The sequence below is a fragment of the Sphingomonas sp. Leaf198 genome (assembly GCF_001424005.1).
In the GTDB taxonomy this organism is placed as follows: Bacteria; Pseudomonadota; Alphaproteobacteria; order Sphingomonadales; family Sphingomonadaceae; genus Sphingomonas.
Genome location: NZ_LMPX01000002.1, coordinates 627,812 through 683,292 on the forward strand (window position 1 = coordinate 627,812; position 55,481 = coordinate 683,292).

Sequence of the window (55,481 nt, forward strand, 5' to 3'; positions counted from 1 at the left end):
AGTTCGCGGCACGCGGCCGGCGCTTCGGATTACCGACGATCCGCCGTTCGCCGCGGAAGCTCAATGGCTTCGTGCTCGATCGCGGACGGTTGGCGCTACCGAGCGACGACTTCTTCCAGGCCGATCCCGAACGGCTGATCGAGATCTTCCAGCTCGCCGACAAGCATGGCGTCGAGATCCACCCGCTGGCTATGCGCGCCGCCGCTCGCGACGCGAAACTCGTCGACGACGTGCGCAACAGTCCAACCGCCAACGCCCTGTTCCTCGACGTGCTGACCTCGCCGCGCGATCCCGAGCTCGTGCTGCGCTGGATGAACGAGGCAGGCGTGTTTGGCCGGTTCGTGCCCGATTTCGCGCGTGTCGTCGCGCAGATGCAGTTCGACATGTATCATCACTATACGGTCGACGAGCACACCATCCGCGCGATCGGGCTGCTAGCACGGATCGAGAGCGGCGTTTTGAAGGAGGATCATCCTCTAGCCAGCGCCATCTTCGAACAGATCGTGTCGCGACGCGCGCTGTACGTCGCGGTGCTGCTGCACGACATCGCCAAGGGCCGGGGCGGCGATCACTCGATCTTGGGCGCGGAGGTGGCACAGCGGTTATGCCCACGTTTCGGCTTAACACCGGCCGAGACCGAGACCGTCGCCTGGCTTGTTCGCTGGCATCTCCTGATGTCGGCGACGGCGTTCAAGCGTGATCTCAGCGACTTCAAGACGATCCTCGACTTCTGCGACGTAGTGCAAAGCCCGGAGCGGTTGCGCCTGCTGCTGACGCTGACAATCGTCGACATCCGTGCGGTCGGGCCCGGAGTGTGGAACGGCTGGAAGCGCCAGTTGCTCGGCGACCTGTACGAGGCGGCGGAGGAGGTTCTGCGGCTTGGTCACAAACAAAAGGGGCGGGCCGAGCGGATCGCCGCCAAGCAGGAGCATCTGCGCGACGCACTTGGCTGGGACGAAGCGACGTTCGCGACGCTCGTCCACCGCCTGCCCGAAGCGTATTGGATCGCCGAACCGGAAGACGTCCTCGCGCACAACGCCCGCTTCCTCGCCGCCACCGGCGAAGCTCAGCTCGCGATCGACGCGCATGTCTATCCGGGGCGCGGCGCGACACTGGTGACGATCTACGCGGCCGATCACCCGGGGCTGTTCTACCGCATCGCCGGTGCGATCCATGTCGCTGGCGGCAACATCATCGATGCACGGATCCATACCACCCGTGACGGCATGGCGATCGATAATTTCCTCGTGCAAGACCCGTTCGGACGGCCGTTCGACGAATCCGGTCAGCTCTCGCGGCTGAAGACCGCGATCGAGGATGCGCTCGCCAACCGCGGCAAGCTCGCCGACCGGCTGGTGGCCAAGCCATTGCCCCGCACGCGCGCGGAGGCGTTCGACATCGTCCCGAATGCGCTGGTCGACAACAAGGCGTCGAACCGGTTCACGGTGGTCGAAGTCAATGCGCGCGATCGACCGGCGCTGCTCAACCAGCTCGCCAACGCGCTGTTCCAGTCGAAGGTAACGATCCACTCCGCGCATGTCGCGACGTACGGCGAGCGCGCGGTGGATACATTCTACATCACGGATTTGACGGGCGACCGGATCACCCAGCCCGCTCGGTTGAGAACGCTGGAGCGACGGTTGCTGGCGGCGGCTGCAGGTGAAGAGATCGATCTAGCGGCGTAATCTCGCCTCGTTCTCCCGCGAAAGCGGGAGTCCAGGGCAACGGAACGCAGCGCTTGGTATCCTGGACTCCCGCTTTCGCGGGAGAACAAGAGGCTGTGCCCTCGCGCCTCTCATAGACACGAAAAAGCCGGCCCGCAGCGAACTGCGAACCGGCTCTTCACGCAGTCACCCGATCAGAAGCGCGAGCGCAGCGTTAGGCCGTAGGTGCGTGGCTCGGCGAGGAATGCCGAGTAGAGCGCGTTGCCGGTGCCGCCATAGGCTGCAACGTTGGCCGAAGACCCCGCGCCCTGGAACGGCGTGTTGAACGCGACCTGGATGTAGTTCTTGTTGAACACGTTCTGCGCCCAGAATTCGAGCGCCCAGACCTGATCCTTGCCGCGCAGACCGACGCGCGCGTTGACCACAGCGAAGCCGTCCTGCTTCTTCTCCGGGGCCAAGTCCGATCCCGTATTATAGTCGGATGACAGGCGGCTATCGACGTAGAACAGGCCCGACATGCCGTTCGCACCGATATCCGGAGTCCATGCAAACGACGTGGTGACGACGTTCTTGGGCGCATTCGACAGCTGGCTGCCCGGCAGCAGGAAAAGTGCGCGGTCGAGCGCTTCACCGGTCGTCGAACTGCCGATCAGGTTCTTGCGGAAATGCGTGTCTGCATAGGTGTAGCCTGCGGTGAACGTGACCTGCTTGATCGGCGACATCGTCGCTTCCAGTTCGACGCCCTGCGAGATCACGCCAGGCTTCTTCGAGCGGTTGGTCGGGCATGTTCCCGTCTGCGCGCCAGTAACGGGGTTGAAGCCATTGTCCCTGTCGAGCCCGTTGAGATTGTCCTTACACGCCTCGATGTTCTGAACGACGAAGATCGAGCCGTTAAAGGTGTTGAGCTGGAAATCGGTGAACTCTTCACGGAACGCGGCGACATTGAAGGTGAAGCCACGCGTGTTGAACTTCGCGCCGATCTCGTAATTGTTCACCTTCTCCGCGTTGAAGCGCAGGCCAGACGCATCGGCGTTGCTACGCGGCGAGAGCACGCCGTTGACGCCACCCAGATCCGAGCGATCGAGGTTGTAGCCACCCGCCTTGTAGCCCTTCGCGTACGATGCGTAGGTCAGCAATTTGGTGAACGGCTTCCACGACAGGACCGCGGTGCCGGTGAATTCACCGTCGCCGAAACTGTCGTTCAGGTTCAAGGCGTTCAGCGCGGGGCTGGAGTTACCCGTGCAGGTCAGCGTGACGATGCCCTGCGCGAACCCGGTGGCGCCGCTCTGCGTCAGCGTCAGCGGTGCGAGTGCCGCCTGCTGGATCGGGCAGACGGTGTTGTTGTTGTTGAACTTGGCGTTGAACTTCTTCGTTTCATGCGTGTAGCGCAGACCGCCGGTCAGCGACAACGTGTCGGTCAGATGCAGGATATTGTGTGTGAAGAACGCATAATTCTCGCTCTTCTGGCGATAGATCGAGCCCGAGTCGCCGACGTTGTTGACGCCGCCGCCAAGGCCCGGACCGCCGGTCAGACGATCGAGTGCCGACGTGATCAGGCCACCTGCCGGACCAAAGGCGCCGCCAATCGTCGCGCGTCCAGCGGCGCTCATGCAGCCCGGATTGTTCTGGTTCTGGAGCGCAGCAACCGGGCTGACCGTTGCGACGAGGCGGCAGGCAGCGAATTGCCCGTATTGCGCGCCGAAGACGACGTTATCGACCAGCTTCAGCTTCTCGTTCGAGTAGAAGCCGCCGACCAGCCAGTCGAGCTTGTCGTTGAACAGCGAGCCCTGCAGGCGCGCTTCCTGCGTGAAAGTCTTGAACTGGCGGTACGCGTTGCCGTCGCCCGCGCGGTGCGTGAGGTCGACGTTGGTGTAATCGACATCGCCGGCATTGCCCGACTTGTATTGGCGATACGACGTGATCGACGTCAGCGTGGCGCCGCCGAGATCCCAGTCGGCCTGCAACGAGCCGCCATAATCCTTGGTCGTATTCCGGAACGTCTGACCCGGCGTGATCGCGACATCGCGGTTGAACGGATCGGGCCTGTTGCCGGCCAGCGGGAACGCCGCGCCCTGGCGACGCAGGATATCGACGATGCGGTTGGTGGCGTTGTTGACCACCGCGCCATCTGCGTTGACCGTTCCGAAGAACGGCGCGACGCCCGCGGCGTTCGGCGTGGGATCGGTCGTCTCGACTTGGTTGTAATACACCGCACCGCAGCAGCTTTCCTTGCGGTGCGAATAATCACCGATCAGGCGGAAGCTCAAGGTCTCGGTCGGCTTGAACAGCAACTGCCCGCGAACGAAATAGCGATCGCGGTCATTGACGCGGCTTTCGCTGCCGTTCGCCGCCGTGACGTTCTTGTAGAAACCGTCGCGCTTCACGAAGACGCCGTCGACGCGGAAGGCGAGCTTGTCGGCGATCAGCGGACCGGTGATGCCGCCGGCGAGGCGCTTCTGATCGTAATTGCCATAGGTCGCCTCGGCGTTGCCGTGCCAGTCGAACTCGGGCGAGCGGGTAATGATGTTGATGAGACCCGCCGAGGCGTTGCGACCGAACAGCGTACCTTGCGGGCCACGCAGAACCTCGACGCGGTCGATCTCGCCCAGTTCGTTGAGACCGACGCCGGTGCGGCTGCGATAGACGCCGTCGATGAAGACCGCGACCGAGCTTTCGAGGCCGGGATTGTCGCCCACCGTACCGATTCCGCGAATACGCGCGGACGCGTTCGATTCGTTACCGGTCGACGAGATGAGCAACGACGGCGCAAGCTGGTTGAGCGAGCGGATGTCGCTGCCGCCCGAATTCTGGAGCGCTTCCTGGCCGACCGCCGAAACCGCGATCGGCACGTTCGACAGACGCTCGGAGCGGCGGGTCGCGGTAATCACGATGTCGCTCGCATTGACCCCGGCGTCGGCATCGGTCGCCGCGGTGGCCGCACGCGTCGTGTCGGCATCCGTCGCCGCATTGGTCTGGCCGGCGACCGATGCGTTCGCCGTTCCCTGCGATGGCGTGGCCTGCGCCTCGACGGTCGAGGTCGCCTGCTGCGCGAGTGCCGGTGTTACAATGGCCGCAGTCGCAGCAGCGGACAACAGATATGCGATCATACGCATCGGCACTCTCTCCTGATGTGTTCGAATGTTTTCGAACTTATGGTTTGGAGCATTGGTAGAGAGATTACGCCCTGCGCGTCTAGTGATTTCCGCATACGGAAATAGATTTTCGAAGATCGTGTCTCCAAACCGCCACACCGTGGCAGCGGCCAAACCCTAGTTTCAAATTGCAACGTTTTGTCCGGCGGCGTTACATGGCGTTACCGAACGACCTTGGAGCAGACCAACGTACCGGCTCAAGCCAGCCGCATGTGCCAGGCAGCGCGCAATATGTTTGGCAGCAAAGCATCGTTGCGGCCGTGACGCCGATCCTGCGGATCGCCGCGACGGCGACCAGCTGGACGCTCCCGTCGCCTGACCGATGCGCGCCCGGAAGAATTGCAGACAAGAAAAAGGCCGGCCAGTCCGTCGGGACCAACCAGCCTTTCAAAGCTCACATCGTCGCGGCACGAAGCCGCCACGCAGTTACTTGGGTGCGAGCACCATCAGCATCTGGCGGCCTTCCATGCGCGGATACGCCTCGATCTTGGCGATCTCCGCGACATCGTCCTGAACGCGCTTCAACAGATTCATGCCGAGCTGGCCGTGGCTGAGTTCGCGACCGCGGAACCGCAGCGTGATCTTGACCTTGTCGCCCTCGCCGATGAAGTCGTTCACCTTCTTCATCTTCGTGTCATAGTCATGGTCGTCGATATTCGGACGCATCTTGATCTCCTTGATCTCCTGCGTCTTCTGCGACTTGCGTGCGAGGTTCGCCTTCTTCTGCGCCTCGTACTTGAACTTGCCGACATCGAGGAACTTGGCGACGGGCGGATCGGCGTTGGGCGACACTTCGACCAGGTCGAGGCCATGCTCGGCTGCCTGCTCGATCGCTTCGCGCGTGTACATCACGCCCAGATTCTCGCCCTCGTGATCAATCACGCGGACCTTCTGGCTCTGGATGAATTCGTTGAATCGCGGGCCGTTCATTGCGGGCGTCTGCATCGGCCGGCGTATCGTGGGAGGACGTATGGGGGTTGCTCCTGAAGTTTCAGACAATATTTGGGCCGGTCTATAGCGCAGAAACGTGCGCCCGAACAGATGGCGAATAGCCGGCCCCGTTGGATCACATATCGGGTGCGCGTGCCTCGACCGCAAGACGCGCGATCGCCTCGTCGAGCGTCAGGATGGTTTGTGCCTGGCTACCTAGCGTGCGGAGCGCGACCTTGCCCTCCTCGGCCTCGCGCTTGCCGACGACCAGCAGGTTCGGCACCTTCGCAAGGCTGTGCTCGCGCACCTTGTAGTTGATCTTCTCGTTGCGGAGATCGGTTTCGACGCGGATCCCGGCCGCCTTCAGCTTCGCCGCGACCTCCAGTGCATAGTCGTCGGCATCCGACACGATCGTCGCCACCACCGCCTGTACCGGCGCGAGCCAGAGCGGGAAGCGACCGGCATGATGCTCGATCAGGATGCCGAGGAAGCGCTCGAACGTGCCGAGGATCGCGCGATGAAGCATGACCGGGCGATGCCGCTCGCCGTCCGCGCCCACGTACGACGCGTCGAGTCGCTCTGGCAGCACGTAATCGAGCTGCAACGTCCCGCACTGCCACGTCCGGCCGATCGCGTCGGTCAGGTGGAATTCGAGCTTCGGACCGTAGAACGCCCCCTCGCCCGGCAGCTCCTCGAACTGAAAGCGATCCTCCATCAGCCCGGCAAGCGTCAATGCCTCGCGCAGATCACCCTCCGCGCGGTCCCACAGCGCGTCGTCGCCGGCGCGATTGTCGGGGCGCAACGCAAGCTTCACCATGTAATCGGCGAAACCCAGGTCGCGGTATACCGCGTCGAGCAGTTCGCAGAACGCGCGCGTCTCGGCGACGATCTGCTCGGGCGTGCAGAAGATGTGCGCGTCGTCCTGCGTGAACTGGCGGACGCGCATGATGCCGTGCAGCGCGCCGTGCGGCTCGTTGCGGTGGCAGCAGCCGAACTCGGCGAGCCGCAGCGGCAGGTCGCGGTACGACTTGATCCCCTGGCGGAAGACCTGGACGTGCGCGGGGCAGTTCATCGGCTTCAGCGCCATCAGGTCGCCCTTGCCGGTCAGCACGGGGGCGTTCGGATCGATCCCGGGCACCTCGTCGGGGACCACGAACATGTTCTCGCGAAATTTGCCCCAATGGCCCGACGCCTCCCAGAGCTTGGCGTCCATCAGCTGCGGCGTCTTGATCTCGGCATAGCCGGCCGCGTCGAGCTTGCGGCGCATATACGCCTCGAGCTGGCGCCACATCACCCAGCCCTTGGGATGCCAGAACACCGAGCCCTGCGCTTCGGACTGCAGATGGAACAGGTCCATTTCCTGCGCGATGCGGCGATGATCGCGCTTGGCCGCTTCCTCAATCCGCAGCAGATGCGCGTCGAGCTGCTTCTTGTTGAGCCAGCCGGTGCCGTAGATGCGGGACAGCATCGCGTTCTTCTGGTCGCCGCGCCAGTACGCGCCCGACACGCGCGTCAGCTTGAACGCGGCGGGGTCGAGCTTGCCGGTCGAGGCCATGTGAGGCCCGCGGCACATGTCGAGCCACTCGCCCTGGCGGTAGATCGTGAGTTCCTCGCCCTCGGGCAGTTCGGCGGCCCATTGGGCCTTGAAGCTTTCGCCCTGCTGCGTCCAGCGGTCGATCAGCTGCTGGCGCGACCAGACCTCGCGCAGGAACGGCTCGTTCCGGGCGATGATCGCGCGCATCTCGGCTTCGATCGCGGGCAGGTCCTCGTCCGTGAACGGGCGATCCTTCGGCGCGAAGTCGTAGTAGAAGCCGTCGTCGGTCGCCGGACCGAAGGTGATCTGCGTGCCCGGGAACAGGTGCTGCACCGCTTCGGCCATGACGTGCGCGAGATCGTGACGGACCAATTCGAGCGCATCCGCCTCGTCGCGCGCGGTCACCAGCGCGAGCGCGGTGTCGCCCTCGAACGGCCGGTTGAGATCGCGTACCTGCCCGTCGATGCGCGCGGCGAGCGCGGCCTTGGCGAGGCCCGGCCCGATCGCCGCGGCGACATCCGCGGGGGTAGTCCCGGGCGCAACCTCGCGGACGGAACCGTCGGGCAGCGTGATTCGGAACATTGCAGACATGGGAGACTTTCTCTCGGGATGACGTGCGCGGACCGATCCGCGCACGGCGTGTATATAAGGTGATACGCGCACAGGGCTACTCCAGACGGACATGCGCCGGACCGGGGAGTGCCTGGGCGTTTTGGGAGAGTGCGATGCTGGGTCTGCTGATGATGCTGTCTGCCGCTGCCGCGCCTGCTGCTGGCCCTGCTGGGACATGCGCGCCGCCGAGGTTGGCGGCCTGCCGCGATACGAACGAGCTGGTCATGGCGCCGGCGTTCACCGCCGCGGTCCGAAGGTTCATCGGCAAGCGTAAGGCGTCGTATCTTTACGCAAACGGCGACGTCGCGGATCAGCAGATCGAGGTGCTGCACGGGCCACCCGACGAACCGACGCGGATCGGGGAACTGTACCGCTTCACCGCGTGCCGCGCGCACAGCTGTCCGGAGAAAGGCGCGACGGTGCTCGATCCAAGCGGGAAGATCGTGGCGCTGGCGATCCTTTATACGCCGTGCGCGACCACCGACGCGCGCGACTGCAACCGGCGCGACGATCTGGTCGTGTTCATGCGGGAGCGGGATCGGTTGCAGCGCGTGGAGGTGGTGGCGAATTTACGCGCCTGGGCGGTGGAGCAGGTCGCGGGGAGCTATACGGTGCCGGGGCAGCCCAAGGTGCCGTTCGGCGGAATGCAGGTGATCGATCCGATTGCAGCACAATAGCAGGCGATCGTACCGCAACTACCTCCCCGGCGAAGGCCGGGGCCCAATTGGGAGAACGTCGCTAACGGAGGATTGCACCCCGTTACTACCACCGTTCCAATCGGGCCCCGGCCTCCGCCTGGGTAGAGCAAGGTCAGATGCAATCAGATGCCTCGCTCAGACCACCCCGAACGGCACGACATGGTTCGCCTGCGTATGCCCGATCTCCGCCCGTCCCAAATACGGCACCCCCATGTCCCGCGACCAGCGGATCATCATGTAGTCGAGCGTCTCGCCCCAAGGCGGATCATTATCCTGCACCGCCGTTACCGCACCCAGCCGCAGCCCCGCAACCCCCTTCAACTGCGTAGCGTTGGCGACTTTGAACAACATCCGGTCGATCGCATACAGCGGCTCCGACACTTCCTCGACGATCAGCACGTGATCGGTCAGGTCGGGCAGCCACGGCGTGCCGATCAGCGACGTCAGGATGCTGAGGTTGAACGCCGCAGACGGCCGCCCGTCGAGCCCCGGCTCCAGCCCAGCCCGATCGCCGCGCACCATCCAGCCGAGCGACCGTGCGACCGTCGCCTCGCCGTCATGCCGGTTGATGTCGCTGACCATCGGCCCGTGGACCGGCCGCCCCATCCGCCGTGCGTACAGCGCGCCGAGCAGGAAGCCCACGTCGGAATAGCCGAGATATGTCTTGTGCCGCGCCGCACGGCCGAGTTCGGGCATGACCATCGCGAGGATCCGGTTCGCCCCGTAGCCGCCACGCAGGAACCAGAGCGCATCGAACGCAGGATCGTTGGCGTATTCGAGGAACGCCCCCGCCCGCCGAAAGTCCGAGCCGGCGAAATGGCCGTCGGTCTCCAGGCACTGCGGGTGAAAGACGAGTTCAACCTCGGGGAACGCGCTAGCCGCATACGCGGTGATCTTGGCGATCGCCGCGGGATTGGTTCGGCTCGACGCGGCGAGGACACCGATGCGCATTGTTGTTCCCGACCTTGCCCCGTTACCAAACCGCCCATATCGCGGGCCGATGGATATCAGCAAACCCTGTTTCTTCGTTGGCATCGGTGGCTCGGGCATGATGCCGCTCGCGATGATCCTCGCGGGCCGCGGCGCGACCGTCGCGGGTTCGGACCGCAACCTCGACCAGGGCCGCGTCCCCGCCAAGTTCGACGACCTCGCTGCAAAGGGCGTCGCGCTGTTCCCGCAGGACGGCAGCGGGATCGTCACGGCCGACCAGCTCGTCATTGCCTCCGCGGCGATCGAGGCGACCGTGCCGGACATGATCGCCGCGGACGCGTTAGGCTGCACGCGCTCAACCCGCGCGGCCATGCTGGCGTCGCTGTTCAACGACAGCCGCCTGTCGATCGGTGTCGCGGGCACGAGCGGCAAGTCGACCGTCACCGGGATGATCGGCTGGATCCTCCACGCCGTCGGGCGCGATCCGACGGTGATGAACGGCGCGGTGATGAAGAACTTCGCAACCCCCGACGCGCCGTTCGCGAGTGCGCTGGTCGGAGAAGGTGAAGCGTTCGTCAGCGAAGTGGATGAGAGCGACGGATCGATCGCGGGCTATGCGCCGAAGATCGCGGTGCTGAACAATGTCAGCCTCGACCACAAGTCGCTCGAGGAACTGCGCGTGCTGTTCGGGGACTTCATCGCCAAGGCCGAGACGGCGATAGTGAACGCGAACGATCCCGATGCGGCGGCGCTCGCGGCGCGCCTGCCACGTGGTCAGGTCACGACGTTCGCGATCGACGCGTCGGCCGATCTGCGCGCCGAGAATTTGAAGCCCGAGCCGTTCGCGATCCGCTTCGACATCGTCTCGCGCGGTGTCCGGACGCCGGTGAAGCTTGCCGTCCCCGGCCGACACAACGTGTCGAATGCGCTCGCCGCGATCGGTGCGGCGATGGCGGCGGACGTATCGCTGGCCGATGCGGTCAAGGCGATCGCGGGGTTCACGGGCCTGCGCCGCCGTTTCGATCTCGTCGGAGAGGCGGGTGGGGTCGCGGTGATCGACGATTTCGGGCACAACCCCGACAAGATCGCCGCGACGCTCGATACGCTCCACGCGTTCCCTGGGCGACTGCTGCTGTTCTTCCAGCCGCACGGCTATGGCCCGTTGAAGGTGATGGGGCCCGAACTCGTCGCCACCTTCGTCGAACGGATGGCAGAGGACGACGTGCTCGTCCTGCCCGACCCGGCCTATTATGGCGGGACGGTCGCGCGCGAGGTCACCAGCGCCGACATCGTCGCGCAGATAATGGAGGGACGTCGTGACGCGCGGCACATCGCCGACCGCGCCGAAGCCGCCGCGGCGCTGGTCGCGGAAGCGCGTCCGGGCGACCGCATCGTCGTGATGGGCGCGCGCGACGACACGCTGAGCGTGCTCGCCAGCGGCATGGTCGACGCTTTGGCCGCACGGTGATACGATCACCGCTTAGGAGACCAATGATGTTCCGCCGCCTGTTCCTCGACCACCCCGACACCGTCGGCGAGAGTTACACCGAGCATTTCGGCGTCGCCGGGCGGTTCGGCATAACGATGATCAAGGGCGGCCTCGGTGCGCTGGTCCACGCGTTCGTGCCCGCGTGGTGCAAGACGCGCGGGAGCGACACGGTCGCCGAACTGCACCGGCAAATGGTCGAGAAGCGCGGCGCGGTGGCGGCCGATCAGACGCAGATGAAGACGGTCGAGTTCATCATTTAAAGCGCTTGAAAAAAGCTATCCGTCGACAGCCGCTAAAATAAGATGTGAAGATTGCGAACGTCGAACTCGCCCACCCAGCAAGTGAGACACGGTCAGTTGCGCTTTTCCTTGCTTGGCGTATAAACTGAAATGGCCGGGCGTCTTCCCGACGCCCGGCGGAAATGATTGATGATAGTTATTTCACCCCCAACGGGGCTGCGAGGTTGGCAGGTGTCCAGACCTGTTTCCCCCGGTAGCCTTTAGGCTCAACTAGGTATTATGATCCGCATTGGCGGTCTCCTGGTCTGAGTGCGATGATGATCCGACAGACGCGGTAAGCAAATCTGGGTCTGTCGGTTCATTCCATTGAGGCGGCAACGGTTGATCCGTCAGCCACCAGAAATACATGTTGTTGCGCTTCGAGGTGCGGAACCGAGGATCCTTCGATACCGTCGAACGAAAATTGTTCAGCGGATCCGTTCCACCGATCTCTGCACCTTTCGCCTGCACTTCCTCCATCAACCGGACGATCGGCAGAGGCTCTTGATGCTGCATCAGCACTAGTTCGGCTGCATCGCCTTGAGATAGCTTACGACTATCTGCGGTGCGCTTTACCGCAGCGTCCAAAGCGCGTGCCGCTGCAACCTTAACTGGCTGCGCGTGAGGGCTGGCCTCGAAGAATGGTGCCCCGCCCAGACCTACAACTGCGTCATCGAAGGCTTTGAATGCCGCATATGCCGGCGTAGCCTGCAGTGCCTCATAGGCCTGCTGACGCAAATCTCTCGCCTTCTCCAGCCATGACGAATCCACCATCGGTCGCTCCTATTGGGTCGTTGTAACAGGTTTGGGATTTGGGTCAAACCTTATCACCCAAACTTATGCCACACCCCCAACCGTCTCGTAATGTTCCATATCATTCGTGCATGTAGAAGTGCGATCCGCCTGGGGGATATCATTGGATGCGCAGTTCATGGGTTCGGCTACCAACAGCAGCGCAGCCAAGCTAAGGCGAGGCAATGACCGACACGCTTCCATCCACGCCCACGCCTCCCGTCAAGGAGCGCCCTCGCCTCGCCTATCATCACACGCCTGGAACGGGTCCGACCCTGGTGTTCCTGTCGGGCTATGCGTCGGACATGAACGGGACCAAAGCGGTCACGCTCGAAGCCTGGGCGAAGTCCGAGGGGCGCGCGTTCCTGCGGTTCGATTATGGGGGGTGCGGCCAGAGTGAGGGGGCGTTCGAGGACCAGACGCTGGTCGACTGGCGCGACGACGTGCTGGCGATGATCGACGCGCTGGCCGAGGGCTCCGCGATCCTGCTCGGATCGTCGCTGGGCGGGTGGCTGATGTTGATGGTGGCCAAGCTGCGCCCCGACCTAGTCAAGGGGTTGGTCGGGATCGCTCCGGCGCCCGACTTCACCGACTGGGGTTTCACCACCGACGAGAAGATGACGCTGCTCAGCAATGGGCGGCTCGAGCGCAAGAACCCCTATGGTCCCAAACCGACGGTATATACCCGCGCATTCTGGTCGTCGGGTGAGGCGAACCGGCTGATGTTCGGCGAGATCGCGTTCGATGGTCCGGTCCGGCTGGTCCAGGGACAGCGCGATCCGGACGTGCCGTGGCACCGCACCGCGCGCCTCGCCGAGCTGTTGCGTTCAGCCGACGTGCAGACGTGGCTGGTCAAGGACGGCGACCACCGCCTGTCGCGCGACAGCGACATCTCCCTCATCATCCGGGCGGTCGAGGATGTGATCGCCGCCCTATGATCTTGATTTTGCTCGCTCTCGCTGCGGCTCAGACCGCTGGCCAAGCCACTGGCCAGACCTCTGGCTTGGCGCCGGCGCAGGCCGGGCCGCTCGATATCCGCACCGACCGGTTGCAGCGCTGCATCGCGCTCGTCCAGACCGATCCGGCGGCGGCGCGGGCCGAGGCGGCGCGGTGGCGGATCGCGGGCGGGCGCTTTGCCGCGCGCGAATGTGCGGGGCTCGCATTTGCCGCGGAAAAGGCGTGGCCGGCGGCGGCGGGCGAATTCGAGGAGGCCGCGCGGGCGGCGCAGCTCGCCAAGAATGCCGGCGCTGCGACCTATTGGGCGCAGGCGGGCAATGCGTGGCTGGCGGCGGCCGACCCGGCCAAGGCGCGTGTGGCGCTCGATTCGGCGCTGACCGCGGGGACGCTGACCGGCTTGCCGCTGGGCGAGGCGCAGCTCGATCATGCGCGCGCGCTGGTCGCGACGGGGGACCTGGAGTCGGCGCGGACCGATATCGATCTGGCGCTGACCAATGCGGCGGACGATCCGCTCGCGTGGCTGTTGTCGGCGACGCTGGCGCGGCGCGAGGGCAATCCGGCGCGCGCGAAGAAGGATATCAGCGAGGCGTTGCGGCGGTCGGCGGACGATGCTTCGGTGCAGCTGGAGGCGGGGAATATCGCCGCGCTGGCGGGCGACGAGGACGGCGCGCGGGCGGCGTGGGGTCAGGCGGCTCGGCTGGCGCCGGATACGCCGGTGGGGCGTAGTGCGGTGGCGGCGTTGAAGCAGTTCGACGGGCAGGCTAGCGCGCCTCGTCCCAGCACGCCGATCGGACGCTAGCGCCCGCTTCCTTGTTCTCCCGCGAAGGCGGGAGCCCAGACTGGGTCCCCGCCTTCGCGGGGAAACAAGCTTCCTTGGGAGCCCTACCCTTTCACGCCACTCCAGCCGTTCCTATCTGCTGGTCCGAACAACCCTCGGAGCCAGCATGAAATATCTCCACACGATGATCCGCGTGACCGACCCGGCGAAGACGATCGCGTTCTTCGAGACGCTCGGCCTCAAGGAGGTCCGCCGGATGGAGAACGAGAAGGGTCGGTTCACGCTGATCTTCCTGTCGGTCCCGGGCGACGAGGGTGCCGAGGTCGAGCTGACGCACAATTGGGACCCCGAGGAGTATGACGAGGGTCGCAACTTTGGTCACCTCGCCTACCGCGTCGACAACATCTACGACACCTGCCAGCGGCTGATGGACTCGGGCGTGACGATCAACCGGCCGCCGCGCGATGGTCACATGGCGTTCGTGCGGACGCCCGACAACATCTCGATCGAACTGTTGCAGGCCGATCGTCCGCTCGATCCCGCCGAGCCGTGGGCGTCGATGCCGAACACCGGCAAGTGGTAACACGCTGATGCTTGATATCGTCCGCGTCCCCGTCCTCTCCGACAATTACGCCTGGCTGATCCACGACACCGTCTCGGGCGAGACGGTGGTGGTCGATCCGGGCGAGGCGGGGCCGGTGATCGCCGCCGCGAAGAAGCGCGACTGGCGGATCGACCGGGTGTGGACGACGCACTGGCATCCCGATCATACCGGCGGCAATGCCGAGATGAAGGCGTATGGCGCAACCGTCGTCGGCCCGGCGGCGGAGGCGGACAAGATCCCGACGCTCGACGAGCAGGTCGGCGAAGGCGATGTCGTCCGGCTGGGTGCGCACGAGGCGACCGTGATGACGGTGCCGGGGCATACGCAGGGGCATATCGCGTTCCACTTCGCCGACGATGCGGCGATCTTCACCGGGGACACGCTGTTCGCGATGGGCTGTGGGCGGCTGTTCGAGGGCACGCCGGCGGACATGTTCGCGAACATGCAGCGATACGCGACGCTTTCGGACGAGACCGAAGTGTTCTGCGGGCACGAATATACGCAGAGCAACGGGCGCTATGCGTTGGTCGCCGAGCCGGACAATGCGGACATCGTCGCGCGGATGGTCGAGGTCGATGCGGCGCGCGCGAAGGGTGAGCCTACCGTGCCGACGACGATCGGGCGCGAGCGGGCGACCAACCCGTTCCTGCGGGCGACATCGGTCGAGCAGCTTGCGGACTATCGTGCGGCGAAGGATGCGTTTCGCGGATAAAGAGCGCATGAGGGTGGCGGGGATTTTGAGGAGCGTTGCGATGCGGATGCGAACCCTGCCACTCTTGATATTGCCGGCCGTCATGCTCGGTGCCTGCACGCAGACCCAGGCGGAGGTCGAGCGCGCGCAGGTCCGCGAGGCTGGCGTGCAGGAGAAGCTGGCGAAGGAACTCGCCGGGCTGGTACCGGGCAAGCCTGAATCGTGCATCAGCCAGTTTCCGCAGAAGCAGAGCTCGGGCTACGGCGCGACTATCCTGTACCGAGTGAATCGGGGGCTGGTCTATCGGAGCGACACCGTGGGTGGCTGCGAGGGGATCGCGCGCGGCGATATCCTGGTGACACGGACGCCAAGCGGGCAGCTGTGCCGCGGCGATATCGCGCAGACGTTCGATCAGACCTCGCGCTTTCCGACCGGGAGTTGCAGCTTTGGCGACTTCGTGCCGTATCGGAAGCCATGATGCGCGCGCTGTTCCTCGCGGCGTTGGCGCTGCCTCTTCTCGCCGGCCGATCGGACCCGCTTGAGGGGCGCATTGCAGGGGCACCGGTGCGGTGCATCGACCTTCAGCAGCTCAACGGGCCTGAGATCGTCGATTCGCAGACGATCCTGTATCGGCAATCGGGCAAGCGGATCTGGAAGACGGGGCCGGTCGGCGAGTGTGCTTCGTTGCGGCCGCTCGATACGTTGATCGTTGACGTCTATGGCGGGCAATTATGTCGGAACGATCGGTTTCGGACGGTGTCCGGGGGTATGTCGATTCCGTCGGGATATTGCCGGTTCCGGGATTTCACGCCGTACGACAAGGTGAAGTAGGGGCGTCCCACGCTACACACTCGCCACCCCGGCGGAGGCCGGGGCCCAGTTGGGGGACGATGATGGCGCAAGATAGCGCTCCGTTACAACGACTTTTCCAACTGGGCCCCGGCCTCCGCCGGGGTGGTAGAAGTAAGGCCGAACGTCGCCCCCCTCCGTCATCCTGACTTTCGTCAGGATGACGGAGGGGCGGGAGGGCTCAGTCCTCGAATACCGCCGCCCGCTTTTCCATGTTCGCGCGGACCTGCTCGACCTGGTTGGGCGTGCGGATGACCTTCAGCTGCTCTTCGGTTTCCGCGTGGAGTACCGCCACCGCGTCCGCATCCGCCGCGAGGTTATAGAGCGCTTTCGACCCGCGGATCGCGTGGGGGTTCCTCGCCGCGATCTCGCGGGCGAGCATCATTGCCTCGCCGAGCGGGTCTTCGGACAGCCGCGTGACGAAGCCGTAGCGCAACGCTTCCGCGCCATCGAACTCGCGGGCGGTGTAGGTGAGCTCGCGGAGCACGTCGTCGCGGGCGAGCGTGCGCCATAACGCGATGCCGGCCATGTCGGGGACGAGACCCCAATACGTCTCGCGGATCGCGAAGCGCGCACCCGGATGCGCGATGCGGATGTCGGCGCCCGACATGATCTGGAAGCCGCCGCCGAACGCGACGCCGTGGACTGCGGCGATCACCGGCATCGGCAAGGTGCGCCAGCCCCACGCGACCTGCTGGACGAGGTTGGCACCCTCCTCGGTGCGGTCGCCTAGCGCCAACCCCGAGCCGCCGTTCGCCATCGATGCCATATCGAGGCCGGCGCAGAATGCCTTGCCCTCGCCCGAGAGGACGACGCAGCGAACGTCCGTCATCCCCTTGAGCCGGTCGATCGCGGCGGCGATGCCTTCGAACATCGCTGGGTCGATCGCGTTCATTTTGTCGGCGCGCGCAAGGCGGACGTCGGCGATGCCCTCGGTGACGGTGATCGTGACCCGGTCGTTCATAGTAGCGATCCTCTCGATCTTTGCGCGAACGCTAACCGCGCCTGGGTCCGCCCGCAATGTTGCGCGCGGCCACCCGGCGTGTAGAGGCGGGCAATGGCTGGTTTTGATCCACAATGGTTTGCGACGCGCGGGTTCGGCGGGCACGGCGCCGCGCTGGGGATGCGCTATCATGCGCATGGCGACGACTGGGCGGAGCTTGCGCTGCCCTATGACGAACGGCTGATCGGCGACCGCGCGAGCGGCGTGATCGCGTCGGGGCCGATCATCACGATGATGGACATGGCGACGAGTCTGGCGATCTGGATCAAGCGCAACGCGTTCGTGCCGCATGCCACGCTCGACCTGCGCGTTGATTATCTGCGGCCGGCGACGCCGGGCAAGACGGTGATCGGGCGCGGCGAATGCTACCGGATCACGCGCTCGATCGCGTTCGTCCGCGGGCAGGCGCATGACGGCGATCCGGACGATCCGCTGGCGCATGTCGCGGGGACGTTCATGGTGGTGGGCGATGTCGCCGGCATGGGTCTCAACAGAAGGATCGAGGCATGACGATCGGCTTGCCGCCCTATGCGGAGATTCTCCGCGTGTCGGTCGAAGCCGAGGACGGCGCGCCTCCTGTGTTGCTGATGCCGTTTGCCGACGACGTGCTGGGGCGGCCGGGGTTTTTGCATGGTGGTGCGATCTCGGGGTTGCTGGAGATGGCGGCGATCGCGGCTTTGCAGCATGCGTTGGAGGCTGAGGGTGCCACTGGCTCCGAAGCCCGGATCAAGCCGGTGAACGTCACGGTCGATTTCATGCGCGGTGGGCGGGACAAGCCGACGCGGGCGGCGGGCGTGGTGACGCGGTTGGGAAACCGGGTTGCGAATGTCGAGGCGACCGCGTGGCAGGACGAGCGGGAGAAGCCGATTGCCGCGGCGCGGATGAACTACCTGATCGTGCGGGACTAGCACGCTTCTGCTCCCCTTCCGCTTAGCGGGAGGGGTCTGGGGAGGGGTGTGCCTCACAGACCGGACGCCAGTACGTACGTCGCGCCCTCCCCTGACCCCTCCCGCAAGCGGGAGGGGAATTTAGGTTATTTCGCGGTAAGTTTGATCAGGCGGCCTTGTGAATCGCCGCCGTCTTCGAGCACCCATATCGCGCCGTCGGGGCCTTGTTCGACTTCGCGGATCCTCGCGCCCATGTCCCATTGGTCGCCTTTTGCCGCGTTGGTACCGTTAAGGTCTACGCGGACGAGGGACTTCGACGACAACCCGCCGATGAACGCGTCGCCCTTCCACTGCGGGAACATGCTGCCCGAATAGATCATCAGGCCGCCGGGCGAGATCACGGGGTTCCAGAACACCTTGGGCGGCTCGTAACCGTCACCGGGCTTGTGATCGGGAATGTCGGTGCCGTCATAGTTGCTGCCGTTAGACGCGTTGGGCCAGCCATAGTTGAGGCCGGGCTTGATCAGATTGACCTCGTCGCCGCCCTTCGGCCCCATCTCCTGCTCCCAGAGATTGCCCTGCGCGTCGAACGCGATGCCGAGTAGGTTGCGGTGGCCGTAGCTCCAGATCTCGGGCGCGAAGCCCTTTGCGACGAGCGGGTTACCGGGGGCGGGCTTGCCGTCAAGCGTGAGGCGCAGCACCTTGCCGAGCGTCACCTTCGGGTCCTGCGCAGGCGTGAATTTCTGGCGCTCGCCGTTGGTGAAGAACAGGTATTTGCCGTCGGGCGAGAAGGCGATCCGGCCGGAGTAATGGCCGTTGCCCTCTACGAAGGGCCGCGCGCTGAACAGCGCCTCGATCTCGCCGAGACGCGTGCCGCCGCCACCATCCGGACGCAGGCGACCGCGCGCGAGGACGACGCCCTTGCCGCCCTCGCCGGCCGTCGAATAGCTGAAATACACGCGCTGGCTGGTCGCGAAGTCGGGCGCGAGGACGACATCCATCAGACCGCCCTGCCCGGCCGAATCGACGGTGAGCGTCGCGACCGTCTGGCGCGACCTGCCGTCGGCGGAGACCAGCAGCATCTGGCCCTTCTTCTCGGTCACGAGCATGCGCTTGTCGGGCAGGAACGTCATTGCCCAGGGCGAATCGAAGTCGGCGACCACGGTTTCCTTGAAGGGCTTGCCCGCCGCGGCCGGTTGCGCGGAACAGGCGGTCGAGGCGAGCAGTGTGGTTGTCAGCAGGCTGGTGGCAAACAGCGTTTGGCGAATCATGATCTTCTCCCGGAAATCCCTGCGCTAACGCAGCGTACTAAACGAAGGTTGCTCCCGCTTGCGGAGCAGCGCCACCCCGCGTATAGAGGCACCACTTCTCTACATCGCCAGATGAAGAGGCTGCGGGGCTTGCTCCGCGGCGGCAATCACCTGTGCTTTGGCCCTGTTTGGAATTTCGATGGCGAATATCGCCCTGCTGACCGACCTGATCGAACCCGAGGCGACCGCGCTCGGCCTCAGCCTCGTGCGCGTGCGCATGCAGGGCGGCAAGTCCGATCCGACGTTGCAGGTGATGGCCGAGCGCCCCGACACCCGCCAGCTGGTGATCGAGGATTGCGCCGAGCTGTCGCGCCGCATCTCGGACAAGTTCGATGCGCTCGAAGCCGAGGGCAAGGATCCGGTCGGCGAGGACGCGTACCGCCTCGAGGTGTCGAGCCCCGGTATCGATCGCCCGCTGACGCGGTTGCAGGACTTTGCCGATTGGGAAGGCCAGGAGGCGCGCATCCGCCTCGTCGAGCCGTTCGAGGATCGCAAGCAGATCTCGGGCAATTTGATGGGCGTCGAAGGGACGAAGATCACCGTCGACGTCAACAAGCACAAGCTCATGACGATCGACTTTTCGCAGGTCGCCGACGCCAAGCTCGTCATGACCGACCGTCTCATCGCCGCGACCGCGCCGCTTTCGATCGAAGGCGCGGACGAGGTTTTCTATCAAGATACGCCCACCGATGAGCCCGATGCTCACGAGGCCGACACCGAAGAAGGACAGCATTGATGGCCACGGCAGTCACCGCAAACCGCGCGGAACTGATCGCGATCGCGAATTCGGTCGCGTCGGAGAAGATGATCGACAAGGCGATCGTGATCGAGGCAATGGAGGACGCGATCCAGCGCGCCGCGCGCTCGCGCTACGGCGCCGAGAACGACATCCGCGCGAAGCTCGATCCGAACACCGGCGATCTGCGCTTGTGGCGCGTCGTCGAAGTGGTCGAGGCGGTCGACGATTATTTCAAGCAGGTCGACGTCAAGGGCGCGCAGAAGCTCCAGAAGGACGCCGCACTCGGCGACTTCATCGTCGATCCGCTGCCCCCGATCGAGTTCGGCCGCATCGCCGCACAGGCCGCCAAGCAGGTCATCTTCCAGAAGGTCCGCGACGCCGAGCGCGAGCGCCAGTTCGAAGAGTATAAGGACCGCGCGGGCGAGATCATCACCGGCGTCGTCAAGCGTGTCGAGTTCGGCCATGTCGTCGTCGACCTGGGTCGCGCAGAAGGCGTCATCCGCCGCGACGCGCAGATCCCGCGCGAAGTGGTGCGCGTCAACGACCGCATCCGCTCGCTGATCCTGAACGTCCGCCGCGAGAACCGTGGGCCGCAGATCTTCCTCAGCCGCGCGCACCCCGATTTCATGAAGAAGCTGTTCGCGCAGGAAGTGCCCGAGATCTACGACGGCATCATCGAGATCAAGGCCGCGGCCCGCGATCCGGGTTCACGCGCGAAGATCGGCGTCATCTCGCATGATTCGAGCATCGATCCGGTCGGCGCGTGCGTCGGCATGAAGGGCTCGCGCGTTCAGGCCGTCGTGCAGGAAATGCAGGGCGAGAAGATCGACATCATCCCCTGGTCGCCGGATATCGCGACCTTCGTCGTCAACGCATTGCAGCCGGCATCCGTGTCGCGCGTCGTGATCGACGAGGAAGAAGAGCGCATCGAGGTGGTCGTTCCCGACGACCAGCTGTCGCTGGCGATCGGCCGTCGTGGCCAGAACGTGCGGCTCGCGTCGCAGCTGACCGGCAAGGCCATCGACATCCTCACCGAGGCGGATGCATCGGAGAAGCGCCAGAAGGACTTCGTCGAGCGCTCGGCGATGTTCGAGAAGGAGCTCGACGTCGACGAGACGCTCGCGCAGCTACTGGTCGCCGAAGGGTTCACGAACCTCGAAGAGGTCGCGTATGTCGAGGTCGAGGAGATCGCTGGCATCGAGGGCTTCGACGAGGACCTGGCGGGCGAGTTGCAGAACCGTGCGACCGAGGCGCTGGAGCGTCGCGACGCTGCAAGCCGCGAGGAGCGTACCGCGCTCGGCGTCGAGGACGCGCTGGCCGGCATGCCGTATCTCAACGAGGCGATGCTGGTCACGCTCGGCAAGGCGGGCATCAAGACGCTCGACGACCTTGCCGATCTGGCGACCGACGAGCTGGTCGAGAAGAAGCGCGTCGAGCCACGTCGTCGCAACGAGGATGCGCCGAAGCGTCCCGAGCCCAAGGGCGGGATTCTCGCGGAGTACGGCCTGAGCGACGAGCAGGGCAACGAGATCATCATGGCCGCGCGTGCGCACTGGTTCGAGGACGAGGCGCCAGAGGCTTCGGCTGAAGAAGTCGAGGCGGACGAGACTCCGGTGGAAGAGGCTTCGGCTGATGACGCCGTGGTCGAGGACACTGCGACTGGAGAGGCGACGGCCGACGACGCCGTGGCTGAGGACGCTTCGGCGGACGACGCTTCGGTCGAGGACGCTGCGGACAAGACCGACACGAAGAGCGAGGGCGACAAGGCCTGATGCCGTTCGTCAGCATCCGCATCTCGGGGTCCGCCACCAAGGACCAGAAGTCCGGCATCGTCGCCGACGTCACCCAGTCGCTCGTGCAGCGGCTGGGAAAGAACCCGGCTGCGGTGCAGATCGTGATCGAGGAGGTTTCGACCGAGAATTACGGCGCGGGCGGCCATCTGCTGGTCGATCGCGACGCCGCGAAAGCAACTCCGGCGCAGGAGGACGCACATGCGGAACCCTCCCGATGAGGCGCTAGGCCGTACCACCTATTCTCCGTCACCCCGGACTTGTTCCGGGGTCCACCGGCCGGCATTCTCTACGGCTGATGGGTTTGCGGAGCCGTGGATGCCGGAACTAATCCGGCATGTCGGGGGTGACTTAGGGCAGCGGGTCGAAACCCAACGCGATTGCGAGATCGTCCCAGTGGGGGTTGTCGCGCTCGATCAGGTTCATTTTCCAGTCGCGGTGCCACTTCTTGATTCGCTTCTCGGACGCGATCGCGGCTTCCATCGTGTCGGCCATTTCGTACCAGACCAGGCGGATGATGCCGTGGCGTTTGGTAAAGCCTTCGAAGGTGCCTTCGCGGTGTTGGAGGATTCGGCCAATCAGGTTGGACGTGACGCCGACGTACAGCGTGCCATTGTAGGCGTTACAGAGGATATAGACGCAGGGCTGTCTGTTCCTCATGGCTTGGAGAGTGCGGCACCGTGGACCCCGGAACAAGTCCGGGGTGACGGATATATCCGTCGGCCTAACGCTCTCCGTCATGCCGGACTAGTTCCGGCATCCACCCATTCGCGTGTCGAAGGGATCGCCGCATGACCGACGAACCCATCCGCAAATGCATTCTCTCGGGTGAGCGCGACGTGCGGCCCCACCTCGTGCGACTCGCGTTGTCGCCCGATGGCCAGATCCTGCCCGATGTCCGCGCCAAGGCTCCCGGCCGTGGCGCGTGGATCGGCGTGACTCGGATCGAGCTCGAAGCCGCGATCAAGAAGGGTAAGCTCAAGGGCGCTCTTTCCCGCGCGTTCAAGACCGGCGAGTTCACCATCGATCCCGAGCTTCCCGCCAAGATCGAATCCGCGTTGGAGCGTAACGCGCTCGACCGGCTCGGGCTCGAATCACGCTCGGGGACGGTATTGATCGGTTCCGACCGGATCGAGCAGAACGCACGCCAGGGCAAGCTGAAGGCGCTGTATCATGCGTCCGACGCGGCCGAGGACGGCAACCGCAAGCTCGATCAGGCGTGGCGCATCGGCAACGATGTCGAGGGCTCGGGTTTGCGGGGGTTGGCACTCCCGGTATCGCGCACCATATTGGCGTTGGCGCTGGGGCGGGAAAATGTGGTACACATTGGCCTGACCGACCGCGCTGCAGCAAAGCGGGTGAGCGAAGCGCTCGACCGTTGGCTGCATTTTATCGGCCCCGAACCTTCTTCCGTGTCTTGCGAAACGGCCTCGCAGGGCGCATCGGCGTCACCACAAAATGGGGCGCCACCGATACAACAGGCGTCCGGATCGACCGGAACACGCCCGGCCGTGGACATGACTGAGGAATTTGAGTGAGCGACACGGACAACGAGAAGCCGAAACTTGGCATGCGCGCACCTTTGGGTGTGAAGCGCACGGTCGAGACCGGCCAGGTGAAGCAGAGCTTCAGCCACGGCCGATCGAATACGGTGATCGTGGAAACCAAGCGCGCGCGCGTCCTGCGCCGTCCGGGCGAGCCCGACGTGCAGGTCGCGGATGCCGCACCGGTTGCCGCGCCCGCCCCGGCGGCTGCCCCCGCAGCCCCGGCACCGCAGGCGCGCGCACCGCAGCCTGCGCCCGCCCCCGTGCGTCAGCAGCAGAGCAATCTGTCGCCGCAGGAGCGCCAGGCCAAGCTGCTCCGCGAGGCCGAAGAGCAGCGCATGAACACGCTGGAAGAAGGGCGTCGTCGCCAGGAAGCCGAACGGGCCAAGGCGATCGAGGACGAGCGTAACCGCGTCGCCGATCGTGCGCGTGCCGAGGCTGAGGCCAAGGCGCCGAAGCCGGTCGAGGCTCCGCCCGCACCCGCGCCCGCACCGGCACCTGTGGTCGAAGCGGCTCCTGCTCCGGTCGCGGCACCCACGCCTGCGCCGGCTCCGGTCGAAGCTCCCGTTGCTGCGGCGCCTGCCCCGGCACCGGTTGCCGCGGCACCTGCGCCTGCACCTAAGCCGGCTCCGGTAGTGGCGGCTCCTGCGCCGGCTCCCAAGCCTGCACCGGCGCCTGTTGCTCCGCCGGCACCGCCGCCCATTTTGGAACTGACCCGCGATCCGGCGTTCCCGGCACCGCGCCGGTTCTCGCCGGTGGCGCGTCCCGAGCGTCCTCCGCCGCCGCCAAAGCCTGTCGCAGCACCCGCTGCCGCAGCGCCGACCACGGCTGCCAATGCCGGCACGACCGCGGCTCGCCCCGGCGCGACGGGCATCAATGCTCCGGCTGGTGGCGTTCGTCGCGATGCGGTGCCTGCGCGTCCGCAGCAGCGTGACCGCAAGGGTGACGATCGTCGCACCTCGGGCAAGCTCACCGTCAACCGCGCGCTCGGCGATGGTGATGGTGCACGCGCCCGTTCGCTCGCCGCACTGAAGCGTGCGCGCGAGAAGGAGCGTCGTGGCACCGGTGGTCCGCGCGAGGCGCAGGCCAAGCAGATCCGCGACGTCGTCGTCCCCGAGGCGATCACGGTGCAGGAACTCGCCAACCGCATGGCCGAGAAGGGGGCCGACCTCGTCAAGGCGCTGTTCAAGATGGGCATGCCCGTCACGATGACGCAGACGATCGACCAGGATACCGCCGAGTTGCTCGTCACCGAGTTCGGCCACAACCTGACGCGCGTCAGCGATGTCGACCAGGATCTGGCCAACGACACGATCGACGATGCCGAGGAGACGCTGAAGCCACGCGCGCCGGTCGTCACGATCATGGGTCACGTCGATCACGGCAAGACGTCGCTGCTCGATGCCCTGCGCGGCACAGACGTGGTGCGCGGCGAAGCGGGTGGCATCACCCAGCACATCGGCGCGTATCAGGTCACGCTGAAGGACAAGTCGAAGATCACCTTCCTCGACACCCCGGGCCATGAGGCGTTCACGCAGATGCGTGCGCGTGGCGCGGACGTCACCGACATCGTCATCCTGGTGGTGGCGGCGGACGACGGCCTGATGCCGCAGACGGTGGAGGCGATCGCCCACACCAAGGCGGCGGGCGTGCCGATGATCGTCGCGATCAACAAGATCGACAAGGAAGGCGCCAATGCCCAGAAGGTGCGCGAGCGCCTGCTGAGCGAGGAGATCGTGGTCGAGGACATGGGCGGCGACGTCCAGGACGTCGAAGTCTCCGCGACCAAGAAGATCGGCCTCGATGCGTTGATCGAAAAGATCCAGCTCCAGGCCGAACTGCTCGAACTGCGCGCCAATCCGGATCGCGCCGCCGAGGGTACGGTGATCGAGGCCAAGCTCGACAAGGGCCGTGGTCCGGTCGCGACGATCCTCGTCAACCGCGGTACGCTGCGGGTCGGCGACATCTTCGTGGTCGGTGGCGAGAGCGGCAAGGTCCGTGCGCTGGTCGACGACAAGGGCAAGCAGATCAAGGAAGCGGGTCCGGCGATGCCGGTCGAGGTCCTGGGTCTGTCGGGTGTCCCGCAGGCGGGCGATCCGTTCCAGGTGGTCGAGAACGAGGCACGCGCCCGCGAAGTCGCGGAATATCGTCGCAGCGTGAAGACCGACAAGCGGACCGCTTCGGTTCCTGCCAGCCTCGAGAGCATGTTCTCGGCGCTGAAGGAAAAGCAGGCGATCGAATATCCGCTGGTCGTGAAGGCGGATACGCAGGGCACGGTCGAGGCGATCGTCGGGGCGATCAACAAGATCTCCACCGATCTGATCAAGGCGCGCGTGCTGAGCTCGGGCGTTGGTGGCATCACCGAGTCGGACGTCACGTTGGCGGCCGCTTCGGGGGCTCCGATCATCGGCTTCAACGTCCGTCCGAACGCCAAGGCACGCGAGATCGCCGAGCGCCAGAAGGTCGCGTTCAAATATTACGATGTGATCTACGACCTGATCGACGAGATCCGGGCGGGGATGGCAGGTGAGCTTGGGCCGGAAGCGTTCGAGACGGTCGTCGGTCGTGCCGATATCCGCGAGGTCTTCTCGGCGGGCAAGCACGGCAAGGCGGCAGGTCTGCTCGTCACCGAGGGCAACATCCGCAAGGCGCTCAAGGCACGCATCACGCGCAACGACGTCATCATTTACCAGGGCGAAATCGCATCGCTGCGTCGCTTCAAGGATGATGTCGCCGAGGTCCGGGCGGGGCTTGAGTGCGGCGTGACGTTCACGTCGAACTTCGTCGACATCAAGGCCGGCGACGTCCTCGAGACGTTTGAAGTCGAGATGCGCGAACGTACTTTGTAACGACTAAAGCCCTCTCCCCTGCGGGGAGAGGGTTGGGTGAGGGGCTGTCCCAGGCGCTGGCGTATGCGGCACCCCTCACCCCCGCCCTCTCCCCGAGGGGGAGAGGGAGCTTAAGATGAAGACCGATACCCCAGAAGCAAAAGCCGTCCGCTCGTTGCGAGTCGGCGAGCAGGCGCGTCATGCGCTGTCCGACATCCTCGCGCGCGGCGACGTCCACGATCCGGTGCTCGAAAAGCACCTTGTGACGATCACCGAAGTCCGCATGTCCCCGGACCTCCGCCACGCCACCGTCTTCGTGAAGCCGCTGCTCGGCAAGGACGAGGAAAAAGTGCTGAAGGCGCTGCGAACCAACACCGCTTACCTCCAGCGCGAAGTCGCGAACCGGGTGCAGATGCGATATGCCGCCAAGCTGAAGTTCCTCGCGGACGAGAGCTTCGACGAAGGCACGCACATCGACCAGTTGTTGCGTGATCCGCATGTTGCACGGGATCTGACCGAAGATTGACGGTAAGCCGGGTAAGGCGCAAGCTTGGCCATGGGTAACGAAGTCACCATTTCATCGAAGGGTCAGGTCGTTATCCCCAAGGACGTGCGGGATGCGTTGAACCTGAAGGCTGGTGCAAAGCTGATGCTGCGCCAAGTCGGACATCACATCGTCCTCGAAGCACCCGAGCCGCCACGCAAAACGATCAGCTACGAGGAATTCCGACGGCGCGTTCCTCGTTATGACGGTCCAACGATCGCCATCGAGGACATGACAATGGACATCGGCACGCTGTTTCGCGATTGGAAAGTCTGAGCGACGTGATTGCCGTCGACACGAATATCGTCGTCCGCCTGATCGTAGCCGATGACGACGCACAGGTCGCGCTTGCCCTCGGCCTGGCGAATCGCGAGCTTCTTTACGTAGGGATGACGGTTTTACTTGAGACCGAATGGGTCCTGCGTTCCAAATATCATTTCGATCGCACCAGCGTTTGCTCAGCGCTGCTCGACTTTGGCGATTTGCCGTTCGTCCAGTTCGAAGCCGATCAGGATATCCGCTGGGCTCTGGCCCGCTATGCGGAGGCGGGCGAACTGGCGGACTATATCCATATCGCAGCGGCGCGGCAGGTCGGACGGTTTGCCACGTTCGAACGCCGATTAAACCGCCGAGCCGGTGACGCCCCGCCTGCCCGCATCGAGACACTGATCTGATGGCCAAGCTGTATTTCTACTACGCCTCGATGAACGCAGGGAAGTCGACGAACCTGTTGCAGGCGGACTTCAACTATCGCGAGCGGGGGATGCGGACGATGCTGTTTACCGCAGCGATCGACGATCGGTTCGCGGCGGGGACGATCACGTCGCGGATCGGGCTGGAAGCGCCGGCGATCGCGTTCGATGCGGGGACGGATATCGGGGCCTGCGTGGTTCGGCAGCACGGCGAGGACGCGATTTCCTGCGTGCTGGTGGATGAGGCGCAGTTTCTGACGTCTGCGCAGGTGGATCAGCTCGCGCATATCTGTGATGTGGTCGGGATACCGGTGCTGGCGTACGGGTTGCGGACCGATTTCCAGGGGGCGCTGTTCCCGGGATCGGCGCGGTTGCTCGCGCTGGCGGACTCGCTGGTCGAGATCAAGTCGGTTTGCGGGTGTGGGCGCAAGGCTACGATGAACCTGCGGGTCGACGGGAGTGGCCGGGCGATTGCCGAGGGGCAGCAGACCGAGATTGGCGGGAACGACCGCTATGTCGCGCTGTGTCGGCGGCATTTTTGTGAGGCTTTGGGGTAGGCTTCACTCCTCCCCGTAGATGGGCGGCCGCTCCCGCCTCAATTGAATTCTAGGACTTACGCACATGCATGGCTGGATCATTCTCGACAAGCCGCTGGGGCTTGGCTCGACGCAGGGGGTGTCGGCGGTGAAGCGTGCCTTGCGCAGCGGCGGGTATGGGAAGTTCAAGGTGGGGCATGGGGGGACGCTCGATCCGCTGGCCACCGGGGTTCTGCCGATCGCCATTGGGGAGGCGACCAAGCTGGCTGGGCGGATGCTCGATAGCGACAAGATCTATGATTTTACGGTGATGTTCGGGGTTCAGACGGATACGTTGGATGCCGAGGGGGTGAGCATCGCTACGTCTGATGTTCGGCCAACCTTGGCGGCGGTCGAGGCGGTGCTGGCGCAGTTTACCGGGCCTATTTCCCAGGTGCCGCCGGCGTACTCCGCGCTGAAGGTGGATGGGGAGCGGGCTTATGACTTGGCACGGGCCGGGCGTGACGTGGTGCTCGCGAGCCGGGATGTGACGATTCATTCGCTATCCTCCCCGGTACGGGGAGGGGAACCAGCGCAGCTGGTGGAGGGGGGCTTCCGCAAGCGTTCCGCGGGTGGCGCGCCCCCCTCCCCCCCCGTCCAAGCGGACGGCGGTCCCCCTCCCCGTGCCGGGGAGGAATTGCAGGATGCACTCCTGCCCCACTCCCCCCTCGAGGAAGTTACTCTCACCGCGCATGTGTCGAAGGGCACCTACATCCGCAGCCTCGCGCGTGACATCGCGCTCGCGCTCGGCACCGTCGGCCACGTCACCATGCTGCGCCGGACCAAAGCCGGTCCGTTCGACCTCACGTCCGCGATATCGCTGGACAAACTGGACGAACTCGCTAAGGCCTTCGCGCTTGAAGATGTACTTCTGCCCTTGAGGGTGGCGCTGGACGACATCCCGGCTCTCTCCCTCACCCCCGACCAGGCAGGGGCGCTCCGACAGGGGCGTATCTTGGCCGGGATCGCCGCAGACGATGGCCAATACTTCGCCGAACTGGACGCTGTCCCGGTCGCGCTGGTCGAGGTCGAGGACGGAGACGTCCGGGTCGTTCGCGGTTTCAATCTGTGATGTCGAGGACATGAATTCATGACGATTACCGCTGAACGCAAGACCGAGCTCGTCAAGGAGCATTCGCGCGCCGAGGGTGACACCGGTTCGCCGGAAGTCCAGGTCGCGATCCTGACCGAGCGCATCAAGAACCTGACCGAGCATTTCAAGGGCCACAAGAAGGACAACCACTCGCGTCGTGGTCTTCTCATGATGGTCAACAAGCGCCGGACGCTGCTGGATTATCTCCGTCACAAGGACGGCCAGCGCTATCTGGATCTGATCGCGAAGCTCGGTCTCCGCAAGTAACTTAGACGGCTCCCCTCGGGGGGCCGTTTTCGTATATAGGGTTGTTCTCCCGCGAAGGCGGGAGTCCAGACTGGGCCCCCGCCTTCGCGGGGGAACAAGGAACTGGAGGGGCGGCAATTCGGCCACCCCTTCCGGGATGACAATTCATCCCACACCGCCGCGGGCCGGCTAAGCCCGCACATAGGCCCCAAACGCATCTGGCGTTTGGAGTGAAGGAAAAAGAATGTTCGATACCAAGACCGTAAGCGCCCAGTGGGGCGGCAAGACGCTGACGCTCGAGACCGGCCGCGTCGCGCGCCAGGCGAACGGCGCAGTGCTTGCCACGCTCGGCGAGACCGTCGTTCTGTGTGCCGTGACGGCTGCACGGACCGTCAAGGAAGGGCAGGATTTCTTCCCGCTCACCGTCCATTACCAAGAGAAGTTCTCCGCGAGCGGCCGCATCCCCGGCGGCTTCTTCAAGCGTGAGCGTGGCGCGACCGAGAAGGAGACGCTGACCAGCCGTCTCATCGATCGCCCGATCCGTCCCCTCTTCCCAGAGGGTTTCTACAACGAGATCAACGTGATCTGCCAGGTTCTGTCGTATGACGGTGAGAACGAGCCGGACGTCCTCGCGATGGTCGCGGCGTCGGCAGCGCTGACGATCTCGGGCGTGCCGTTCATGGGCCCGATCGGCGCAGCGCGCGTCGGTTACGTCGATGGCGCGTACATCCTCAACCCGACGCTCGAAGAAGCCAAGGCTGGCGATCTCGACCTCGTCGTCGCCGCCACCGGCCAGGCCGTGATGATGGTCGAATCGGAAGCCAAGGAGCTTTCGGAAGAGATCATGCTCGGCGCCGTGCAGTTCGCCCACAAGGCCTGCCGCGAAGCGGCCAATTTGATCATCGATCTGGCCGAGAAGGCTGCCAAGGATCCTTGGGAAATGGCCGAGCAGGCTGATCTCTCGACCGCCAAGGACAAGCTGAAGAAGCTGATCGGCAAGGACATTGCGGCCGCCTACAAGGTGACCGACAAGTCCAAGCGGTCTGACCTGCTGAATGCCGCTCGTGCGAAGGGCAAGACGGCGTTCGCCGATGCCTCGCCGCAGGACCAGATGGCAGCCGGCAAGCTGATGAAGAAGCTGGAGGCGGAGATCGTCCGCGGCGCCATCCTCAAGGACGGCACCCGCATCGACGGCCGCACCACCACGCAGATCCGCCCGATCGAGGCGATGGTCCACTTCCTCCCACGTACGCACGGCTCGGCGCTGTTCACGCGCGGCGAGACGCAGTCGATCTGCACCACCACGCTCGGTACGCGTGACGCGGAGCAGATGATCGACGGTCTGAACGGCCTCAGCTACGAAAACTTCATGCTGCACTACAACTTCCCTCCCTATTCGGTTGGTGAAGTCGGTCGCTTCGGTGCGCCGGGTCGTCGCGAAGTCGGTCACGGCAAGCTCGCATGGCGCGCGCTGCACCCCGTGCTGCCGACCAAGGAAGAGTTCCCGTACACGATCCGCGTTCTGTCGGACATCACCGAGAGCAACGGCTCGTCGTCGATGGCGACGGTCTGCGGTGGTTCGCTGAGCATGATGGATGCCGGCGTGCCGCTGAAGCGTCCAGTGTCGGGCATCGCGATGGGCCTGATCCTCGAGGGCAAGAACTTCGCGGTTCTCAGCGACATCCTCGGCGACGAGGATCACCTCGGCGACATGGACTTCAAGGTTGCGGGCACGTCCGAGGGCATCACCACGATGCAGATGGACATCAAGATCGCCGGCATCACCGAGGAGATCATGGGCAAGGCGCTGGCGCAGGCCAAGGAAGGCCGCGCGCACATCCTGGGCGAGATGGCCAAGGCACTCGACCACACCCGTGAGGAACTGTCGGCACACGCACCGCGCATCGAGAGCTTCCAGATCGACAAGTCGAAGATCCGTGAAGTCATCGGCACCGGCGGCAAGGTGATCCGCGAGATCGTCGCGCAGACCGGCGCCAAGGTCGACATCGACGACGAGGGCGTGATCAAGGTGTCGTCGTCCGACCCCGCGCAGATCGAAGCCGCGATCAAGTGGATCAAGGGCCTCGTCGAGGAAGCCGAAGTCGGCAAGGTCTATGACGGCAAGGTCGTCAACCTGGTCGATTTCGGGGCGTTCGTGAACTTCATGGGTGGCAAGGACGGTCTCGTCCACGTGTCCGAAATCAAGAACGAGCGCGTCGAGAAGGTGTCGGACGCCCTGACCGAAGGCCAGGAGGTCAAGGTCAAGGTTCTCGAGATCGATCCGCGCGGCAAGGTTCGCCTGTCGATGCGCGTCGTCGACCAGACAACCGGCGAAGAGCTGGAGGACACGCGTCCTGCTCGTGAGCCCCGCGAAGGCGGTGATCGTGGTCCGCGCGGTCCGCGTCGTGATGGCGATGGCGGTCGTGATGCTGGCGGCAACGGCGGTGGTCGTGGTCCGCGCGGCGAAGGCGGCGGCGGTCGTGATGGGGGCGACCGCGGCTCGCGTGGCCCGCGTCGTGATGGCGACGGTGGCCGTGACGCAGGTGGCAACGGCGGTGGCCGTGGTCCGCGTCGCGACGGCGGCGGAAACGGCGGCGGCGAGCGTGCTGCACGCACCGACGGCGACAAGGCCCCCGAGTTCGCACCGGCCTTCCTGACCGGCGATCGCGACTAAGCCTTTGCCGCCTAACGGCAAATGATCGAGGGGCTCGGGAAACCGGGCCCCTTTCTCATGTCCGGCTCGCTTTGCCGCGTTATGGTCCGATAAGACGATTAATGTCGGAACGGAGCGGCATGCCGGAAGTTCGAACCGATATGAACGCCATTCGCAAATCTGTCATACTGATCGTCGACGACGACGCGCTCGTCCGCGTCCATTCCAACCTCGCGCTGGAGGATGCCGGCTACGAAGTCGTCGAAGCGACCAATGCGGCCGACGCTCTGGTCAAGCTCAAGGAACGGCCCGATATCGCCGCCTTGTTCACCGATGTGCGCATGCCGGGAGCTCTAAACGGCATCGACCTAGCCCACGCGGTCCACGCGCAACGTCCCGACATCGCGATCCTGGTCACGTCGGGCGCCGACAACGGTGCGTCGTCCGCCCTCCCCGCGGCCGCGCAGTTTCTGCAAAAGCCCTATACGAAGACGCAGCTCAGCCAGATGCTCCAGCACGGACAGACAGTGCGCGCATAGACCTGATAGCGATGTCCCGGTTACTGGCCTTAATACACGCCGCCGACGATAGTCATTGCCGCCGACGATAATTGGGATCACCCTCGGCTCCCTGAGCATCGACTCGTGGGGGCGGTATGATGGCGACGGCAAACACTTTGGCGGGAACGCCGCGAAACGCTGTCGCCAGCGAGCGTCGCTTCTTCCTCGGCATGGCGATAGCGATCGCGGCGACGGTGATCCTAGGCTTCACGGTGAACGCCGCGCGAATGCACTGGACGTTCTTTGCGTTACCCCTCCAGGTTCATGTTCACGCCGCCGCTTTTCTATCATGGATCATACTTTACGTCGTCCAGAACTGGCTGGTCGTGCGCGGTTCCATCACGCGCCATCGCCAGTTGGGGGTGCTCGGCGCGGGTATCGCGGTGGCGATGGTCGTGCTTGGCATCGTCACCACCGTCATGGCGATCCAGCAGCAGCGCGTGCCGCCGTTCTTCCCGCCGGGCATTTTCCTCGTGCTCGATGTGCTGGGGGTGATCGGCTTCGGCATCCTCACCGCTTGGGCTATCGTGCTGCGCAAGCAGGCGGCGTGGCACAAGCGCCTGATGCTATGCGGGACGATCCTGGTCGTGTCGCCGGCGCTCGGGCGGCTCCTGCCAATGCCGCAGCTGGGCAGGTTCGCGCCGCTTGCGGTGTTCGCGTCGATGGCGGTGTTCGTCATCGCAGGGATGATCTTCGACCTGCGCGTGCGCGGGAAAATACATCCGGCCTATTATTGGGGCGGCAGCGTGCTCGTTGTGACCAACGTGCTGGTGGGCCCGCTCGGCTTCAGCCCGCCGGTGCTGCGACTGGTCGAGCGCCTTACTGCGTAATCGGAGCCGCGTGATGAGGCCAAGTGTCGGGTGAGTGGGGAGCTTCTGTTGCTCGGTGCCCCCCGTACCGCCGGTGTCCACTTCTGTTGCCCGGTGTGGCCCGAACCGCGCTTTCGTCCGTATAACTTAGGTCGTTAGACCGTCAGTTATGCGGCAATTGCGAGTGCTTCGTTATCGTTGGCACTTGTGTATGGGCCGTTGCGGTGGTCCCATTCCGAGCGAAACATAGCGTCGTTGAACACACGTCGATCCTAGTTCGACCCCGTCATCGTCCCCCTCTTGCGAAGAGAGCGGTGGTGGAGTCGCCGGGTACTGCCCCCGGGTCCGCTGTGTCTATGACACGCCACGGTTTATCGCCATAGCCGCCAAGAGAAGATTCCCCCGACGGCTTGACCGATATAGGGGGGCCGCATCGATCTGAAAAGCCCGGCCAAATGAAAAGACTGGCGCGGTGGCGGCACTCTCCGGGATAAATCTCCAGTGGGTTAACACACAGCGTGCCAAACCGCCTTTCGCTCGCCACAAAGCGCGTGCATAGCAACCTGCATTATGTTGACGCAGCGCTCCCGCTACGCGCTCCGCGCGATGATCTTCCTTGGCGGTGCTCCCGCCGGTGGCCCTCCCATCCCGATGACGCGGATCGCCGCCGAGGCGAACGTGCCGCGCAAATTCCTCGAGCTGATCCTCGCCGACCTGCGCGAGTCCGGCCTGCTCCACAGCCATCGCGGTAAGATGGGCGGCTACCGCCTGTCGCGGCCGAGTCATCTGATTTCGCTCGGCGAGATCATTCGCATCATCGAGGGGCCACTGGCGCTGGTGCCGTGCGTGAGCCGGACCGCGTACCGGACATGCCTCGACTGCAAGAGCGAAGCCGACTGCGCGATCCGCTTTGCGATGATGCGCGTGCGCGACGAGACCGCGCGAATCCTCGATGGCACGAGCCTGGCGGATGCGAACGCCGAGGAACTGGTAGCAGCGTAACTCTATCCTTCTCCCCTCGGGGAGAAGGTGGCGCGGCAGCGTCGGATGAGGGGGAGTTGGGAGGCGCTCCCGAGCCTCACGCCCCTCACCCTTCCGTCGCCTACGGCTCCTCCCTCCCTCTCCCCGCAGGGGCGAGGGACAAGTAAGTTACCCCCGGGCCTTCAACTCGTCGCGGATCTCGCGGAGCAGCGCGATCTCGACCGGCTCCGGCGCAGGTGCAACAACCACCGCCTCTTCCTCACGCTTCAACCGCGCGGTCTCGCGCTCGATCAGCGCCGCCGTCCGGTTCACCACGCGCAGGATCATGAAGATGATACCCGCAACGATCACGAAATTGACCAGCTGCGTCGCGAACGCGCCATAGCCGAGCAGCGGCACGCCCGCCTTCTTCAACGCCGCGTAGTCGCTCAGCGAGCCGACGTAGTTCGCCGGCACCGGCCCCATCCGCCAGAAATAGCTCGAGAAATCGAGCCCGCCGAAGATCTTGCCGATCACCGGCATCAGCACGTCGTCGGTGAGCGACGTGACGATCTTCCCGAACGCCGCGCCGATGATCACCGCGATGGCGAGATCGAGCACGTTGCCGCGCATGATGAACGCCCGAAACTCTTTAAACATTGGCGAATTCCTTGAGCATGTCGCCCCCTTTGTTGCCGGTCAAAGCTAACCGCCGATTTCGGTTTCGCCAACCCTGCGGACTGTCCTATGAGGGTGACACAGGTATTCAGGAGAGCCCCGATGTCACGTGCCCCAATCGCCCGCGGTACCGCCGCGATCCTCCTCGCATCGGCGCTGGCCGGGTGCGGGATCAACAGCATTCCGACCGCGGAAGAGACCGCGAAGGCACGCTGGGCCGACGTCCAGAACAATTATCAGCGCCGCGCCGACCTGATCCCCAACCTCGTCGCGACGGTGAAGGCCGCGGGCGCGCAGGAGAAGGATATCCTCGTCCAGGTGACGCAGGCGCGCTCTGCCGCGAACTCGGTGCAGGTTTCGGCTGCCGATCTCTCCGATCCGGCGAAGATGGAGCAGTATCAGCGCGTCCAGGGTGCCGTCGGCGTGTCGCTGCAGCGTTTGCAGGAGGCGTATCCCGAGCTGAAGAGCCAGGCCAACTACACCACGCTGATGAGCCAGCTCGAGGGCACCGAGAACCGCATCACGATCGCGCGGCGCGATTACAACGGCGCGGTGCAGGCGTACAACACCAAGATCCGCACCTTCCCCGACGCGGTCGGCGCGAAGATCTTCTATGGTGCCAAGCCGATGGTGCCGTTCGCGGCGACCACGCCGGGCGCGGAGACCGCACCCACGGTGAACTTCGGCAACGCGAGCTGATAACGGGGTCTGCGCGATGATCCGCTACCTTGCCACGCTGGCGTTCGCGGTGCTGCTGGGAAGCGGCGCCGCAACCGCGCAGACCTTCCCGAAGTTCACCGGCTTCGTCGTCGACACCGCGAACGTCATCCCGCCCGATCAGGAAGCGGCGCTGACCAAACGGCTCGACGACCTGCAAAAGACGACCGGCAACCAGCTGATTGTCGCGACGGTGCCCGATCTCGAAGGCTATCCGATCGAGGATTACGGCAATCGCCTGATCCGAAGCTGGGGCGTCGGGCTGAAGGATGCGAACAACGGCGCGATCCTGCTGGTCGCGCCGAACGACCGGAAGGTGCGGATCGAGGTCGGTTATGGCCTGGAGCCGGTGCTGACCGATGCGTTCTCCAGCGTCGTCATCAACCAGCAGATCCTGCCGCGCTTCAAGGCGGGCGACATCCCCGGCGGCATCGTCGCGGGGACGAACGCGGTCGCGGACCAGCTTGCGCTACCCGATGCGGAGGCGCGCGCGAAGGTTACGGCGGCAGCGGCCGAGTATGACAAGACGCATCGTCGCGCGAACTCGGGCGGCGGCGGCGTGCCGATCGGGCTGATTTTCTTCGGGATCGTGCTGGCGGCGATCGTCATTCCGATGATCTCGCGGCGCGCCGGCGGCAAGCATTACGTCGATGGCGGCAGCCGGAGCGGTGGCAGTGGCGCCTTGCCGATCGTGTTGTGGAGCATCGCCGACGCGATGACCCGTGGCGGCGGTAGTGGCGGCGGCGGAGGCTGGGGCGGCGGTGGCGACAGCGGTGGTGGCGGCTGGAGCGGCGGTGGTTTTGGCGGCGGCGGCGGGGGATCCGGCGGCGGCGGCGGCGCATCGGGGGGATGGTGACATGCGATTGAGCGACACCGACCACGACCGCGTCACCGCGGCGGTGACCGAGGCTGAAGCCGCGACGACCGGCGAGATCATCACGATCGTCGCGCGGCAGTCGGATGCGTATCACGACGTATCGATGCACTGGGGCGTGCTGGCGATGCTGCTGACGCTGGCGTTGCTCGCATACCACCCGGTCGCGGCGGACCATATCTACGCGCTGGTCGATCCCTGGCAGGCAGCACCGCAGGGTGCGCTGTACGTGGTGGCGCTCGTGCTGGTCACCCTTGTGTTCCTGGCCGTGCGGCTTGTGCTGGCATGGACGCCGGCGCGGCTCGCGCTGACCCCGGGTGCGACCAAGGCGCGGCGCGTGCGGCGGCGGGCTCTGCTCCTGTTCCGTGCGGGAGCCGAGAAGCGCACCAAGGGCTCGACCGGCGTGCTGTTGTACCTGTCGCTGGCCGAGCACCGCGCGGAGATCATCGCCGACGACGCGATCCACTCGCGCGTGCCGAACGAGACCTGGGGCGCGGCGATGGCGGCGGTACTCGCCGGCGTCCGTGACGATCGTCCCGCCGACGGCATGGCGGATGCGGTCGCGCAGATCGGCGCGGTGTTGGCGGAACATTTCCCGCGGACCGGTGCGCCGGTGAACGAACTTCCGGACAGGCTGATCGAATTATGAGCAAGACCGTGTGGGCCGGAAAATTCCTGACCGTGCAAACCGAAGGCACATGGGAATTCGCCGCGCGCCAGGGAGAGATCGCGGCGGCGGTGATCGTCGCGATCGACGACGGCGACGTGATCCTGGTCGAGCAATTCCGCGTGCCGCTGGGCCGCGCGTGTCTCGAACTGCCGGCCGGGCTGGTGGGTGACGAAACCGCGGGCGAGAGCGTCGCGGTCGCCGCCGGCCGTGAGCTGGAGGAAGAGACCGGCTACCGCGCGGACGCGATCGAGGACCTTGGCGTGTTCTATTCGTCGCCGGGGATGACGTCGGAATGCTTCACGCTGGTCCGCGCCACCGGGCTGACCAAGGTGAGCGATGGCGGCGGGGATGGCGACGAGAACATCACCGTACACCGGGTGGCACTAGCGAATGTGCCGGCGTTCGTGGCCGAGAAGCGCAAGGCTGGCGTGGCGATCGATACCAAGATGCTGCTGATCCTGGCGGGGTCGATACTCTAACCAAGATTTGTGTCCCCGCGCAGGCGGGAACCCAGACTGGACTCCCGCCTTCCCGGGAGAACAAGGAGGTGTGGGAGGGCCTAGCGCCGCTCCCGCGGGCTTACTTGAAATTATCCGCGTAGCTCTGCAGCTTCAGCGTCTTCTGCGGCGCCGGCACGACGGTGTAGCCGAACCCCTCGCGCTCGCAGTGCGCGATCGCCGCTTCGGCGGTCGGGAACAGCAGGCGCAGCTGGTCGCGGGTGTCGCCGCTGCCGGCCCAGCCGGTGAGCGGGTCGGGGCGCTTGGGCTCCGAGGGTTCGAATTCGAGCTGCCAGGCGTCGGTCCGGTGCTTGCCGGACTGCATGGCGTTCTTGGGGCGCTGGAAGATACGGGCGGTTGGCATAAATGCCTCCTTATCGTGAACCGGCGGCCCTTGCATCCGCCTTTTTCGTGCGCAGCGTGGCGGACGCCGCGGCGGGGTCGTCAGGCCAGGGATGCTTGGGGTAGCGACCGCGCATTTCCTTCGCCACCGCGGTCCAGCTGCCCGCCCAGAATCCGGGGAGGTCGCGCGTCGTCTGGATCGGGCGGCCGGCGGGGGATGTGAGGCTCAGCACCAGCGGCACGCGCGCCTCGCCGATCACCGGATGCACCGCGAGGCCGAACAGGGCTTGCACGCGGAGCTCGACACGGGGGCCGCCTTCGGCTGCGTAATCGATCGCGTGCGTGCTGCCGGCGGGGCTGGTGAAATCGGGCGGGGCGAGGCGGTTGATCGTCTGCATCGCGTCCCAGCCGAGCAGGTTGCGGAGCGCTTCGGCAAGCGCGCCGGGGGCGATCGCGTCGAGCCGGCGCTTGCCGGTCAGGAGCGGTGCCAGCCATTCGTCGACGCGGTCGAGCAGGGTCGCGTCGTCGAGCGGGACGCCGGCATAGGCGGCGCGGTCGCGCAGGGCCTGGGCGCCGTCGCTCCATGGTAGCAGCGCGAGGCCGTGCTCGCGGACGCCGTCGATGAGCGCGGCAAGGATCGCGTCTGGGTCGGCGCCGCTGTCGGGGCCGCTCGACAAACGGATCGCCCCGAGGCGGCGTTCGCGCAGCGTCTGGATGCCGCCGGTCGTCGGGTCGAACGTGACGGTGCGGCGGGAGTCGATGCGGTCGGCGAAGAGGGTTTCGACGGTGGCCTGGTCGATCGCCACGGCCGAGAGGATGCGCGCGCCGGCGGCGGAGCCCTGCGTGTCGGCGACGGCGAGCCATTCGGAGCGGGCGAGCGGCGAGGTCGGATCGAGCTTGAACCCGCGGCCGCCGACCGAGGCCCAGGTTTCACCGGATGGGTCTCGGCGGCGTGCGACACGGTCCGGGAAACCAAGCGCAACGCACACTTCTGCTCCCCCTCCCGCAAGCGGGAGGGGGTTGGGGGGTGGGCGCCCGGCCTCAACGTCAAATAACGCGGATGGCGCGGCTGACGACGCTGGAGGCGATCGAAGACGGTCGCCCGACGTCGCATGGCCGCGCGATCGCGAAGCTGCCGATGCCGCCAAGATTGGCGCACATGCTGCTGCGAGCGGGGCAGCGCGNCTCCCGCAAGCGGGAGGGGGTTGGGGGGTGGGCCCGCGCCATCCGCGTTATTTGACGTTGAGGCCGGGCGCCCACCCCCCAGCCCCCTCCCGCTTGCGGGAGGGGGGGCAAGTTTCGCCCACCTATCCGCCATGGCGCGTGCCGCCTGCGCCTTCGAACCGCGTTCAGTTTTCCAGCGGCGGAGGCGGGTTTCGAGATCGACGTCCTGTCCACCGATGCCGCGTTCGCCTAGCAGGACCGCGATTTGCGCCGCTACATTTGCCAAGCCGCGCTGCCCCGCTCGCAGGCGCCAATCTTGGCGGCATCGGCAGCTTCGCGATCGCGCGGCCATGCGACGTCGGGCGACCGTCTTCGATCGCCTCCAGCGTCGTCAGCCGCGCCATCGCCTCGTCGATAGCCGCGGCGGGCGGCGGGTCGATCCAACGGAGGTCTCGCGGATCGCCTACGCCCCATAGTGCGCAGGCGAGCACCAGCGCGGAAAGGTCTGCTTCGAGAATTTCGGGCGGATCGTAGCGCGGAAGGCCGGCGGTGGCCGCTTCCTCCCACAAGCGATACGCTATCCCCGGCCCGAGGCGTGCCGCGCGGCCGGCGCGTTGCGTGACCGCCGCCTGGCTTGCGCGCTCGGTGACCAGGCGCGTCATGCCGGCGGCGCGGTCGTAGCGGGGGCGTCTCGCGAGCCCGGAGTCGACGACGATGCGGATGCCGTCGAGCGTCAGGCTGGTCTCGGCGATGCTGGTGGCGAGCACGACCTTCCGCCGGCCGTCGGGTTCGGGGAGGATCGCGGCGCGCTGGGCCGCGGGATCGAGGCTGCCGTGGAGTTCGTGCAGGACGATGTCGTCGGGCAAATTGGCGAGGCGGTCGGCGGTCCGTTCGATCTCCGCGACGCCGGGTAGGAACGCGAGCACGCCGCCCTCCGCTTCGCCGAGCGCGCGGCGGATGGCGGCGGCGACCGAGTCCTCGATGCGCAGTTCCGCCTGCCGCCCAATGTGTCGGAGCGTCAGCGGGTAGCTTCGGCCTTCGCTCTCGATGACGGGGGCGCCATCCATTAATGCCGCAAAACGCGCGCCGTCGAGCGTTGCGGACATGGCGACGATGCGGAGGTCGGGGCGGAAGCCGGCTTGCACGTCGAGCGCCAGCGCGAGGCCGAAATCGCCATCCAGGCTGCGCTCGTGGACTTCGTCGAACAGCACGGCCGAGACGCCGGCAAGTTCGGGGTCGGCTTGGATGCGTGCGACGAAGATGCCCTCCGTGATGACCGTCACGCGCGTCGCGGCGGAGCGCTTGCTGTCCATCCGGGTGGCGTAGCCGAAGGTCTGGCCGACGGGTTCGCCCGCAGTGAAGGCCATGCGTTCGGCGGCAGCGCGGGCGGCTAGGCGGCGGGGGGATAGGAGGAGGATCTCGCCGGTGCACCAGGGTTCGGTGAGGAAGGCCGGCGCTACCGCGGTGGTCTTGCCAGCGCCTGGGGGAGCGACGAGGACCGCGGAGGTGCGGTCGCGGAGGGTGGCGAGGAGCTCGGGCAGTACGGCTAGGATGGGGAGCGGCGGCGGGGTCATGTGCGCCTGCTGCCACAGTAGCGGGGTTGGCGACAGGTTTTGCTTGGGCGGTCCCTTGGGAAGGTGCGGGTTCAACCGATGATCGCGCGCCTTCGATCCCCCCCCCGCCAGGGGGAGGTGTCAGGCACTTACCTGACGGAGGGGGCGGTAAGCGACGACCTCAGCTCCGTGTCCTCCCGCTCCGTCACCTTCGGTGCCACCTCCCCCTGGCGGGGGAGGATCGTTCAAGCTCACGGACGTCGATGGCTTACCTACCCGCCAACAGCACCGCCCCGGCGAACGCCGGGGTCCAACTGGGAAACGGCGCTGACTGCTGTTGCGCTCCGTTATTGCCACCTCTCCAATTGGGCCCCGGCCTCCGCCGGGGTGGTGGACATAGGCGGAAGGACTCAGCACCGGGCGAGCTTGGAATAGCAAGTCGCCGACGAACGCGTTGCGACAGCCTACCCCACCCTCGCCACCGAAGGCTGGCAAGCGCCCGCGAACCTGCTAGACGCTCCCCCAGTAATCATGGCGTCCGATCCCTCCCCCCCCTCGACGACGGCGACAGGCCGCACTTCCGACCGGCTGCGCGGCAGGGTCGCGCGCGCCTGGGCGAGTCGGTGGACCAAGGCCGCGCTGGTGCTGGTGGTGCTCGGCTTCGTCGCGATCTTCGCGTTCTGGTTCGCGGTCATGCGCGACCTGCCCTCCGTTGACACGCTGCGCACCTACGAGCCGCCGCTGCCGACCAACGTCCGCGGGATCGATGGCGCGCCGATCCATTCCTACGCGCGCGAGCGCCGCGTCGAGCTGAGCTACGCCGAATATCCGCCGTTGCTGGTGAAGGCGTTCCTCGCCGCCGAGGACAAGTCGTTCTTCGAGCATCACGGCGTCGACTATCCCGGCCTCGCCGGCGCGGTGTACGACTATGCGACCAAGCTCGGTACCGGCAAGCGCGCCAAGGGCGGCTCGACGATCACGCAGCAGGTCGCCAAGAACCTGTTGATCGGCAACGCCTATTCGCCATCGCGCAAACTGCGCGAGGCGGTGCTGGCGTACAAGATCGAGGACACGCTGACCAAGGAGCAGATCCTCGAGCTGTACCTCAACCAGATCGCGCTCGGGCGTAACGCGTTCGGCGTCGAGGCGGCGTCACACGCGTATTTCGACAAGGAGCTCGACCAGCTCGATCTCGCGCAGATGGCGTATCTCGCGATCCTGCCCAAGGGGCCGTCGAATTACGATCCGGTGCGCAACACCGAGCGCGCGATGATCCGCCGCAACTACGTGCTCAACCGGATGCTCGACAACGGCTTCATCACGCGCGCGCAGCACGACCAGGCGAATGCCGAGCCACTCGGCGCGGTGATGCGGCGCACGCCGAAGTTCGAGAGCGTCGGCGGTTATTTCGTCGAGGAAGTCCGCCGCCAGCTGATGGCGAAGTTCGGCGAGAACGCGAAGGACGGTCCGTACAGCGTCTATTCGGGCGGGCTGTGGGTGCGCACCTCGTTCGACGCAAAGTTGCAGGACCTGGCGCAGCAGGCGTTGCGCGACGGGCTGGTGCGGTTCGACAGCGGGCGCGGCTGGAACGGGCCGATCCGTCATGTCGAGATCGAGGACGACAACTGGCTCCAGCCCTTGCTCAACAGCAATATCGCGCTCGATTACCGCGATTGGGTCGCAGCGATCGTCACGGGCAAGGACGGCAACGCCTGGAGCCTCGGCTTCCGCACCGGTAAGACCGGCACGCTGCCGCGCTATGCTGCGCAGATGCCGGTGCGCGGCAAGGGCGGCAACGCGTTCGGCGCGATCAAGACGGGCGACATCATCGCGGTGGCGCCGGAAGGTGGCGAATTCTCGCTGCGGGCGATCCCGAAAGTCTCGGGCGCGTTCGTCGTCGAGGAGCCGGCGTCGGGCCGCGTGCTGGCGATGCAGGGCGGCTTCGACGACCGGTTGCAGGCGTTCAACCGCGCGACTCAGGCGATGCGCCAGCCGGGTTCGACGATCAAGCCGATCGTCTATTCCGCCGCGCTCGACAACGGGATGACGCCCGCGTCGATCATCGTCGACGGGCCATTCTGCGTCTATCAGGGCGCACGGCTCGGGCAGAAATGCTTCCGCAACTTCGGCAACTCGCGCGGGTCCGGACCGCACACGATGCGCTGGGGCATCGAGCAGTCGCGCAACCTGATGACCGTGCGCGCCGCCGCGCAGACCGGCATGCCGAAGGTCGTCGCGACGATCAAGAAGATGGGCGTCGGCGATTACGCGCCGTATCTCTCCTACGCGCTCGGCGCCGGCGAGACGACCGTCGGGCGGATGGTCAACGCGTATTCGATCCTCGCCAACAACGGCAAGGGCGGCCCGCCATCGCTGATCGACTTCGTCCAGGATCGTCACGGGAAGGTGATCTGGCCGGAGAACTGGCGGCCCTGCGATCGCTGCAACGCGCCCGACTGGGACGGCAAGCCGATGCCGCGGCCGATCACGCGCCAGCGTCAGGTGCTCGACGCGATGACCGCCTACCAGATGGTCCACATCACCGAAGGCGTGGTCCAGCGCGGCACTGCGGTGACGTTGCGCGATCTCGACCGGCCGATGTTCGGCAAGACGGGCACGAACAACGGCCCGACCGACGTGTGGTTCGTCGGGGGCACGCCGCAGTTCGTCGGCGGGCTGTACATCGGTTTCGACACGCCGAAGAATCTCGGTGGCGCGGCACAGGGCGGCACGCTCGCCGCGCCGATCTTCAAGCAGTTCGCGACGAAGGCGTATGAGGATCTGCCCAAGCTGCCGTTCCGTGCCCCCGCCGGGATCCGCATGGTCCGGATCGATCGCGCGAGCGGTCGACCGGTCTATGGCACGTGGCCCGACACCAGCGATCCCAAGCCCGCGGTGATCTGGGAAGCGTTCAAGCCCGAGAGCGAACCACGCCGCGCTGCACGACGCTCGGATGTCGCCCCCACGGCTACTACGACGACGACCGCGGTGAAGAAGGCCGAAGCCCCGCGCGACAGCGATTTCTTGCAAAGACAAGGCGGAATCTACTAGCGCGCTTATATAGACGTCATCCCGGCGCCCGCCGGAGACCCGCCCCGCTCGCTTGGGACGGCGATCCCGGCCTCCGCTGGGACGACGGAATTTCCCCGGCCTCCGCCGGGGCGGCGGAATTTTTGGAGAATATCATGCGCGCCGAAGCGCAGGCTCACGTAGACACCATCAACGACGCGCTGGCGCTGCTGCGCCGCTTCCTCGACTGGGACCGCGCGCTGCGTCGTCTCGACGAGCTGAACGCGCGCGTCGAGGATCAGGCGCTCTGGTCCGATCCCAAGGCCGCGCAGGAGGTGATGCGCGAGCGTCGTCGTCTCGACGAGGCGATCAGCGCGACGCGCGCGATCCAGAGCGAGCTGTCGGACACCGCCGAGCTGATCGAGATGGCCGAGGCCGAGGGCGATACCGAGATGGAGGCGGACGGCGTTGCGTCGCTCGCCGAACTCGCCGCGCGTGCCGACAAGGACAAGATCAAGGCGTTGCTGGCGGGCGAAGCCGACGCGAACGACACCTATATCGAGGTCAACGCGGGCGCCGGCGGGACCGAGAGCCAGGACTGGGCCGGCATGCTCAGCCGGATGTATTCGCGCTGGGGCGAGCGCCACGGTCTGAAGGTCGAACTGGTAGACCAGCATTCGGGCGAGCAGGCCGGGATCAAGTCGGCCACGCTGCTGCTCAAGGGCGAGAACGCGTACGGCTATGCCAAGACCGAGAGCGGCGTGCACCGGCTTGTGCGGATCAGCCCGTACGACTCGGCGGCGCGGCGGCACACGTCGTTCGCCAGCGTCTGGGTTTATCCGGTCGTCGACGACAATATCGAGGTCGAGTACAACGAGAGCGACCTGCGCATCGACACCTACCGCGCGTCGGGCGCCGGCGGCCAGCACATCAACACGACCGACTCGGCGGTGCGCATCACGCACATCCCGACCGGCATCGTCGTGCAGTGCCAAAACCAGCGCTCGCAGCACAAGAACAAGGCCGAGGCGTATAACCAGCTTCGCGCGCGTCTGTACGAGCGCGAACTGGCGATCCGCGAGACTGCGGCGAATGCCGAGAACGCCGGCAAGACCGACATCGGTTGGGGTCACCAGATCCGCAGCTACGTGCTCCAGCCGTACCAGATGGTGAAGGACCTGCGCACCGGCGTGGTGTCGACCAGTCCGTCGGACGTGCTCGACGGCGACCTCGAGATGTTCATGGCGGCGGCGCTGTCGCAGCGCGTGACCGGCGAGGCTGTCGAGGTGGAGGACGTCGATTGAGCTTGCGGGGTGCCCTTGCCCTGATGCTGTCGCCGGTGTTCCTGCTCGCAGCGTGTGACGGCAGCAAGCCGCTGATCAAGCGCGAGCCCAAGGAGCCGGTGTTCCCCGCTGCCGATCGTCCAGTCGCGTCGATCGTCTCTGCGCGCTGGTCGAACGAGGAAGCGCGCGACCGGCTCAACGAGGCTGGCGAGGTCATGAACAAGGCCGAGATCCGCAAGGGCATGACGGTCGCGGACATCGGCGCGGGCGAAGGCTATTACACGATCCGCATGGCGGCCCGCGTCGGCAAGACCGGCCGCGTGCTGGCGGAGGACATCCTCCCAGCGGTGCGCGACCAGCTGGCCGAACGCGTCGCCCGCGAGGATCTGGCGAACGTCAGCGTGAAGCTCGGCGAGGCGAACGATCCCAAGTTGCCCGAAGCGAGCTTCGACCGGGTGGTGATGGTCCACATGTATCACGAGATCGAGCAGCCCTACGAGTTCCTGTGGCGGTTGCGGCCGTCGCTGAAGCCCGACGGGCTGGTGGTGGTGGTGGATGCGAATCGCCCGACGCAGAACCACGGCACGCCGCCCGCGCTGTTGAAATGCGAGTTCGCGTCGGTGGGGTATACGCAGGTCGACATGGATGACATGCCGTCGGCCGGAGGGTATCTCGCGACGTTCCGCGCGACCGGCCCGCGGCCCGCGCCGGAAGCGATCAGGGCGTGCCGGCTGAAGTGAGGCGAGACGTCGGCCTCAACTTCGCTTCGTTCCCAAACCCTAACCCAACCAATTGCACCACCCCGGCGAAGGCCGGGGCCCAATTGGAAAGGTGGCCGTGACGGCACGCTGCGCTTCGCAATCATCGTCCCCCAATTGGGCCCCGGCCTTCGCCGGGGTGGTGCTGCAGATGGCGAGCATTCCTCACACCACCCCCACCGCTCGCAAACTCGTCACCTCGTCCCCCGCGATCACCAAGTGATCAAGCAACACCACCTCCAACGTCCGCAACCCCACCGCCAGCGCCCGTGTGAACGCCACGTCCCGCACGCTCGGCGTCGCATCCCCGCTCGGATGGTTATGCGCGACGATCACGCCGCACGCATCGAACGCCAACGCATCCACCGCGACCGTCCGGATCGAGATCGCCACCTGATCCCGCCCCCCGACGACATGCCGCATCCCGAGAAGCCTCCGATTCGGATCAAGATACGCGACCGCGACCGTCTCTACCGTCGCATAACGCAGCCCAGCGAACAGCGCCCGCGCCGCAGCGAGGTCGGCGATACGACACGAAGACTCGGACGACGGCGGCACATACTCGCCTGCCCCGCGCCGCCAACGACCGCACGCGCAACTACATCCGCTTGAGCCCTCGCCCCCGCATCGCTACGCCCCCAGCATGCGCCAATATCTAGACCTAATGGACCGCGTGCTCTCGACTGGCGTCGAGACGATGGACCGCACCGGCACCGGCACGCTCAGCGTGTTCGGCGCGCAGATGCGCTTCGATCTCGCGCAGGGCTTCCCCGTGCTCACCACCAAGAAGCTCCACCTCCGCTCGATCATCGTCGAGCTCCTGTGGTTCCTCCGCGGCGACACCAACGTCCGCTGGCTACAGGACCGGAAAGTGGCGATCTGGGACGAGTGGGCGGACGAGGCGGGCGATCTCGGCCCGGTCTACGGCAAGCAATGGCGCGACTGGGCCACTGCCGACAGCCGCCACATCGACCAGATCGCCGAGCTGATCGACCAGATCAAGACCAACCCCGCCTCGCGCCGCCAGATCGTCAGCGCATGGAATCCCGGCGACCTCCACGCGATGGCGCTCGCGCCGTGCCATTGCCTGTTCCAGACGCATGTCGCGGGCGGCAAGCTCTCGCTCCAGCTCTACCAGCGCTCGGGCGACATCTTCCTCGGCGTGCCGTTCAACATCGCCAGCTATGCCCTACTCACGCACATTCTCGCGCAGCAATGCGGGCTCGAGGTCGGCGAGTTCATCTGGACCGGCGGCGATTGCCACCTCTATTCGAATCATCTCGAGCAGGCGCAGTTGCAACTAACCCGCTCGCCGGGACCTCTCCCGCGCCTTGAGATTCTCCGGAAGCCGGCCTCGATCGACGCGTACGAGTATGAGGATTTCGTCCTCCACGACTACGTCGCGCAGGCGCACATCAAGGCCCCCGTCGCGGTCTGAACAGAGAGCGACCTCGCGGCAGCGCCGCGCGACCGAATCGCAATAGGAACCGCCCGTCCGCTGTGCGGTTCAGATGCGCATGGATATTACACAGCTCATTCTCGACGAACACGCGCAGCAGCGCGCACTGTTCGCGCAGATCGATTCGATCGACGCCAAGGACACCGAGGCCCTTTCTGCGCTCTGGACCCGCCTCAAGAACCTGCTCGACGCGCATGCCGAGGCGGAGGAGCGCTTCTTCTACCCGCGGCTGATGAAGATCGGCACCGGCGGCAACGACGCCGACTCGGCCGCCGAGGAGACCGAGGACGCGATCGAGGATCACAACGACATCCGCGATACCGGCGAGGCGGTCGACAAGCACCCGGTCGGCTCGGACGCGTGGTTCGCGGCCGTCGGCGAATGCAACAAGGCGAACAGCGATCACCTGGCGGAGGAAGAACGCCAGGGCCTCACCGATTTCCGCAAGCATGCGACGCTGGAGGAGCGGCATGAGCTTGGCGTGCGGTTCGCGGCGTTCGAGGCGAACCACCTGAACGGGGTGAAGGTCATCGACAAGGATCCCGAGGCGTATGCGAAGGAACACGCGCCGAGCTGAACCACATCGTTTATCTACCACCCCGGCGAAGGCCGGGGCACAATTGGCAAGGCCGAAGTAACGGAGCGCAGCGCTCATCGACGACGTTCCCCAATTGGGCCCCGGCCTCCGCCGGGGAGGTGCTAGGGTTAGGTTCGGGCGTAACCCCGCACTAGAACCTCGCCCCTCGTTCCGGCATGACCGCCGCATGATCACCTTCTACCTCGCCCGCGCCACCAACGGCGTCATCGGCCGCGACGGGCAACTCCCCTGGCGCATCCCCGCCGACCTGAAGCGCTTCAAGGCGCTGACCATGGGCAAGCCGATGGTGATGGGCCGGAAAACGTTCGAGAGCTTCCCCAGCCCCCTCCCCGGCCGCCGCCACATCGTCCTCACGCGCGGCGACTGGCGCGCGGACGGTGCGGAAGTCGCGCACTCGGTCGAAGACGCGCTGGCATTGGCAGGCGAGGATGTGGCCGTCATTGGCGGGGCCCAGATCTACGCGCAGTTCCTCCCCCACGCGGATCGCATCGAACTGACCGAAGTCCACGCCGCCCCCGACGGCGACGCGACCGTCCCCGCCTTCGACGGCTGGCACGAGATCGCCCGCGAAGACCACCCCGCCGAAAACGACCGCCCGGCCTACAGCTTCGTCACGCTCACCCGACCCTGAGCTGTTCTCCCGCGACGGCGCGAGACAGACTGGCCCCCCGCCTTTGCGGGAGAACAACGAGGCGCAGCAGGCAACCGCACGGAAGGACTATCGCCTTTCGCGACGGCTGGTTACTGACCCGCGCATGCAACGTCTCGACGGCGGTGCGGTGCTCCCGTCGTATCTGGCGAACGGGATCGTCGCGCTGGGGAATTTCGATGGATTTCACCTCGGTCACCAAGCGGTGGTCGCGCGCGCGGTCGCCTGGGCGCGTGCCGAGGGGCGCCCCGCGCTGGTGGCGACATTCGATCCGCATCCGGTCCGCCACTTCCGACCCGATACCCCCCCGTTCCGCCTGACCACGCTCGATCAACGCCTGGAGCTGTTCAAGAAGGCCGGCGCCGATGCGATGGTCGTGTTCAATTTCGACGGCGATCTCGCCGCGCTGACGGCCGAACGCTTCATCACCGAACGGCTCGAACGCAACCTCCGCGTCGCCGGCGTCGTCACCGGCGAGGACTTCACGTTCGGCAAGGGCAAGGCCGGTACCGTCCGCACGCTCGCGTCGCGTGGCCCCGCGCACGGATTTCGCGCGGAAACGGTGAGCGCGATCGAGCTGGAAGGCGAGACCGTCTCTTCCACCCGCATCCGCGAGGCACTGCGCGCTGGCGACATGGCCACCGCCACCCGCCTGCTGACGCGCCCGTTCGCGATCCAGGGCTTCGTCCAGCACGGCGACAAGGTCGGCCGCACGATCGGCTATCCGACCGCAAACCTCGACATGGGCAATTACCTGCGCCCCGCCTACGGAATCTACGCGGTGACCGGGCGGCTGGAGGATGGTCGCGTGCTCAAGGGCGCCGCGAACCTCGGCATCCGCCCGAGCTTCGATCCGCCAAAGGAATTGCTCGAACCGCATTTCTTCGAATTCGGCGAAGACCTGTACGGCCAGCGGATCGAGGTTGCGCTGATCGAGTATCTCCGCCCCGAGGCGAAGTTCGCCAACCTCAATGCGCTCATCACGCAGATGGACGCCGACTGCGCGCGCGCGCGGACGATCCTGGCATAACCGCGCCCCTCTCCGCGAGGGAGAGGGATGGCAACGTGAGCCGCTACCGGCTACAGCCCCGCCCACTTATGATCGATACTCCCGCGCCCGCCCGCGATTACCGCGATACCGTCTTCCTGCCGAAGACCGACTTCCCGATGAAGGCGGGTCTCGCCGCGAAGGAACCGGCGATCCTCGAGCGCTGGGCCAAGCTCGGCATCTACGACCGGTTGCGCGAACAGCGGCTCGGGCGCGAGCGGTTCATCCTGCATGACGGCCCGCCGTACGCGAACGGCGACATCCACATGGGCCATGCGATGAACAAGGTCCTGAAGGACATCATCGTCCGCTCGCAGTCGCTGATGGGCAAGGACGCGCCGTACGTCCCCGGCTGGGACTGCCACGGCCTGCCGATCGAGTGGAAGGTCGAGGAAGCGTATCGCGCGAAGAAGCTTAACAAGGACGACGTCCCCGTCGACCAGTTCCGCGCCGAATGCCGCGCCTATGCCGAGAAATGGGTCGCCGTGCAGAAGGCCGAGTTCGAGCGGCTCGGCGTCATGGGCGACTGGGCCGATCCGTATCTGACGATGAAGTACGAGGCCGAGGCCGCGATCGTCGGCGAGCTGCTCAAGTTCGCCGAGAGCGGCCAGCTGTACCGCGGTGCCAAGCCGGTGATGTGGTCGCCGGTCGAGAAGACCGCGCTCGCCGAGGCCGAGGTCGAGTATGAGGACATCGTCTCCACGCAGATCGACGTGGCGTTCGAGATCGACTCTGCGCCGAACGCGCCCGAACTGGTCGGTGCGCATGCGGTGATCTGGACGACGACGCCGTGGACGATCCCGGTGAACCAGGCGCTGAGCTATGGGCCTGAGATCGAGTACGTTACCGTTGAAGCGAGCTGGGATCGCGAGCTAACCGATGCGTCGTTCGAGAATGGCGGCAATGTCATCAACAAGAAGTTGGTGATCGCGGAGGGGCTCCTCCCGCTGGTTGCGAAGCGCATGGGCTTCACGAGCAGCAATGTGATCTGGCGGGGCAAGGGCTCCGACCTTACCGACGCAACCGCACGGCACCCGATGCACGCACTCGGCGGGTTCTTCGCGAAGCCACGTCCGTTCCTCCCCGGCGAGTTCGTCACGACCGACGCCGGCACCGGGCTTGTCCACATGGCGCCGGATCACGGCGAGGACGATTTCGAACTCTGCAAGCAATACGGCATCGACCCGGTCTTCGCGATCGACGGCGCCGGGATGTACCGCGCAGACTGGGCATGGCTCGGTGGCCAGGGCAGCGTCATCAACAAGAAGTTCGTGAGCGCCGACGGCCCGATCTGCACCGACCTGCGCGAAGCTGGCGCGTTGCTGGCCGCGAGCGACGACTTCAAGCACAGCTACCCGCATTCGTGGCGCTCGAAGGCCAAGGTGATCTTCCGCGCGACCCCGCAATGGTTCATCCCGATGGATGCGTCTTCTGCTCCCTCTCCCCTGCGGGGAGAGGGTCGGGGTGAGGGGCAGCCCAGCAATGCTGCGCCCGGAACAGCCCCTCACCCCAGCCCTCTCCCCGCAGGGGAGAGGGAGTCAGAAAGTGGTAACGGCGCCACTCTCCGCGAGATCGCGCTCGACGCGATCGCCGCGACTACCTGGATCCCCGCGCGCGCCGAAAACCGGATCACGTCGATGGTGCAGGGCCGCCCCGACTGGGTCATCTCGCGCCAGCGCGCCTGGGGCGTGCCGATCGCGCTGTTCGTCGACCGCGTCACCGGCCAATACCTCAACGACCCCGCCGTCAACGCGCGCATCGTCGAAGCCTTCCGCGAGAACGGCGCGGATGCGTGGTACGCCGACGGCCACCAGGCACTGCTCGGCCCCGACTACGACCTCGCCGACTATGAGGTCGTGAAGGACATCCTCGACGTCTGGTTCGACTCCGGCTGCACGCACGTCTTCACCGTCGAAGCACGCTACGGCGAAGGCACACGCGCGAACCTGTATCTCGAAGGCTCGGACCAGCATCGCGGCTGGTTCCAGTCGTCACTGCTCGAAAGCTGCGGCACGCGCGGTCGCGCGCCGTACGACACGGTCCTCACGCACGGCTTCGCGCTCGACGGCCAGGGTCGGAAGATGTCGAAGTCGCTCGGCAACGTCGTCGATCCGTTGAAAATCATCGGCGAGTCCGGCGCGGACATCCTGCGCATGTGGGTCGCCTCGACCGACTATTTCGACGACGTGAAGATCGGCAAGGAAGTGCTCGCCACCGCCTCCGACGCGTATCGGAAGCTGCGCAACACGTTCCGCTACATGCTCGGCGCGCTCGAAGACTTCGACGAGTCGGAGCGTGTCGCGGTGTCCGACATGCCCGAGCTGGAACGCTACGTGCTTCACCGCCTCGGCATGATCGACACCGAACTGCGCCAGGCGGCCGAAGCCTACGAGTTCAACCGCTACACGCGCCTGCTGACCGACTTCGCGAACGAGGATCTGTCCGCGTTCTTCTTCGATATCCGCAAGGACTCGCTCTATTGCGACGCGCCGAGCGACATCAAGCGCCGGTCGTACCGCACGGTGTTGGACGTGCTGTTCCACGCGCTCGTCCGCTACGCCGCGCCGGTGCTCTGCTTCACCGCGGAGGAGGTCTGGCAGTCGCGCTTTCCCAACGACAATAGCTCGGTGCACTACCTCGAATGGCCGTCGCTGCCGGAAGTGGAGGATGGCGTCGAGGTCGGGAAGAAGTGGACGCAAATCCGCGCCCTTCGCGAAACGGTTACCGAAGCCATCGAACCCATGCGTCGCGAAAAGACCGTGCGTTCGAGTTTGGAGGCAGAGGTCACGATCCGATCGATGTCGCCTCTCGCGCCGACTGAAGCTGCGGAACTGGCGGAAGCGTTCATCGTCGCCAAGGTCACGCCGGGCGACGCGGTCACCGTGACGCGCACCGACTTCCACAAATGCGGCCGCTGCTGGCGCCACCTCCCCGAGGTGACCGTCGATGGCGAACTCTGCAACCGATGCGACGAGGTAGTGGCCGATGCGTAACCTGCCCAAGGCCGGGTTCGCCGCCGCCGCCGCCCTCTTCCTCGCAGACCAGCTCAGCAAATGGGCGGTGACCAAGCCGCTCGGGATCGATTCGCTCGGCGATTCGCAGACGATCACGTCGTTCTTCGACCTGCGCTTCGTCCCCAACATCGGCATCTCGCTCGGGCTGCTCCCCGCCGACGGCCACCTGACCCGCTGGGCGCTGGTGCTGGTGACCGGCGCGATCGCGGTCGGCGTCGCGGTGTGGATGACGCGCGAGAAGAACCCCGCCGACCAGGTCGCGCTGGGCTTCGTGCTGGGCGGGGCGATCGGCAATATCCTCGACCGGATCCGGCTCGGTTATGTGGTCGATTTCTGCGACCTGCATATCGGCGAATGGCGTCCGTTTTTGGTCTTCAATGTCGCCGATGCAGCGATTACTGTCGGCGTGCTCGTCCTGCTTGTTCGGGCGCTCCTCGTGCGCGAGAAGCCCCCTGTGGAGAATTCCCATGCGTAAGTTCGTACCCCTGGCCGCCGGGCCCGTCGTCGCCTTGGCGAGCGCCGTCGTCCTCCTGTCCGGCTGTGCGACGAGCAAGAGCCTCGATCGTGCGCGTCCCGACGAGTTCGCGGTGGCGCGCCAGGCGCCGCTGGTCATCCCGCCCGACTTCGCGCTGGTCCCGCCGCAGCCCGGCGCCGCCCGCCCGCAGGATACCGCGGCCAACGCGCAGACGCTCGACGCGCTGTTCGGCGGCACCGCCGCACGCAGCCCCGCCGAGACCGGCGTACTCAACGACGCCGGCGCCGATTCGGACGATCCCGGCATCCGCTCCAGCGCGGGCGATCCCGACACCACCGTCGTCGACAAGGGCAGCACGACCCGCGACATCGTCGCCGCCCCCGAAGGCGACGGCCAGGACGCGCGCGCCAAGGCGAACTGATCGGGATTTTCCCGTCGTACGAAAAAGGGCGGCTCCTCGAGGAACCGCCCTTTTTCGTGTCTGCCGGTCTTGGTCCGGCACCCCGTCATCCTGACGAAAGTCAGGATCCAGAGCCATGAGCGGAACGCCTGCGGCTCTGGATCCTGCGTCAAGCCCAGGATGACGGTCTTGATATTGCGGAACCTCTACCCGTCTTGTTCTCCCGCGAAGGCGGTAGCCCAGTCTGGGTCCCCGCCTTCGCGGGGAAACAAGGTTCAGGGGAGACCTCTCCTCAGAGCGATCAGAACGCCGCGGTCAGCGACACCAGGACCTTGCCGCCCGCGATCGAACCGGTGCCGTCCTGGCCACGGCTGAAGCTCGGCTGGAGATACGCCGATTCGCGCTTCGAGATATCGGTGTCGACATACGCGACCCCCAGCGTCAGCGGCGTCGTCGGGATCACGTAATCGGCGCCGAGCAGCCAGTCCCAATACTCACCCGTCGGCGACACGCTGGTCGCGAACGGCCCGAGGCCCTTGTTGCCGCGCGAATAGCCGACATGCGCCTTCACGGTCACGCCGGTGGTCGGGATCCCGCTGCTGACGTCGCCCCATAGATAGAGGTTGTCGTCCTTGGCGTTGACGCGGTCGTACACGCCGTTCGCCGCCGACGTGCCGTTGGTGTACCACGGCCCCAGTGCCTGCTGCTTGGGCGCATAGGCGACGCCCGCGAGCAACGCGACCGGGCCGGCGGTGCCCGACAGCTTGGCATAGGGCTCGATGAAGTCGGTGTTGTCGAAGCCGCCCGGATACATGTACCAGGTCGCACCGACGTCGATCGCGCCGCCGCCGACCGGAACCTTGTAACCCGCGATCAGGTCGAGCTCCATGTTGGCGCCGCCAAACGTGCCCCAGCCGGACAGGTTCGACGCCCAGGTGCCGATATAGACGCCGCTCTTGTGCGCGATCGTGATGCCGCCCTGGACGGCGAGGTTCTCGTCCGACTGCGACACGCCGCGGAAGCGATAGTCGCTGACGAGACCGACCGAGCCCGTGACCGTAACCTCCTTGGGAGGCGCGGTGTCATCCTGCGCGAACGCTGGCGTAGCGGCAGCCAAAGCAATGCCGCCGAGAAGAAGTGTGGTGAAGCGCATCGTTTCCCTTTCGATACCGGAAGTCGATGTCCGCCCTGCATCCGCGGACGCCGCATCTTTAGGGGCCGAACCCCAGCGCGGTCTTTCCGACGATGACATCGGGATGACAGCGCATGGTGCAGCGCACAAGCGAATCTTGCGTACAATCGGGCTTTGACAGCACGCATGTTGCGCATGCGCCACAGTCGCGCTGGATAGCCGGTGCCAGCGGCGGGTACGTCTCAGCGCGCCTCTATGCTGATCGAACGCCGTTTTTCCCAGCCGTCGCGCTCCAGTTCCGGGGTGACCGCGTCGATCTCGGGATACCCGATGCAGAGATACGCCACCAGTTGCCACGTTTCGGGCACGTCCAGGATCTCGCGGATACGCGACGGGTCGAGGATCGAGACCCAGCCTAGGCCGATCCCTTGCGCGCGCGCCGCCAGCCACAGGGTGTGGACCGCGATGACGGCGGAATACGCCACGCTCTCGGGCATGGTCCGGCGGCCGAGACCGTGGCCCTGCTCCGGGTCGGGTTCGACGAACACCGCGACGTGACACGGCGCCTGTTCGAGCCCGGCGAGCTTGAGCCGCGCATAGTTGGCCACCCGCGTCTCGTCCTGCGTCGTCAACGCCACTGCATTGCACGCCTCGAAATCGGCCCGGACCGCGGCGCGGCGTGCAGGGTCGTCGACCGTGACGAACCGCCACGGCTGGCTGAGTCCGACCGATGGGGCGGCGTTCGCAGTCGCCAGCAATCGGTCGAGCAACCCGTCTGGCAACGCATCGCGCTGAAACCGCCGGACGTCGCGGCGCCAGCGGAACAGCGCGTCCAGCTCGGCCTGGAACGCGGGGCCGAAGATGGGTGCGTCAGCCTCCCGCGCGGACACGCCTCGATCGGAAATCGTCTAGACCTTTGCGGCAGAGAAAGCGGCGAGCCCGGCTTCGAGATCGGCGATCAGGTCGGCGG

Annotated in this window: 54 protein-coding genes, 1 other RNA gene and 3 pseudogenes (2 of these 58 running past the window's edge); 41 read left to right on the forward strand and 17 right to left on the reverse strand. The window is 65.8% G+C overall.

Translation table 11 applies throughout. From position 1 onward, the window contains the following. Positions 1–1,685 carry the 3' portion of a [protein-PII] uridylyltransferase gene (locus ASG20_RS09930; protein ID WP_056053000.1) on the forward strand. Its footprint begins 1,063 nt before the window's first position, so 1,685 of the gene's 2,748 nt are visible here — the last part of the coding sequence; its start codon lies off the left edge, out of view; its stop codon occupies positions 1,683–1,685. Between the two features lie 173 nt (positions 1,686–1,858). Here ASG20_RS09930 and ASG20_RS09935 read toward each other — a convergent pair whose 3' ends face one another. The 3 genes from ASG20_RS09935 to thrS all read right to left on the reverse strand — a co-directional run bounded on the left by ASG20_RS09935 (position 1,859) and on the right by thrS (position 7,871). Continuing rightward, positions 1,859–4,777: a TonB-dependent receptor gene (locus ASG20_RS09935; protein ID WP_056051535.1), complete on the reverse strand. Its 2,919-nt coding sequence runs from the start codon at positions 4,775–4,777 to the stop codon at positions 1,859–1,861. 465 nt (positions 4,778–5,242) lie between these two features. Continuing rightward, complete coding sequence (gene infC / locus ASG20_RS09940) at positions 5,243–5,761, reverse strand: translation initiation factor IF-3 (protein ID WP_056051537.1); 519 nt, start codon at positions 5,759–5,761, stop codon at positions 5,243–5,245. Positions 5,762–5,882: 121 nt separating this feature from the next. Then, the gene (gene thrS / locus ASG20_RS09945; protein WP_056051539.1) at positions 5,883–7,871 is read right to left on the reverse strand and encodes a threonine--tRNA ligase; all 1,989 of its coding nucleotides are present in this window, start codon (positions 7,869–7,871) and stop codon (positions 5,883–5,885) included. Positions 7,872–8,005: 134 nt separating this feature from the next. Between thrS and ASG20_RS09950 the strand changes: the two genes are divergently transcribed. After that, positions 8,006–8,569 carry a hypothetical protein gene (locus ASG20_RS09950; protein ID WP_056051540.1) on the forward strand — a complete coding sequence of 188 codons (564 nt, stop codon included), beginning with the start codon at positions 8,006–8,008 and terminating at the stop codon, positions 8,567–8,569. 156 nt (positions 8,570–8,725) lie between these two features. On the opposite strand, the gene ASG20_RS09955 is transcribed toward ASG20_RS09950, so the two are convergent. Further along, positions 8,726–9,541, reverse strand: coding sequence for an LD-carboxypeptidase (locus tag ASG20_RS09955; RefSeq protein WP_056051541.1), 816 nt, complete (start codon positions 9,539–9,541; stop codon positions 8,726–8,728). A gap of 49 nt (positions 9,542–9,590) precedes the next feature. On the opposite strand from ASG20_RS09955, the gene ASG20_RS09960 reads away from it, so the two are divergent. Further along, on the forward strand, positions 9,591–10,988 hold the full coding sequence (locus ASG20_RS09960; RefSeq protein WP_056051543.1) for a Mur ligase family protein: 1,398 nt from the start codon (positions 9,591–9,593) through the stop codon (positions 10,986–10,988). Positions 10,989–11,014: 26 nt separating this feature from the next. Beyond that, complete coding sequence (locus ASG20_RS09965; protein WP_056053003.1) at positions 11,015–11,269, forward strand: DUF6356 family protein; 255 nt, start codon at positions 11,015–11,017, stop codon at positions 11,267–11,269. 249 nt (positions 11,270–11,518) lie between these two features. Here the strand turns inward: ASG20_RS09965 and ASG20_RS19380 are convergent, their stop codons facing one another. Next, a complete protein-coding gene (locus ASG20_RS19380; protein ID WP_133030296.1) occupies positions 11,519–12,061 on the reverse strand; it encodes a hypothetical protein in 543 nt (180 codons plus the stop codon). Between the two features lie 203 nt (positions 12,062–12,264). On the opposite strand from ASG20_RS19380, the gene ASG20_RS09975 reads away from it, so the two are divergent. From ASG20_RS09975 to ASG20_RS10000, 6 genes are all read left to right on the forward strand, one after another. Next, complete coding sequence (locus tag ASG20_RS09975) at positions 12,265–13,017, forward strand: alpha/beta fold hydrolase (protein WP_056051547.1); 753 nt, start codon at positions 12,265–12,267, stop codon at positions 13,015–13,017. After that, positions 13,014–13,835, forward strand: a complete 822-nt coding sequence (locus ASG20_RS09980; protein WP_156364210.1) for a hypothetical protein — start codon at positions 13,014–13,016, stop codon at positions 13,833–13,835. Before ASG20_RS09975 ends, ASG20_RS09980 begins: the two co-directional genes overlap by 4 nt. 145 nt (positions 13,836–13,980) lie before the next feature. After that, positions 13,981–14,397 (forward strand): VOC family protein, encoded by a 417-nt coding sequence (locus tag ASG20_RS09985; RefSeq protein WP_056051549.1) that lies wholly within the window; start codon positions 13,981–13,983, stop codon positions 14,395–14,397. Positions 14,398–14,404: 7 nt separating this feature from the next. Beyond that, a complete protein-coding gene (gene gloB, locus ASG20_RS09990) occupies positions 14,405–15,130 on the forward strand; it encodes a hydroxyacylglutathione hydrolase (RefSeq protein ID WP_056051551.1) in 726 nt (241 codons plus the stop codon). Positions 15,131–15,170: 40 nt separating this feature from the next. Further along, complete coding sequence (locus tag ASG20_RS09995) at positions 15,171–15,587, forward strand: hypothetical protein (protein WP_231420247.1); 417 nt, start codon at positions 15,171–15,173, stop codon at positions 15,585–15,587. Next, positions 15,587–15,940 (forward strand): hypothetical protein, encoded by a 354-nt coding sequence (locus ASG20_RS10000; protein ID WP_056051552.1) that lies wholly within the window; start codon positions 15,587–15,589, stop codon positions 15,938–15,940. The genes ASG20_RS09995 and ASG20_RS10000 overlap by 1 nt, the downstream gene beginning before the upstream one ends. Before the next feature lie 199 nt (positions 15,941–16,139). Here the strand turns inward: ASG20_RS10000 and ASG20_RS10005 are convergent, their stop codons facing one another. After that, complete coding sequence (locus ASG20_RS10005; protein WP_056051554.1) at positions 16,140–16,922, reverse strand: crotonase/enoyl-CoA hydratase family protein; 783 nt, start codon at positions 16,920–16,922, stop codon at positions 16,140–16,142. 93 nt (positions 16,923–17,015) lie between these two features. Between ASG20_RS10005 and ASG20_RS10010 the strand changes: the two genes are divergently transcribed. Together ASG20_RS10010 and ASG20_RS10015 are read left to right on the forward strand one after the other, a co-directional pair. After that, positions 17,016–17,471 (forward strand): PaaI family thioesterase, encoded by a 456-nt coding sequence (locus tag ASG20_RS10010; RefSeq protein WP_056051557.1) that lies wholly within the window; start codon positions 17,016–17,018, stop codon positions 17,469–17,471. Continuing rightward, positions 17,468–17,869: a PaaI family thioesterase gene (locus ASG20_RS10015; protein ID WP_056051559.1), complete on the forward strand. Its 402-nt coding sequence runs from the start codon at positions 17,468–17,470 to the stop codon at positions 17,867–17,869. The genes ASG20_RS10010 and ASG20_RS10015 overlap by 4 nt, the downstream gene beginning before the upstream one ends. 125 nt (positions 17,870–17,994) lie before the next feature. Here ASG20_RS10015 and ASG20_RS10020 read toward each other — a convergent pair whose 3' ends face one another. Continuing rightward, positions 17,995–19,119 (reverse strand): PQQ-dependent sugar dehydrogenase, encoded by a 1,125-nt coding sequence (locus tag ASG20_RS10020; RefSeq protein WP_082470879.1) that lies wholly within the window; start codon positions 19,117–19,119, stop codon positions 17,995–17,997. Between the two features lie 178 nt (positions 19,120–19,297). Between ASG20_RS10020 and rimP the strand changes: the two genes are divergently transcribed. The 3 genes and pseudogenes from rimP to ASG20_RS10035 all read left to right on the forward strand — a co-directional run bounded on the left by rimP (position 19,298) and on the right by ASG20_RS10035 (position 21,908). Further along, complete coding sequence (gene rimP, locus ASG20_RS10025) at positions 19,298–19,894, forward strand: ribosome maturation protein RimP (RefSeq protein WP_056051561.1); 597 nt, start codon at positions 19,298–19,300, stop codon at positions 19,892–19,894. Then, positions 19,894–21,504 (forward strand): annotated as a pseudogene (gene nusA, locus ASG20_RS10030) (transcription termination factor NusA); the annotation flags it as partial. The gene rimP and the pseudogene nusA, both read left to right, overlap by 1 nt. 164 nt (positions 21,505–21,668) lie before the next feature. Beyond that, positions 21,669–21,908, forward strand: a complete 240-nt coding sequence (locus tag ASG20_RS10035) for a tautomerase family protein (RefSeq protein ID WP_056051563.1) — start codon at positions 21,669–21,671, stop codon at positions 21,906–21,908. 130 nt (positions 21,909–22,038) lie between these two features. Here ASG20_RS10035 and ASG20_RS10040 read toward each other — a convergent pair whose 3' ends face one another. Further along, positions 22,039–22,347 carry a GIY-YIG nuclease family protein gene (locus ASG20_RS10040; protein ID WP_056051565.1) on the reverse strand — a complete coding sequence of 103 codons (309 nt, stop codon included), beginning with the start codon at positions 22,345–22,347 and terminating at the stop codon, positions 22,039–22,041. A gap of 131 nt (positions 22,348–22,478) precedes the next feature. Here ASG20_RS10040 and ASG20_RS10045 point away from each other — a divergent pair, with 131 nt between their 5' ends. The 11 genes from ASG20_RS10045 to ASG20_RS10095 all read left to right on the forward strand — a co-directional run bounded on the left by ASG20_RS10045 (position 22,479) and on the right by ASG20_RS10095 (position 33,252). Beyond that, on the forward strand, positions 22,479–23,225 hold the full coding sequence (locus ASG20_RS10045; RefSeq protein ID WP_056051567.1) for a DUF448 domain-containing protein: 747 nt from the start codon (positions 22,479–22,481) through the stop codon (positions 23,223–23,225). Beyond that, positions 23,222–26,080 carry a translation initiation factor IF-2 gene (infB, locus tag ASG20_RS10050; protein WP_056051569.1) on the forward strand — a complete coding sequence of 953 codons (2,859 nt, stop codon included), beginning with the start codon at positions 23,222–23,224 and terminating at the stop codon, positions 26,078–26,080. Before ASG20_RS10045 ends, infB begins: the two co-directional genes overlap by 4 nt. A 115-nt stretch (positions 26,081–26,195) precedes the next feature. Then, entirely contained in the window at positions 26,196–26,585 is a 390-nt protein-coding gene (rbfA, locus tag ASG20_RS10055; RefSeq protein WP_056051571.1) for a 30S ribosome-binding factor RbfA, read from the forward strand. A gap of 30 nt (positions 26,586–26,615) precedes the next feature. Then, positions 26,616–26,879 (forward strand): AbrB/MazE/SpoVT family DNA-binding domain-containing protein, encoded by a 264-nt coding sequence (locus ASG20_RS10060; protein WP_056051574.1) that lies wholly within the window; start codon positions 26,616–26,618, stop codon positions 26,877–26,879. Between the two features lie 5 nt (positions 26,880–26,884). Beyond that, on the forward strand, positions 26,885–27,277 hold the full coding sequence (locus ASG20_RS10065) for a type II toxin-antitoxin system VapC family toxin (protein ID WP_056051576.1): 393 nt from the start codon (positions 26,885–26,887) through the stop codon (positions 27,275–27,277). Next, the gene (locus tag ASG20_RS10070) at positions 27,277–27,852 is read left to right on the forward strand and encodes a thymidine kinase (RefSeq protein ID WP_056051578.1); all 576 of its coding nucleotides are present in this window, start codon (positions 27,277–27,279) and stop codon (positions 27,850–27,852) included. Before ASG20_RS10065 ends, ASG20_RS10070 begins: the two co-directional genes overlap by 1 nt. Before the next feature lie 64 nt (positions 27,853–27,916). Then, complete coding sequence (gene truB / locus ASG20_RS10075) at positions 27,917–28,942, forward strand: tRNA pseudouridine(55) synthase TruB (protein ID WP_056051580.1); 1,026 nt, start codon at positions 27,917–27,919, stop codon at positions 28,940–28,942. An 18-nt stretch (positions 28,943–28,960) separates the two neighbouring features. Further along, positions 28,961–29,230: a 30S ribosomal protein S15 gene (rpsO, locus tag ASG20_RS10080; protein ID WP_055881152.1), complete on the forward strand. Its 270-nt coding sequence runs from the start codon at positions 28,961–28,963 to the stop codon at positions 29,228–29,230. Positions 29,231–29,453: 223 nt separating this feature from the next. Then, positions 29,454–31,883: a polyribonucleotide nucleotidyltransferase gene (gene pnp / locus ASG20_RS10085; RefSeq protein ID WP_056051582.1), complete on the forward strand. Its 2,430-nt coding sequence runs from the start codon at positions 29,454–29,456 to the stop codon at positions 31,881–31,883. 140 nt (positions 31,884–32,023) lie between these two features. Beyond that, entirely contained in the window at positions 32,024–32,401 is a 378-nt protein-coding gene (locus tag ASG20_RS10090) for a response regulator (protein ID WP_168371621.1), read from the forward strand. Between the two features lie 119 nt (positions 32,402–32,520). Continuing rightward, positions 32,521–33,252 carry a hypothetical protein gene (locus ASG20_RS10095; protein WP_156364212.1) on the forward strand — a complete coding sequence of 244 codons (732 nt, stop codon included), beginning with the start codon at positions 32,521–32,523 and terminating at the stop codon, positions 33,250–33,252. Positions 33,253–33,324: 72 nt separating this feature from the next. On the opposite strand, the gene ssrA is transcribed toward ASG20_RS10095, so the two are convergent. Beyond that, positions 33,325–33,680: a transfer-messenger RNA gene (ssrA, locus tag ASG20_RS19010) on the reverse strand. Positions 33,681–33,801: 121 nt separating this feature from the next. On the opposite strand from ssrA, the gene ASG20_RS10100 reads away from it, so the two are divergent. Then, complete coding sequence (locus ASG20_RS10100; protein ID WP_056051586.1) at positions 33,802–34,233, forward strand: RrF2 family transcriptional regulator; 432 nt, start codon at positions 33,802–33,804, stop codon at positions 34,231–34,233. A 147-nt stretch (positions 34,234–34,380) separates the two neighbouring features. Here ASG20_RS10100 and mscL read toward each other — a convergent pair whose 3' ends face one another. Beyond that, positions 34,381–34,851 carry a large conductance mechanosensitive channel protein MscL gene (mscL, locus tag ASG20_RS10105; RefSeq protein WP_056051588.1) on the reverse strand — a complete coding sequence of 157 codons (471 nt, stop codon included), beginning with the start codon at positions 34,849–34,851 and terminating at the stop codon, positions 34,381–34,383. A gap of 120 nt (positions 34,852–34,971) precedes the next feature. Here mscL and ASG20_RS10110 point away from each other — a divergent pair, with 120 nt between their 5' ends. From ASG20_RS10110 to ASG20_RS10125, 4 genes are read left to right on the forward strand one after another with little or no spacing between them, the layout of a single operon-like run. Further along, on the forward strand, positions 34,972–35,568 hold the full coding sequence (locus ASG20_RS10110; RefSeq protein WP_056051590.1) for a LemA family protein: 597 nt from the start codon (positions 34,972–34,974) through the stop codon (positions 35,566–35,568). Positions 35,569–35,584: 16 nt separating this feature from the next. Continuing rightward, on the forward strand, positions 35,585–36,442 hold the full coding sequence (locus ASG20_RS10115) for a TPM domain-containing protein (RefSeq protein ID WP_056051591.1): 858 nt from the start codon (positions 35,585–35,587) through the stop codon (positions 36,440–36,442). 1 nt (position 36,443) lies between these two features. After that, positions 36,444–37,109: a TPM domain-containing protein gene (locus ASG20_RS10120; protein ID WP_056053011.1), complete on the forward strand. Its 666-nt coding sequence runs from the start codon at positions 36,444–36,446 to the stop codon at positions 37,107–37,109. Beyond that, the gene (locus ASG20_RS10125; protein ID WP_443025913.1) at positions 37,106–37,609 is read left to right on the forward strand and encodes an NUDIX hydrolase; all 504 of its coding nucleotides are present in this window, start codon (positions 37,106–37,108) and stop codon (positions 37,607–37,609) included. The genes ASG20_RS10120 and ASG20_RS10125 overlap by 4 nt, the downstream gene beginning before the upstream one ends. 100 nt (positions 37,610–37,709) lie before the next feature. Here ASG20_RS10125 and ASG20_RS10130 read toward each other — a convergent pair whose 3' ends face one another. From ASG20_RS10130 to hrpB, 3 genes and pseudogenes are all read right to left on the reverse strand, one after another. Then, complete coding sequence (locus ASG20_RS10130; protein ID WP_056051595.1) at positions 37,710–37,991, reverse strand: ETC complex I subunit; 282 nt, start codon at positions 37,989–37,991, stop codon at positions 37,710–37,712. Positions 37,992–38,001: 10 nt separating this feature from the next. After that, positions 38,002–38,988: pseudogene (locus ASG20_RS19015) on the reverse strand (ATP-dependent helicase C-terminal domain-containing protein); the annotation flags it as partial. A 166-nt stretch (positions 38,989–39,154) separates the two neighbouring features. After that, a pseudogene (hrpB, locus tag ASG20_RS19020) lies at positions 39,155–40,707 on the reverse strand (ATP-dependent helicase HrpB); the annotation flags it as partial. A gap of 510 nt (positions 40,708–41,217) precedes the next feature. Here hrpB and ASG20_RS10140 point away from each other — a divergent pair. From ASG20_RS10140 to ASG20_RS10150, 3 genes are all read left to right on the forward strand, one after another. Further along, the gene (locus ASG20_RS10140) at positions 41,218–43,737 is read left to right on the forward strand and encodes a penicillin-binding protein 1A (protein ID WP_056051597.1); all 2,520 of its coding nucleotides are present in this window, start codon (positions 41,218–41,220) and stop codon (positions 43,735–43,737) included. Positions 43,738–43,871: 134 nt separating this feature from the next. Next, a complete protein-coding gene (gene prfB, locus ASG20_RS10145) occupies positions 43,872–44,999 on the forward strand; it encodes a peptide chain release factor 2 (protein ID WP_056051599.1) in 1,128 nt (375 codons plus the stop codon). Between the two features lie 23 nt (positions 45,000–45,022). Then, positions 45,023–45,718 (forward strand): class I SAM-dependent methyltransferase, encoded by a 696-nt coding sequence (locus tag ASG20_RS10150; RefSeq protein WP_056051601.1) that lies wholly within the window; start codon positions 45,023–45,025, stop codon positions 45,716–45,718. A gap of 183 nt (positions 45,719–45,901) precedes the next feature. On the opposite strand, the gene ASG20_RS10155 is transcribed toward ASG20_RS10150, so the two are convergent. Further along, positions 45,902–46,294 (reverse strand): JAB domain-containing protein, encoded by a 393-nt coding sequence (locus ASG20_RS10155; protein ID WP_056051602.1) that lies wholly within the window; start codon positions 46,292–46,294, stop codon positions 45,902–45,904. Positions 46,295–46,379: 85 nt separating this feature from the next. On the opposite strand from ASG20_RS10155, the gene ASG20_RS10160 reads away from it, so the two are divergent. The 7 genes from ASG20_RS10160 (at position 46,380) to ASG20_RS10190 (ending at position 53,400) form a co-directional block, all read left to right on the forward strand. Next, on the forward strand, positions 46,380–47,174 hold the full coding sequence (locus ASG20_RS10160) for a thymidylate synthase (RefSeq protein ID WP_056051604.1): 795 nt from the start codon (positions 46,380–46,382) through the stop codon (positions 47,172–47,174). A 79-nt stretch (positions 47,175–47,253) separates the two neighbouring features. Then, a complete protein-coding gene (locus tag ASG20_RS10165; RefSeq protein WP_056051607.1) occupies positions 47,254–47,772 on the forward strand; it encodes a hemerythrin domain-containing protein in 519 nt (172 codons plus the stop codon). 187 nt (positions 47,773–47,959) lie between these two features. After that, positions 47,960–48,424, forward strand: a complete 465-nt coding sequence (locus ASG20_RS10170; RefSeq protein ID WP_056051609.1) for a dihydrofolate reductase — start codon at positions 47,960–47,962, stop codon at positions 48,422–48,424. 124 nt (positions 48,425–48,548) lie between these two features. After that, positions 48,549–49,472, forward strand: a complete 924-nt coding sequence (locus ASG20_RS10175; protein ID WP_056053013.1) for a bifunctional riboflavin kinase/FAD synthetase — start codon at positions 48,549–48,551, stop codon at positions 49,470–49,472. Positions 49,473–49,540: 68 nt separating this feature from the next. Beyond that, positions 49,541–52,483, forward strand: a complete 2,943-nt coding sequence (gene ileS / locus ASG20_RS10180) for an isoleucine--tRNA ligase (protein ID WP_056051611.1) — start codon at positions 49,541–49,543, stop codon at positions 52,481–52,483. After that, the gene (gene lspA, locus ASG20_RS10185; RefSeq protein WP_056051613.1) at positions 52,476–52,979 is read left to right on the forward strand and encodes a signal peptidase II; all 504 of its coding nucleotides are present in this window, start codon (positions 52,476–52,478) and stop codon (positions 52,977–52,979) included. The genes ileS and lspA overlap by 8 nt, the downstream gene beginning before the upstream one ends. Further along, the gene (locus ASG20_RS10190; protein ID WP_056051615.1) at positions 52,972–53,400 is read left to right on the forward strand and encodes a DUF3035 domain-containing protein; all 429 of its coding nucleotides are present in this window, start codon (positions 52,972–52,974) and stop codon (positions 53,398–53,400) included. The genes lspA and ASG20_RS10190 overlap by 8 nt, the downstream gene beginning before the upstream one ends. Positions 53,401–53,680: 280 nt before the next feature. Here the strand turns inward: ASG20_RS10190 and ASG20_RS10195 are convergent, their stop codons facing one another. From ASG20_RS10195 to metC, 3 genes are all read right to left on the reverse strand, one after another. Continuing rightward, a complete protein-coding gene (locus ASG20_RS10195) occupies positions 53,681–54,532 on the reverse strand; it encodes a TorF family putative porin (RefSeq protein ID WP_056051616.1) in 852 nt (283 codons plus the stop codon). A 221-nt stretch (positions 54,533–54,753) separates the two neighbouring features. After that, positions 54,754–55,401 carry a 5,6-dimethylbenzimidazole synthase gene (gene bluB, locus ASG20_RS10200; RefSeq protein ID WP_056051619.1) on the reverse strand — a complete coding sequence of 216 codons (648 nt, stop codon included), beginning with the start codon at positions 55,399–55,401 and terminating at the stop codon, positions 54,754–54,756. 18 nt (positions 55,402–55,419) lie between these two features. Beyond that, positions 55,420–55,481 carry the final stretch of a cystathionine beta-lyase gene (metC, locus tag ASG20_RS10205; protein ID WP_056051622.1) on the reverse strand. 1,135 nt of this gene lie beyond the right edge of the window, so only the last 62 of its 1,197 coding nucleotides appear in the window; the start codon falls outside the window, past its right edge — the gene reads right to left on this strand; it ends in the stop codon at positions 55,420–55,422.

Excerpts from the sequence above, each read along its gene's own strand:
- ASG20_RS09995 (WP_231420247.1), top strand. The coding sequence starts at position 15,171 with ATGCGGATGCGAACCCTGCCACTCTTGATATTGCCGGCCGTCATGCTC.
- ASG20_RS10040 (WP_056051565.1), bottom strand. The coding sequence starts at position 22,347 with ATGAGGAACAGACAGCCCTGCGTCTATATCCTCTGTAACGCCTACAAT.
- ASG20_RS10160 (WP_056051604.1), top strand. The coding sequence starts at position 46,380 with ATGCGCCAATATCTAGACCTAATGGACCGCGTGCTCTCGACTGGCGTC.
- prfB (WP_056051599.1), top strand. The coding sequence starts at position 43,872 with ATGCGCGCCGAAGCGCAGGCTCACGTAGACACCATCAACGACGCGCTG.
- ASG20_RS19380 (WP_133030296.1), bottom strand. The coding sequence starts at position 12,061 with ATGGTGGATTCGTCATGGCTGGAGAAGGCGAGAGATTTGCGTCAGCAG.
- ASG20_RS09965 (WP_056053003.1), top strand. The coding sequence starts at position 11,015 with ATGTTCCGCCGCCTGTTCCTCGACCACCCCGACACCGTCGGCGAGAGT.
- ASG20_RS10005 (WP_056051554.1), bottom strand. The coding sequence starts at position 16,922 with ATGAACGACCGGGTCACGATCACCGTCACCGAGGGCATCGCCGACGTC.
- ASG20_RS10035 (WP_056051563.1), top strand. The coding sequence starts at position 21,669 with ATGCCGTTCGTCAGCATCCGCATCTCGGGGTCCGCCACCAAGGACCAG.
- ASG20_RS10150 (WP_056051601.1), top strand. The coding sequence starts at position 45,023 with ATGCTGTCGCCGGTGTTCCTGCTCGCAGCGTGTGACGGCAGCAAGCCG.
- ASG20_RS10190 (WP_056051615.1), top strand. The coding sequence starts at position 52,972 with ATGCGTAAGTTCGTACCCCTGGCCGCCGGGCCCGTCGTCGCCTTGGCG.
- truB (WP_056051580.1), top strand. The coding sequence starts at position 27,917 with ATGCATGGCTGGATCATTCTCGACAAGCCGCTGGGGCTTGGCTCGACG.
- ASG20_RS10095 (WP_156364212.1), top strand. The coding sequence starts at position 32,521 with ATGGCGACGGCAAACACTTTGGCGGGAACGCCGCGAAACGCTGTCGCC.
- pnp (WP_056051582.1), top strand. The coding sequence starts at position 29,454 with ATGTTCGATACCAAGACCGTAAGCGCCCAGTGGGGCGGCAAGACGCTG.
- rbfA (WP_056051571.1), top strand. The coding sequence starts at position 26,196 with ATGAAGACCGATACCCCAGAAGCAAAAGCCGTCCGCTCGTTGCGAGTC.
- ASG20_RS10000 (WP_056051552.1), top strand. The coding sequence starts at position 15,587 with ATGCGCGCGCTGTTCCTCGCGGCGTTGGCGCTGCCTCTTCTCGCCGGC.
- ASG20_RS10130 (WP_056051595.1), bottom strand. The coding sequence starts at position 37,991 with ATGCCAACCGCCCGTATCTTCCAGCGCCCCAAGAACGCCATGCAGTCC.
- ASG20_RS10060 (WP_056051574.1), top strand. The coding sequence starts at position 26,616 with ATGGGTAACGAAGTCACCATTTCATCGAAGGGTCAGGTCGTTATCCCC.
- lspA (WP_056051613.1), top strand. The coding sequence starts at position 52,476 with ATGCGTAACCTGCCCAAGGCCGGGTTCGCCGCCGCCGCCGCCCTCTTC.
- ASG20_RS10100 (WP_056051586.1), top strand. The coding sequence starts at position 33,802 with ATGTTGACGCAGCGCTCCCGCTACGCGCTCCGCGCGATGATCTTCCTT.
- ASG20_RS10115 (WP_056051591.1), top strand. The coding sequence starts at position 35,585 with ATGATCCGCTACCTTGCCACGCTGGCGTTCGCGGTGCTGCTGGGAAGC.
- thrS (WP_056051539.1), bottom strand. The coding sequence starts at position 7,871 with ATGTCTGCAATGTTCCGAATCACGCTGCCCGACGGTTCCGTCCGCGAG.
- ASG20_RS09980 (WP_156364210.1), top strand. The coding sequence starts at position 13,014 with ATGATCTTGATTTTGCTCGCTCTCGCTGCGGCTCAGACCGCTGGCCAA.
- ASG20_RS10070 (WP_056051578.1), top strand. The coding sequence starts at position 27,277 with ATGGCCAAGCTGTATTTCTACTACGCCTCGATGAACGCAGGGAAGTCG.
- ASG20_RS10140 (WP_056051597.1), top strand. The coding sequence starts at position 41,218 with ATGGCGTCCGATCCCTCCCCCCCCTCGACGACGGCGACAGGCCGCACT.
- ileS (WP_056051611.1), top strand. The coding sequence starts at position 49,541 with ATGATCGATACTCCCGCGCCCGCCCGCGATTACCGCGATACCGTCTTC.
- ASG20_RS09960 (WP_056051543.1), top strand. The coding sequence starts at position 9,591 with ATGGATATCAGCAAACCCTGTTTCTTCGTTGGCATCGGTGGCTCGGGC.
- ASG20_RS09985 (WP_056051549.1), top strand. The coding sequence starts at position 13,981 with ATGAAATATCTCCACACGATGATCCGCGTGACCGACCCGGCGAAGACG.
- ASG20_RS10175 (WP_056053013.1), top strand. The coding sequence starts at position 48,549 with ATGCAACGTCTCGACGGCGGTGCGGTGCTCCCGTCGTATCTGGCGAAC.
- rimP (WP_056051561.1), top strand. The coding sequence starts at position 19,298 with ATGGCGAATATCGCCCTGCTGACCGACCTGATCGAACCCGAGGCGACC.
- ASG20_RS10120 (WP_056053011.1), top strand. The coding sequence starts at position 36,444 with ATGCGATTGAGCGACACCGACCACGACCGCGTCACCGCGGCGGTGACC.
- ASG20_RS10170 (WP_056051609.1), top strand. The coding sequence starts at position 47,960 with ATGATCACCTTCTACCTCGCCCGCGCCACCAACGGCGTCATCGGCCGC.
- ASG20_RS09935 (WP_056051535.1), bottom strand. The coding sequence starts at position 4,777 with ATGCGTATGATCGCATATCTGTTGTCCGCTGCTGCGACTGCGGCCATT.
- ASG20_RS10020 (WP_082470879.1), bottom strand. The coding sequence starts at position 19,119 with ATGATTCGCCAAACGCTGTTTGCCACCAGCCTGCTGACAACCACACTG.
- ASG20_RS09955 (WP_056051541.1), bottom strand. The coding sequence starts at position 9,541 with ATGCGCATCGGTGTCCTCGCCGCGTCGAGCCGAACCAATCCCGCGGCG.
- ASG20_RS10090 (WP_168371621.1), top strand. The coding sequence starts at position 32,024 with ATGAACGCCATTCGCAAATCTGTCATACTGATCGTCGACGACGACGCG.
- ASG20_RS10165 (WP_056051607.1), top strand. The coding sequence starts at position 47,254 with ATGGATATTACACAGCTCATTCTCGACGAACACGCGCAGCAGCGCGCA.
- ASG20_RS10125 (WP_443025913.1), top strand. The coding sequence starts at position 37,106 with ATGAGCAAGACCGTGTGGGCCGGAAAATTCCTGACCGTGCAAACCGAA.
- ASG20_RS10010 (WP_056051557.1), top strand. The coding sequence starts at position 17,016 with ATGGCTGGTTTTGATCCACAATGGTTTGCGACGCGCGGGTTCGGCGGG.
- rpsO (WP_055881152.1), top strand. The coding sequence starts at position 28,961 with ATGACGATTACCGCTGAACGCAAGACCGAGCTCGTCAAGGAGCATTCG.
- ASG20_RS09975 (WP_056051547.1), top strand. The coding sequence starts at position 12,265 with ATGACCGACACGCTTCCATCCACGCCCACGCCTCCCGTCAAGGAGCGC.
- ASG20_RS10045 (WP_056051567.1), top strand. The coding sequence starts at position 22,479 with ATGACCGACGAACCCATCCGCAAATGCATTCTCTCGGGTGAGCGCGAC.
- mscL (WP_056051588.1), bottom strand. The coding sequence starts at position 34,851 with ATGTTTAAAGAGTTTCGGGCGTTCATCATGCGCGGCAACGTGCTCGAT.
- ASG20_RS10015 (WP_056051559.1), top strand. The coding sequence starts at position 17,468 with ATGACGATCGGCTTGCCGCCCTATGCGGAGATTCTCCGCGTGTCGGTC.
- ASG20_RS10110 (WP_056051590.1), top strand. The coding sequence starts at position 34,972 with ATGTCACGTGCCCCAATCGCCCGCGGTACCGCCGCGATCCTCCTCGCA.
- ASG20_RS09950 (WP_056051540.1), top strand. The coding sequence starts at position 8,006 with ATGCTGGGTCTGCTGATGATGCTGTCTGCCGCTGCCGCGCCTGCTGCT.
- infC (WP_056051537.1), bottom strand. The coding sequence starts at position 5,761 with ATGCAGACGCCCGCAATGAACGGCCCGCGATTCAACGAATTCATCCAG.
- gloB (WP_056051551.1), top strand. The coding sequence starts at position 14,405 with ATGCTTGATATCGTCCGCGTCCCCGTCCTCTCCGACAATTACGCCTGG.
- ASG20_RS10195 (WP_056051616.1), bottom strand. The coding sequence starts at position 54,532 with ATGCGCTTCACCACACTTCTTCTCGGCGGCATTGCTTTGGCTGCCGCT.